General features: G+C 53.6%; 53 protein-coding genes, 1 pseudogene and 1 other annotated feature (2 of these 55 running past the window's edge). Of the genes and pseudogenes, 25 read left to right on the forward strand and 29 right to left on the reverse strand.

From position 1 onward, the window contains the following. Positions 1-696: the 3' portion of an ABC transporter ATP-binding protein gene (locus tag K5Y30_RS01645; protein WP_222210340.1), read on the forward strand. Its footprint begins 324 nt before the window's first position; the window shows 696 of its 1,020 coding nt (coding positions 325-1,020); its start codon lies beyond the left edge, outside the window; its stop codon occupies positions 694-696. Further along, complete coding sequence (gene oppF, locus K5Y30_RS01650; RefSeq protein WP_222210341.1) at positions 693-1,697, forward strand: murein tripeptide/oligopeptide ABC transporter ATP binding protein OppF; 1,005 nt, start codon at positions 693-695, stop codon at positions 1,695-1,697. Before K5Y30_RS01645 ends, oppF begins: the two co-directional genes overlap by 4 nt. A 43-nt stretch (positions 1,698-1,740) precedes the next feature. Here the strand turns inward: oppF and K5Y30_RS01655 are convergent, their stop codons facing one another. Beyond that, a complete protein-coding gene (locus K5Y30_RS01655) occupies positions 1,741-2,070 on the reverse strand; it encodes an HI1450 family dsDNA-mimic protein (protein WP_196761379.1) in 330 nt (109 codons plus the stop codon). Positions 2,071-2,107: 37 nt separating this feature from the next. After that, a complete protein-coding gene (cls, locus tag K5Y30_RS01660; RefSeq protein ID WP_101764252.1) occupies positions 2,108-3,568 on the reverse strand; it encodes a cardiolipin synthase in 1,461 nt (486 codons plus the stop codon). A 162-nt stretch (positions 3,569-3,730) separates the two neighbouring features. On the opposite strand from cls, the gene K5Y30_RS01665 reads away from it, so the two are divergent. Then, complete coding sequence (locus tag K5Y30_RS01665; RefSeq protein ID WP_007892390.1) at positions 3,731-3,904, forward strand: YciY family protein; 174 nt, start codon at positions 3,731-3,733, stop codon at positions 3,902-3,904. A gap of 190 nt (positions 3,905-4,094) precedes the next feature. Here K5Y30_RS01665 and K5Y30_RS01670 read toward each other — a convergent pair whose 3' ends face one another. Further along, positions 4,095-4,391, reverse strand: a complete 297-nt coding sequence (locus K5Y30_RS01670) for a YciI family protein (RefSeq protein WP_101764253.1) — start codon at positions 4,389-4,391, stop codon at positions 4,095-4,097. A gap of 204 nt (positions 4,392-4,595) precedes the next feature. On the opposite strand from K5Y30_RS01670, the gene tonB reads away from it, so the two are divergent. Continuing rightward, the gene (gene tonB, locus K5Y30_RS01675) at positions 4,596-5,324 is read left to right on the forward strand and encodes a TonB system transport protein TonB (protein ID WP_206098231.1); all 729 of its coding nucleotides are present in this window, start codon (positions 4,596-4,598) and stop codon (positions 5,322-5,324) included. Between the two features lie 52 nt (positions 5,325-5,376). Here the strand turns inward: tonB and yciA are convergent, their stop codons facing one another. Genes yciA through K5Y30_RS01695 form a run of 4 tightly spaced genes read right to left on the reverse strand, consistent with a single transcriptional unit; the run spans position 5,377 to position 7,628 of the window. After that, positions 5,377-5,796, reverse strand: coding sequence for an acyl-CoA thioester hydrolase YciA (gene yciA / locus K5Y30_RS01680; RefSeq protein ID WP_007892397.1), 420 nt, complete (start codon positions 5,794-5,796; stop codon positions 5,377-5,379). Positions 5,797-5,850: 54 nt separating this feature from the next. After that, positions 5,851-6,390: a septation protein A gene (locus tag K5Y30_RS01685; protein WP_008106564.1), complete on the reverse strand. Its 540-nt coding sequence runs from the start codon at positions 6,388-6,390 to the stop codon at positions 5,851-5,853. 59 nt (positions 6,391-6,449) lie between these two features. Next, on the reverse strand, positions 6,450-7,184 hold the full coding sequence (locus tag K5Y30_RS01690; protein WP_101764255.1) for a YciC family protein: 735 nt from the start codon (positions 7,182-7,184) through the stop codon (positions 6,450-6,452). 27 nt (positions 7,185-7,211) lie between these two features. Beyond that, positions 7,212-7,628 (reverse strand): YkgJ family cysteine cluster protein, encoded by a 417-nt coding sequence (locus K5Y30_RS01695; protein ID WP_101764256.1) that lies wholly within the window; start codon positions 7,626-7,628, stop codon positions 7,212-7,214. A 246-nt stretch (positions 7,629-7,874) separates the two neighbouring features. Here K5Y30_RS01695 and ompW point away from each other — a divergent pair, with 246 nt between their 5' ends. Then, positions 7,875-8,507, forward strand: a complete 633-nt coding sequence (gene ompW, locus K5Y30_RS01700; RefSeq protein WP_064738828.1) for an outer membrane protein OmpW — start codon at positions 7,875-7,877, stop codon at positions 8,505-8,507. A 46-nt stretch (positions 8,508-8,553) separates the two neighbouring features. On the opposite strand, the gene K5Y30_RS01705 is transcribed toward ompW, so the two are convergent. From K5Y30_RS01705 to K5Y30_RS01735, 6 genes and pseudogenes are all read right to left on the reverse strand, one after another. Further along, positions 8,554-8,868 (reverse strand): BON domain-containing protein, encoded by a 315-nt coding sequence (locus tag K5Y30_RS01705; RefSeq protein ID WP_222210342.1) that lies wholly within the window; start codon positions 8,866-8,868, stop codon positions 8,554-8,556. 249 nt (positions 8,869-9,117) lie between these two features. Beyond that, entirely contained in the window at positions 9,118-9,921 is an 804-nt protein-coding gene (gene trpA, locus K5Y30_RS01710; protein ID WP_101764258.1) for a tryptophan synthase subunit alpha, read from the reverse strand. Further along, entirely contained in the window at positions 9,921-11,114 is a 1,194-nt protein-coding gene (gene trpB / locus K5Y30_RS01715) for a tryptophan synthase subunit beta (protein WP_101764259.1), read from the reverse strand. The genes trpA and trpB overlap by 1 nt, the downstream gene beginning before the upstream one ends. Before the next feature lie 46 nt (positions 11,115-11,160). Continuing rightward, positions 11,161-12,528, reverse strand: a complete 1,368-nt coding sequence (gene trpCF, locus K5Y30_RS01720; protein WP_222210343.1) for a bifunctional indole-3-glycerol-phosphate synthase TrpC/phosphoribosylanthranilate isomerase TrpF — start codon at positions 12,526-12,528, stop codon at positions 11,161-11,163. A gap of 1 nt (position 12,529) precedes the next feature. Continuing rightward, a pseudogene (gene trpD / locus K5Y30_RS24810) lies at positions 12,530-14,123 on the reverse strand (bifunctional anthranilate synthase glutamate amidotransferase component TrpG/anthranilate phosphoribosyltransferase TrpD). After that, positions 14,123-15,685 carry an anthranilate synthase component 1 gene (locus K5Y30_RS01735; RefSeq protein WP_222210344.1) on the reverse strand — a complete coding sequence of 521 codons (1,563 nt, stop codon included), beginning with the start codon at positions 15,683-15,685 and terminating at the stop codon, positions 14,123-14,125. The pseudogene trpD and the gene K5Y30_RS01735 overlap by 1 nt, the downstream one beginning before the upstream one ends. Before the next feature lie 23 nt (positions 15,686-15,708). Beyond that, positions 15,709-15,817 (reverse strand) — a sequence feature (Trp leader region). A gap of 154 nt (positions 15,818-15,971) precedes the next feature. On the opposite strand from K5Y30_RS01735, the gene K5Y30_RS01740 reads away from it, so the two are divergent. Continuing rightward, positions 15,972-16,856 carry a PHP domain-containing protein gene (locus K5Y30_RS01740; protein WP_222210345.1) on the forward strand — a complete coding sequence of 295 codons (885 nt, stop codon included), beginning with the start codon at positions 15,972-15,974 and terminating at the stop codon, positions 16,854-16,856. Positions 16,857-16,868: 12 nt separating this feature from the next. After that, complete coding sequence (locus K5Y30_RS01745) at positions 16,869-17,489, forward strand: L-threonylcarbamoyladenylate synthase (RefSeq protein ID WP_110866253.1); 621 nt, start codon at positions 16,869-16,871, stop codon at positions 17,487-17,489. Here K5Y30_RS01745 and K5Y30_RS01750 read toward each other — a convergent pair whose 3' ends face one another. Beyond that, positions 17,490-18,146 carry a serine protease gene (locus tag K5Y30_RS01750; protein WP_110866252.1) on the reverse strand — a complete coding sequence of 219 codons (657 nt, stop codon included), beginning with the start codon at positions 18,144-18,146 and terminating at the stop codon, positions 17,490-17,492. 818 nt (positions 18,147-18,964) lie between these two features. Between K5Y30_RS01750 and rluB the strand changes: the two genes are divergently transcribed. After that, positions 18,965-19,840, forward strand: a complete 876-nt coding sequence (gene rluB / locus K5Y30_RS01755) for a 23S rRNA pseudouridine(2605) synthase RluB (protein WP_101764266.1) — start codon at positions 18,965-18,967, stop codon at positions 19,838-19,840. Between the two features lie 37 nt (positions 19,841-19,877). On the opposite strand, the gene cobO is transcribed toward rluB, so the two are convergent. Further along, complete coding sequence (cobO, locus tag K5Y30_RS01760; RefSeq protein ID WP_110866250.1) at positions 19,878-20,465, reverse strand: cob(I)yrinic acid a,c-diamide adenosyltransferase; 588 nt, start codon at positions 20,463-20,465, stop codon at positions 19,878-19,880. Continuing rightward, positions 20,462-21,226: a YciK family oxidoreductase gene (locus tag K5Y30_RS01765; protein WP_101764612.1), complete on the reverse strand. Its 765-nt coding sequence runs from the start codon at positions 21,224-21,226 to the stop codon at positions 20,462-20,464. Before K5Y30_RS01765 ends, cobO begins: the two co-directional genes overlap by 4 nt. Positions 21,227-21,399: 173 nt before the next feature. Here K5Y30_RS01765 and sohB point away from each other — a divergent pair, with 173 nt between their 5' ends. Then, positions 21,400-22,446: a protease SohB gene (sohB, locus tag K5Y30_RS01770; RefSeq protein WP_110866249.1), complete on the forward strand. Its 1,047-nt coding sequence runs from the start codon at positions 21,400-21,402 to the stop codon at positions 22,444-22,446. A gap of 26 nt (positions 22,447-22,472) precedes the next feature. Here the strand turns inward: sohB and K5Y30_RS01775 are convergent, their stop codons facing one another. After that, entirely contained in the window at positions 22,473-22,721 is a 249-nt protein-coding gene (locus tag K5Y30_RS01775) for a DUF2498 family protein (RefSeq protein ID WP_222210346.1), read from the reverse strand. Positions 22,722-23,091: 370 nt separating this feature from the next. Here K5Y30_RS01775 and topA point away from each other — a divergent pair, with 370 nt between their 5' ends. The 5 genes from topA to acnA all read left to right on the forward strand — a co-directional run bounded on the left by topA (position 23,092) and on the right by acnA (position 30,818). Further along, positions 23,092-25,689 (forward strand): type I DNA topoisomerase, encoded by a 2,598-nt coding sequence (gene topA / locus K5Y30_RS01780; protein ID WP_222210347.1) that lies wholly within the window; start codon positions 23,092-23,094, stop codon positions 25,687-25,689. 193 nt (positions 25,690-25,882) lie between these two features. Beyond that, on the forward strand, positions 25,883-26,857 hold the full coding sequence (cysB, locus tag K5Y30_RS01785) for an HTH-type transcriptional regulator CysB (protein WP_064738814.1): 975 nt from the start codon (positions 25,883-25,885) through the stop codon (positions 26,855-26,857). 493 nt (positions 26,858-27,350) lie between these two features. Then, positions 27,351-27,509 (forward strand): YmiA family putative membrane protein, encoded by a 159-nt coding sequence (locus tag K5Y30_RS01790; RefSeq protein WP_071531660.1) that lies wholly within the window; start codon positions 27,351-27,353, stop codon positions 27,507-27,509. Between the two features lie 3 nt (positions 27,510-27,512). After that, entirely contained in the window at positions 27,513-27,692 is a 180-nt protein-coding gene (locus tag K5Y30_RS01795) for a hypothetical protein (protein ID WP_222210348.1), read from the forward strand. A gap of 444 nt (positions 27,693-28,136) precedes the next feature. After that, the gene (gene acnA / locus K5Y30_RS01800) at positions 28,137-30,818 is read left to right on the forward strand and encodes an aconitate hydratase AcnA (protein WP_222210349.1); all 2,682 of its coding nucleotides are present in this window, start codon (positions 28,137-28,139) and stop codon (positions 30,816-30,818) included. A gap of 48 nt (positions 30,819-30,866) precedes the next feature. Here acnA and ribA read toward each other — a convergent pair whose 3' ends face one another. Continuing rightward, a complete protein-coding gene (gene ribA / locus K5Y30_RS01805; protein WP_097097212.1) occupies positions 30,867-31,460 on the reverse strand; it encodes a GTP cyclohydrolase II in 594 nt (197 codons plus the stop codon). Positions 31,461-31,688: 228 nt separating this feature from the next. Between ribA and pgpB the strand changes: the two genes are divergently transcribed. From pgpB to yciH, 5 genes are all read left to right on the forward strand, one after another. Beyond that, positions 31,689-32,453 carry a phosphatidylglycerophosphatase B gene (gene pgpB, locus K5Y30_RS01810; RefSeq protein ID WP_222210350.1) on the forward strand — a complete coding sequence of 255 codons (765 nt, stop codon included), beginning with the start codon at positions 31,689-31,691 and terminating at the stop codon, positions 32,451-32,453. Positions 32,454-32,581: 128 nt separating this feature from the next. Then, positions 32,582-32,887, forward strand: coding sequence for a LapA family protein (locus tag K5Y30_RS01815; protein WP_137385878.1), 306 nt, complete (start codon positions 32,582-32,584; stop codon positions 32,885-32,887). 6 nt (positions 32,888-32,893) lie between these two features. Next, a complete protein-coding gene (lapB, locus tag K5Y30_RS01820; RefSeq protein ID WP_222210351.1) occupies positions 32,894-34,063 on the forward strand; it encodes a lipopolysaccharide assembly protein LapB in 1,170 nt (389 codons plus the stop codon). 202 nt (positions 34,064-34,265) lie between these two features. Next, complete coding sequence (pyrF, locus tag K5Y30_RS01825; protein WP_222210352.1) at positions 34,266-34,973, forward strand: orotidine-5'-phosphate decarboxylase; 708 nt, start codon at positions 34,266-34,268, stop codon at positions 34,971-34,973. After that, positions 34,973-35,296, forward strand: a complete 324-nt coding sequence (gene yciH / locus K5Y30_RS01830) for a stress response translation initiation inhibitor YciH (protein ID WP_110866244.1) — start codon at positions 34,973-34,975, stop codon at positions 35,294-35,296. Before pyrF ends, yciH begins: the two co-directional genes overlap by 1 nt. A 68-nt stretch (positions 35,297-35,364) precedes the next feature. On the opposite strand, the gene osmB is transcribed toward yciH, so the two are convergent. Next, positions 35,365-35,583, reverse strand: coding sequence for an osmotically-inducible lipoprotein OsmB (gene osmB / locus K5Y30_RS01835; protein ID WP_008106509.1), 219 nt, complete (start codon positions 35,581-35,583; stop codon positions 35,365-35,367). Between the two features lie 246 nt (positions 35,584-35,829). Here osmB and araD point away from each other — a divergent pair, with 246 nt between their 5' ends. The 3 genes from araD to K5Y30_RS01850 all read left to right on the forward strand — a co-directional run bounded on the left by araD (position 35,830) and on the right by K5Y30_RS01850 (position 39,077). Next, positions 35,830-36,528: an L-ribulose-5-phosphate 4-epimerase gene (gene araD, locus K5Y30_RS01840; RefSeq protein WP_222182237.1), complete on the forward strand. Its 699-nt coding sequence runs from the start codon at positions 35,830-35,832 to the stop codon at positions 36,526-36,528. A 553-nt stretch (positions 36,529-37,081) separates the two neighbouring features. Beyond that, positions 37,082-38,065 (forward strand): 2-keto-3-deoxygluconate transporter, encoded by a 984-nt coding sequence (kdgT, locus tag K5Y30_RS01845; RefSeq protein ID WP_007892437.1) that lies wholly within the window; start codon positions 37,082-37,084, stop codon positions 38,063-38,065. A 145-nt stretch (positions 38,066-38,210) separates the two neighbouring features. Then, positions 38,211-39,077: a crotonase/enoyl-CoA hydratase family protein gene (locus tag K5Y30_RS01850; RefSeq protein WP_007892438.1), complete on the forward strand. Its 867-nt coding sequence runs from the start codon at positions 38,211-38,213 to the stop codon at positions 39,075-39,077. A 15-nt stretch (positions 39,078-39,092) separates the two neighbouring features. Here the strand turns inward: K5Y30_RS01850 and pdeR are convergent, their stop codons facing one another. From pdeR to K5Y30_RS01875, 5 genes are all read right to left on the reverse strand, one after another. After that, positions 39,093-41,078, reverse strand: coding sequence for a cyclic di-GMP phosphodiesterase (gene pdeR, locus K5Y30_RS01855; RefSeq protein ID WP_222182236.1), 1,986 nt, complete (start codon positions 41,076-41,078; stop codon positions 39,093-39,095). 156 nt (positions 41,079-41,234) lie between these two features. Further along, positions 41,235-41,531, reverse strand: a complete 297-nt coding sequence (locus K5Y30_RS01860; RefSeq protein ID WP_222182234.1) for a YbdD/YjiX family protein — start codon at positions 41,529-41,531, stop codon at positions 41,235-41,237. Continuing rightward, entirely contained in the window at positions 41,524-43,590 is a 2,067-nt protein-coding gene (locus tag K5Y30_RS01865; protein ID WP_222210353.1) for a carbon starvation CstA family protein, read from the reverse strand. The genes K5Y30_RS01860 and K5Y30_RS01865 overlap by 8 nt, the downstream gene beginning before the upstream one ends. A 184-nt stretch (positions 43,591-43,774) precedes the next feature. Next, positions 43,775-45,709, reverse strand: coding sequence for an exoribonuclease II (locus K5Y30_RS01870; RefSeq protein ID WP_222210354.1), 1,935 nt, complete (start codon positions 45,707-45,709; stop codon positions 43,775-43,777). 124 nt (positions 45,710-45,833) lie between these two features. Then, positions 45,834-48,140, reverse strand: coding sequence for an FdhF/YdeP family oxidoreductase (locus tag K5Y30_RS01875; RefSeq protein WP_222210355.1), 2,307 nt, complete (start codon positions 48,138-48,140; stop codon positions 45,834-45,836). Between the two features lie 244 nt (positions 48,141-48,384). Here K5Y30_RS01875 and K5Y30_RS01880 point away from each other — a divergent pair, with 244 nt between their 5' ends. Together K5Y30_RS01880 and K5Y30_RS01885 are read left to right on the forward strand one after the other, a co-directional pair. Further along, entirely contained in the window at positions 48,385-49,974 is a 1,590-nt protein-coding gene (locus tag K5Y30_RS01880) for a PTS transporter subunit EIIC (RefSeq protein ID WP_222210356.1), read from the forward strand. A gap of 80 nt (positions 49,975-50,054) precedes the next feature. Next, positions 50,055-50,951 carry a LysR family transcriptional regulator gene (locus K5Y30_RS01885; protein ID WP_222210357.1) on the forward strand — a complete coding sequence of 299 codons (897 nt, stop codon included), beginning with the start codon at positions 50,055-50,057 and terminating at the stop codon, positions 50,949-50,951. On the opposite strand, the gene K5Y30_RS01890 is transcribed toward K5Y30_RS01885, so the two are convergent. Together K5Y30_RS01890 and fabI are read right to left on the reverse strand one after the other, a co-directional pair. Continuing rightward, positions 50,948-52,069 carry an oxidoreductase gene (locus tag K5Y30_RS01890; protein WP_222210358.1) on the reverse strand — a complete coding sequence of 374 codons (1,122 nt, stop codon included), beginning with the start codon at positions 52,067-52,069 and terminating at the stop codon, positions 50,948-50,950. The two genes, K5Y30_RS01885 and K5Y30_RS01890, sit on opposite strands and share 4 nt — an antisense overlap. 198 nt (positions 52,070-52,267) lie before the next feature. Next, positions 52,268-53,056 (reverse strand): enoyl-ACP reductase FabI, encoded by a 789-nt coding sequence (gene fabI, locus K5Y30_RS01895; protein ID WP_007892455.1) that lies wholly within the window; start codon positions 53,054-53,056, stop codon positions 52,268-52,270. A 250-nt stretch (positions 53,057-53,306) separates the two neighbouring features. On the opposite strand from fabI, the gene K5Y30_RS01900 reads away from it, so the two are divergent. Next, complete coding sequence (locus K5Y30_RS01900; protein WP_222210359.1) at positions 53,307-54,986, forward strand: DUF262 domain-containing protein; 1,680 nt, start codon at positions 53,307-53,309, stop codon at positions 54,984-54,986. 47 nt (positions 54,987-55,033) lie between these two features. On the opposite strand, the gene sapF is transcribed toward K5Y30_RS01900, so the two are convergent. The 3 genes in view from sapF to sapC are tightly spaced (at most 2 nt apart) and all read right to left on the reverse strand, a layout consistent with a single transcriptional unit that may run on beyond the window. Continuing rightward, positions 55,034-55,834 carry a putrescine export ABC transporter ATP-binding protein SapF gene (sapF, locus tag K5Y30_RS01905; RefSeq protein ID WP_222210360.1) on the reverse strand — a complete coding sequence of 267 codons (801 nt, stop codon included), beginning with the start codon at positions 55,832-55,834 and terminating at the stop codon, positions 55,034-55,036. 2 nt (positions 55,835-55,836) lie between these two features. Next, positions 55,837-56,832, reverse strand: a complete 996-nt coding sequence (sapD, locus tag K5Y30_RS01910; protein ID WP_222182225.1) for a putrescine export ABC transporter ATP-binding protein SapD — start codon at positions 56,830-56,832, stop codon at positions 55,837-55,839. Beyond that, positions 56,832-57,671: the 3' portion of a putrescine export ABC transporter permease SapC gene (gene sapC / locus K5Y30_RS01915; RefSeq protein ID WP_101764289.1), read on the reverse strand. Its footprint extends 51 nt past the window's final position; the window shows 840 of its 891 coding nt (coding positions 52-891); its start codon lies off the right edge, out of view; it ends in the stop codon at positions 56,832-56,834. The genes sapD and sapC overlap by 1 nt, the downstream gene beginning before the upstream one ends.

Raw genomic sequence — 57,671 nt, forward strand, 5'->3', positions numbered from 1 at the left:
ATGATCTTCCAGGATCCAATGACGTCGCTTAACCCTTACATGCGCGTCGGCGAGCAGTTAATGGAAGTGCTGAAGCTGCATAAAGGCATGAACAGCGCTCAGGCGTTCGAAGAGTCGGTGCGCATGCTGGATGCGGTGAAAATGCCGGAAGCGCGTAAACGTATGAAGATGTTTCCTCATGAGTTTTCGGGTGGTATGCGTCAGCGTGTGATGATTGCGATGGCGCTGCTGTGTCGGCCGAAGCTGCTGATTGCCGATGAGCCGACTACAGCGCTCGACGTGACCGTACAGGCGCAGATCATGACGCTGTTGAATGAGCTGAAGCGCGAATTCAATACCGCGATTGTGATGATTACCCACGATCTCGGCGTGGTAGCGGGTATCTGTGACAAAGTGCTGGTGATGTACGCCGGTCGTACCATGGAATATGGCCGTGCACGTGATGTGTTCTATCATCCTGCCCATCCATACTCGATTGGCTTGCTGAGTGCGGTGCCGCGTCTGGATGCTGAGGAGGGCGAGTCGCTGACCACCATTCCAGGCAACCCGCCAAACCTGCTGCGCCTGCCGCAAGGCTGTCCGTTCCAGCCTCGCTGCGCCTACGCCATGGACATTTGTGCCAAGGCACCGCCGCTGGAGCCTTTCGCTGAAGGTCGCTTGCGTGCCTGCTTCAAGCCGGTGGAGGAATTAGTATGAGCACCGCAGTCGAAGAGAAAAAAGTCCTGCTGGAGATCGCCGACCTTAAGGTGCACTTCGAGATTAAGGATGGCAAACAGTGGTTCTGGCAGCCACCGCACACCCTGAAGGCGGTCGACGGCGTCAGCCTGCGTTTGTATGAAGGTGAAACGTTGGGCGTGGTGGGTGAATCAGGTTGCGGTAAATCGACGCTGGCCCGCGCCATCATTGGCCTGGTGAAAGCCACAGAAGGGCGCGTCGCCTGGTTAGGACGCGATCTGCTCGGGCAAAGCCAGGAGCAATGGCGTCAGGCGCGCAGCGATATCCAGATGATTTTCCAGGATCCGCTGGCATCGCTCAATCCGCGTATGACCATTGGCGATATCATTGCTGAACCGCTGCGCACCTATTACCCGAAGATGCCGGGCCAGCAAGTGAAGGATAAGGTGAAAACCATGATGATGAAGGTTGGGTTGTTACCTAACCTCATCAACCGCTATCCGCACGAGTTCTCGGGCGGCCAGTGTCAGCGTATTGGCATCGCGCGTGCGCTGATTCTCGAGCCGAAGCTGATCATCTGCGATGAGCCGGTATCGGCGCTGGACGTGTCGATTCAGGCGCAGGTCGTTAACCTTTTGCAGCAATTGCAGCGAGAAATGGGGCTGTCACTGATCTTTATCGCACACGATTTGGCGGTGGTAAAACACATCTCCGATCGTGTGCTGGTGATGTATCTCGGGCATGCGGTTGAGCTGGGTACTTACGATGCGGTGTATAACAATCCGCAGCATCCGTACACCCGCGCGCTGATGTCAGCGGTGCCGATTCCCGATCCGGACCTGGAGAAGAACAAGCAAATCCAGCTGCTGGAAGGGGAGCTGCCATCGCCGATCAATCCGCCATCGGGTTGCGTGTTCCGTACCCGTTGCCCGATTGCCGGACCAGAGTGCGCGAAAACCCGGCCGCTGCTGGAAGGCAGCTTCCGTCATGCGGTCTCTTGTTTAAAAGTCGATCCGCTGTAAATGAAAACGCCGGGCGATTGCCCGGCGTTTTTTTGTCTGTCGCTTACTCGCGCCACAGGATGTGGCAGAGTTTGTGATCTTTCTCGCGGCAAAGCAGGACGCGTGCGAACACATCAGTGATCGGCTCGCCGTCGGCTTCACCCAATCCAATCACCACTTCTGCGAAGAAGTCTGGGTTGAGATCGAAATCAACATGTTCCTGCCAGTCTTCCGCCGGATCGAACAGTTCCGCGCCACCGCGCTCTTCAAACTGCAGATTGAACAGAATAATGTCAGCGGGATCGAGATTGTCGCCAGCCAGCTCAAGAAAAATATCGTAAGCCTGCTCCAGCGTTTCATCTTCAGTAAGGCGATTATTTAAATCCATGGTCATTCCTGCTTGCCCTGAGGCGGTAATATTTTCGCTCGTTTTACAGTAAAGGACTAAAGAAGTAAAACAGTCGTTCAACGATGCGTTGCCACCAGGCACGTTTAGCCCAGCGAGCACCATCCAGTAAGCGTGAGCGGGCGATGTAATCATCCTGCACGGTAGCGAGATCGCTGCCAAAGCCGTCATCATCAACCACCAGAGTGATCTCAAAGTTGAGCCACAGGCTGCGCATATCCAGATTTACCGTGCCGACCAAACTCAGCTGCCCGTCAACCAGCACACTTTTGGTATGCAACAGGCCATCTTCAAACTGGTAAATCTTCACGCCGGCTTCCAGCAGTTCGGTGAAGAAGGCACGACTCGCCCAGCCTACCAGCAGCGAATCATTATGGCGCGGCACAATGATGCTCACTTCCACACCGCGTAACGCTGCGGTACAGATGGCGTGCAGCAGGTCATCGCTCGGCACAAAGTAGGGCGTGGTCATAATCAGCTGCTGACGCGCGGAGTAGACCGCTGTGAGTAACGCCTGATGGATCATATCTTCCGGAAAGCCGGGACCAGAAGCGATTACCTGAATGGTATGTCCGCTCTCCTGTTCGAAGGGCATCACGTTGCCATCCGGCGCGGGCGGCAGAATGCGTTTGCCGGTTTCAATCTCCCAGTCGCAGGCATACACAATGCCCATGGTGGTTGCCACCGGGCCTTCCATGCGCGCCATCAGGTCAATCCATTGTCCCACGCCGGCTTCCTGCTTAAAGAAGCGTGGATCGACCAGATTCATGCTGCCGGTATAAGCGATGTAGTTATCGATCAGCACCACTTTACGATGCTGTCGCAAGTCCATGCGGCGCAGGAACACGCGCAGCAGGCTTACCTGCAATGCTTCAACCACGTCGATGCCGGCATTGCGCATCATATTGACCCACGGACTGCGGAAGAAGGTGACGCTGCCCGCTGAATCCAGCATCAAACGGCAATGTACACCGCGACGCGATGCGGCCATCAGCGATTCCGCCACTTCATCGGCCAGCCCGCCGGGATGCCAGATATAGAACACCATCTCGATATTATGCCGTGCCAGCTGGATATCACGGATCAGTGCGTGCATCACGTCATCGGAGTTGGTCAGCAACTGCAGCTGATTACCTTTCACGCCGGCGATGCCCTGACGATGGCGGCACAAATCAAACAGGGACCGCGCCACGTCGCTGTGTTCAGTGGCGAAGATATGCCGGCACTGTTTGAGATCGTTGAGCCATTTGGCGGTGGAGGGCCACATGGTGCGCGCGCGCTCGGCCCGCCGTTTACCTAAATGCAGCTCCCCAAAGGAGAGATAGGCGATTATACCCACCAGCGGCAGAATGTAGATGATCAGCAGCCAGGCCATTGCTGAGGTGACTGCGCGGCGTTTCATCAGAATACGTAGCGTGACACCCGCAATCAGCAGCCAGTAACCAAACAGCAGCAACCAACTGATTAGGGTATAAAATGTGGTCATTAAGTGGACGTCCTGTTCGCGCTTTGTTGTGCAAAGTTTACGTGCTGATCACAGGTAGTGAAACCTTTAATCGTGAATGACGTTTCGATGAAGCTTTCGATTTGGCATTTCCCAACAGATCTTTATAATGCCTGCCGAGTTTAGCCTGTCTGAGAGGATGTGATGAGACGCAGCAAAAATGAAGTGGCGCGCTGGAGAATGTTACGTCAGGTACACCGTCGTCGTTCTCGCTGGCTGGAAGGGCAGTCGCGTCGTTATAAACGCATCCACACCATTCGTCATCAGGTGGCGCAGCAGCATCGCCGCTCCATCCTGTTTATCTCGCAAATGGTCTGATGGGCTTACGCGGCCACTATGCGCCGCGTAGCACCCGAATGACATTGACCATCTCGACTGCCGCTGCCAGCACAATTAACATCACGATGTGCTGTCGAGCGTTGCGCCAGCCTTGCTGACGCCATAGCCAAAGTGCTCTGCCGATGAGAGCGAATGCTATCACCAGCAGTAAAACTGACTGCCACATAGATTAGAAAACGCGTTTGAACGGTTTGACCGCGACTTTCTCATACACGCCTGCGGCAATGTAGGGATCATCCTTGGCCCATGATTCCGCGACTTCCAGTGAAGAGAATTCGGCGATGATCACGGAACCGCTGAAACCGGCCGGGCCTGGATCGTTGCTGTCAACCGCTGGCAGCGGACCCGCAGCAATCAGTCGACCTTCATCTTGCAACAGCTTCAAACGAGCAAGATGCGCGGGACGTACCGAGTTGCGTTTTTCCAGTGAATCAGCGGTATCTTCCGCATAAATGACGTAAAGCACGATGGGATACTCCCGTTAGACTTGCCGAAATTGCGTGACACGTTAAGTGATCGTTAATCAGAGTGCAAACGAAAGATAAATACGCTGTCATTCAGCGCAATCAGGGTTAAAAAAGGCCTTTCTGCGGGCGCTTGCACATCGCTTATTGAAACTGATTGCTATTTGCATTTAAAATCTGCGCTTCACTCAATGAACATGAATGATATGACCACGTTGACTACGCCTTTACCTTCACGTACCCCCATTGCTGTAATTTTATCCGTGGTACTTCACGGTTCGTTGATCGCTGGCATTCTCTATGCATCTTTTCATCAGGTGATTGAAGTTCCAAAAGCGTCCCAGCCTATCAGCGTTTCGCTGGTGGCTCCGGAAGTGCAACCCGAACCTGCGCCTGCTCAGGTCACGCCGCCGCCACCTGAACCTGAGCCGGAGCCTGAAGTGGCGCCAGAGCCGCCGAAGGTTGAGCCGGTACCGATTCCTAAACCGGAACCTAAGCCGAAGCCAAAACCTAAACCGAAGCCTAAGGTTGAAAAGAAGGTTGAGCCGAAACCGCGTCAGCAAGTGAAGCCGCAGGAAAATCCGTTTAAGCAGGAAGCGCCAACCACGCAGACGCGTCCAACAACCGCGCCGAAAGCCAATCCGACCGCAACGCCGAGCATTTCAGATGGTCCGAAAGCGATGAGCGTCAGCAAGCCTGCCTATCCGGCACGTGCGTTCGCGCTGCGTGTTGAGGGACGTGTGCGGGTGCAGTTTGACGTTGATAGCGACGGTCGTGTGGATAACGTCCAGATTTTGTCGGCAGAACCGCGCAACATGTTCGAGCGCGAAGTGAAGCAGGCGATGAAGAAGTGGCGTTATCAGCCGGGTCGTCCGGGCAAGAATTTGACCATGAACATCGTGTTCCGCATCAACGGCGGCGCCAATATCGAATAAGCTCAGGATTGAGAGGCAAAAAGAAAGCGGTCAGATGACCGCTTTTTTAGTGTTACAGATCGCTTAAATTACTTCTGCCGGGCGGCAGCGGGCGAGATTGCCCGGTATTGTCGACGGCGACGTAGACAAACACCGCTTCGGTTGCGCAGTAGGTCTGTCCAATCGGTTCGGACGATACTTTCTTGATCCACACTTCGACGTTAATGGTCATGGAACTGTTGCCGGTGCGGATGCAGCGTGCGTAGCAGCTCACCACATCGCCAACCGCCACCGGTTTAAGGAACGTCATTCCGTCCACGCGCACGGTGACGACACGTCCTTCGGCAATCTCTTTCGCCTTGATTGCGCCGCCCATGTCCATCTGCGACATCAACCAGCCACCAAAGATATCACCGTTAGCATTGGTATCCGCTGGCATTGCCAGGGTACGCAACACCATCTCGCCTTGCGGCGACTTATGTTTTTCGTCCATTGCTCAGTTCTTCTGCAGGTGAAGAGAAGCCCGACGCGGTCGGGCGGAGTGGCATTATTTTTGTTCTTGTTGCGGCATCTGTCGCCAGATATACACGCCGCTTAACAGGGTAAAGAGTAGGGTCAGGCCGGTCAGACCGAACACCTTAAAGTTAACCCAAAATTCCTGCGATAACCAAAACGCAACATAAATATTCGCTAAGCCGCAGGCGAGGAAGAAGATTGCCCAGGCAATGTTGAGATTGCGCCACACGCCTGACGGTAGTTGTAACTCTTTACCCAACATGGTTTGGATCAGCGGTTGCTTCATAAACCACTGGCTGTAGAGCAGCGCGACGGCAAACAGCGAATAGATCACCGTGACTTTCCATTTGATGAATTCATCGTTATGGAACACCAGCGTCAGCGTGCCGAATACCGCAACCAGCACAAAGGTAAAAATGGTCATCTTTTCCAGCTTGCGGTAGAGCACCCAACTGACGACCAGCGCCAGACCGGTGGCAACGATCAATGCGCCAGAGGCGACAAAGATGTCGTACAGCTTGTAGAAGATGAAGAAAACCACCAGGGGAAGAAAATCGAGTAACTGCTTCATAGCGTTTCCAATTAGGGCAGGAGCGTACAGTTATGGCGCCCGGGTGAGCGCCATAACGATTAACGTAACAGCATATACAGCCGGTAAAGATAGATAATCAGCACTGCGGAGACCAGATTACCCAGCGCGTTCAACACCACGGAGGCGATATTGGCGGGCAGCACGGTCAGCGATGAAAAGAAGAACATCAGCACAATTTTGGCCAGCAGCCACAGCACAATAGCCGGTGCGATAACCTTAATATTCTTCCAGGCGAGACGCATGCTGGCACGCATCGCGCCAATCACGCCGAGCTTCTCATTGGCGAGAATCACCGGTGCCAGTGAAAACAGGATCGCCAGAATCACGCCCGGTACCATCAGCACCATAAAGCCCAATTGAACCAGCAGGGTAATCAGGAAGGTCTGCAGCAGCAGCTTTGGCAGGATGGGCGCAGATGCACCAATAGCGCGCAGCGCGCTGACGCGTTGTCCGCCCGATACCATTGGGATTAGAAGCAGCATGCCACCCAGCAGCAGCGTGTTGCCAATCAACGCAGCGAACGTGCCTGCAGCGGAAGCGCGCAGCAAAATACGCTGCTGATCCGGAGACATATTTTGTACCAGCTCAAACAGCGACGATGCGCTGTCATCGGACTGGCTCAACAACGAGAGCTGGTCTTCACCTGGCGTTAACGCGTGGCCGACGATCACAGTAATGAACGAGGTCAGCAGCGCCAGCAGTAAAATAGTAACCAGCTGATGGCGCAAAAAATTTCCTGTGTCACGGTATAACGAGCTTGCCGTGATAGACATGTAAACTCCTTGAAAGAACCGGATTAATTAACCCGGCGATTGTACATGTTCTACTGGCGTGCTGGCACCCGCATTGGGATAACTTTCTGTCATAACAGGTAAAGAAGGGTGAAAAAGCGCAGGAAGACCGTAGCGAGCACGGGCGCGATCGCAAGCTTCGTTCTGTTCACCGTTCTCGCCGGACATCGAAAACTCCCGACAGGGCGAAGGGCGCTGCTGATAAATACCGCAGGAGACGCAGCCGCCGACGTCGCCCTGCAGCGCAATACAGCGCGGCTGGCGTTGGTTGGTGCCGCGCATATTGCGCATAAACGGGGTTAACGGTTCGGTTAATTCAACGGGAACAGCACCGGCGCCATCATCGGCTTCGGCCCAGTAAAATGAGACACGGAAGTGCGCGCAGCATGCGCCACAGGTCACGCAAGGATTTAGTGAATCGCTCATCTGATCGCCCGCCACCTTTAAGGTATCGAACCAAAATCACACAGGGGAAAGTTAAAATAGTCACGGCGAAAAATTTTCGCAAGCGGACTTTTATTACGCGCTGTAAAGCCAAAATTGATCTGAATCAATTCATTGTTTTTTAAGTGATTAATTTAGATTGATGCAGATGATCTTTTACCAAAAAAGGGGTAAATGTTGTGCCGTATTCAACATTGGGACCCATCTTTATTTGGCAAAGGAGTGATTATGAAACTGGCAAAATGCGCACTGCTGATGGCGCTGGCAATTCCGCAACTGGCTCTGGCTCATGAAGCCGGTGATTTCTTTATGCGTGCAGGTAGCGCCACCGTTCGTCCGACCGAAGGCTCTGACAATGTGCTGGGTATGGGCGGCTTTAACGTTAGCAACGATACGCAACTGGGCTTGACCTTCACCTATATGGCTACGGATAACATCGGCGTTGAGCTGCTGGCTGCAACCCCATTCCGTCATAAGGTTGGACTGGGCGCCACCGGTAATCTGGCCACCGTTCGTCAGCTGCCGCCAACCTTAATGGCGCAGTACTATTTCTTTGATAGTAAAAGTAAAGTCCGCCCGTACGTTGGCGTCGGTATCAACTACACCACCTTTTACGATGCCAAATTCAACCAAACGGGTGAGGATGCCGGATTAAGTGACCTGAGCGTAAAAGACTCGTGGGGCATGGCGGGCCAGGTTGGTCTGGATTATCAAATCAACCGCGACTGGATGCTGAACGCATCGCTGTGGTACATGGATATTGATACCGAAGTGAAATTTAAAGCTGGCGGTGAGCAGCAAAACATCAACACGCGTATCGATCCGTGGGTGTTCTTCTTTGGTGCGGGATATCGGTTCTGATCGGCAACCAGAAATGAAGCGGGCGACCAGAAGGTCGCCCGTTGTGTTATTTGATCTGCATATTGTTAACCACAGATTTCACGCCCGCCACGCTACGGGTTACGGCCACCGCGCGATTTGCCATCTGCGGTGAGCTGACAAAACCGCTCAGCTGAACTTTACCCTTGAAGGTTTCAACATTGATTTCGGTCGATTTCAGCGCCTCGTCATTCAACAGCTGAGCCTTAACTTTGGTGGTTACCACGGTATCGTCGATGTAACCGCCAGTGCCTTCTTTGGTTGCTGTGGGTGCACACGCGCTAAGCGCCAGCGCCATTACCGCAGCCATCATAAATCCTGCAACGACTTTGAAAAATTTCATTGGTTATCTCCCTGTCTTAGATGATGTTTCGCCGCAATGGGGCGGCGCAGTTAATTGTGGTCTGGAGATGCGAAATCAGCAAATCGGCGCGCGTGAAAAAGTCAGAAATAGGGCGTTTTTACCACTTAATGATCCAATCGCAGTTTTCGCTGGGCGAGAAAATCTGAGAGTAGACGGGAATTTGAGTTTGGGGATATTTGTGGCAATAAAAAGGCCTTATCCGCACCAGCGAATAAGGCCCTGAAGATTTTAGCGGGTGGCTGCTTTCAGACTACTCACAAAGGCTTTCAGCTCGCTGAGCAGCGTTGCCGGATCGTTCTGGTTACGCTCAATAATTTTCACAATTGCCGACCCGGAAATGGCACCCGCCGCACCGGCGGCGATGGCTTCTTTCACCTGGCCGGGTTCAGAGATACCAAAGCCCTGCAGCGGCGGCGCAGCGTTAAACTCACGCAGCTTTTCGATCAGGTGATGCAGCGGCAGGCTGGCACGATTTTCCGAACCGGTGACGCCTGCGCGTGACAGCAAATAGGTATAACCGCGACCGTGCGCAGCGATCTCACGCAGCAGTTCATCGTCAGCATTTGGTGGACAGATAAAGATCGGCGCCACATTGTGGCGCAGCGCAGCCTGACGGAAGGGCGCAGACTCTTCCAGCGGCACATCCGCAACCAGCACGGAATCGACGCCCACCGCTTCACACTGTGCATAAAAGTTATCGATACCTTTGCTGAACACCAGATTGGCGTACATCAGCAAGCCAATCGGCAGCTCGGGATATTTCTGGCGCACGGTCGCCAGAATTTCAAAGCACTGCGCCACGGTGGTGCCGGAAGCAAAGGCACGCAGCGTCGCGCCCTGAATGGTTGGGCCGTCGGCCAGCGGATCCGAGAACGGAATACCGAGTTCTAACGCGTCCGCACCGCCTTCCACCAAAGTATCGATAATTTTCAGCGACAGTTCAGGTGACGGATCGCCGAGAGTAACGAAGGGAACAAACGCGCCTTCTTGCTGCGCCGACAGACGTTGAAACAGCTGATTATAACGTTCCATCAAATCTCTCCCTTGGCTTTCAAAATATCGTGAACGGTGAAGATGTCTTTATCGCCGCGACCAGAAAGGTTAACCACCAGCAGCTGCTCTTTTTCCGGATTTTCGCGGATCATTTTCAGTGCATGTGCCAGCGCGTGTGAGGATTCGAGCGCAGGAATAATACCTTCCGCACGGCACAGCTCTTTAAAGGCGCTGAGCGCTTCGTCATCGGTGATCGAAACATATTCCGCGCGGCCGATACTGTTCAGATGCGCATGCTGAGGACCCACTGACGGGAAGTCCAGACCCGCAGAGATTGAGTAAGATTCTTCAATCTGACCCTCTTCGGTCTGCATCATCGGCGCTTTCATACCGAAGTAGATCCCTACGCGACCGTGCTTGAGCGGCGCACCGTGTTCTCCGGTTTCGATCCCGTGACCGGCCGGCTCTACGCCGATCAGACCAACACTTTCTTCTTCGATAAAATCAGCGAACATGCCGATAGCGTTCGAACCACCGCCCACGCAGGCTAACACCGCATCCGGCAGGCGACCTTCGCGCTCCAGAATCTGCGCTTTGGTCTCTTCACCAATCATGCGCTGGAATTCACGCACGATAGTCGGGAACGGATGCGGGCCAGCGGCGGTGCCGAGCATGTAGTGCGCGGTTTCATAGCTGCCAGACCAGTCGCGCAGCGCCTCGTTACAGGCATCTTTCAGCGTGGCTGAGCCGCTATGCACCGGAATCACTTCCGCGCCCATCAGACGCATACGGAATACGTTTGGCGACTGACGCTCAACATCCTTGGCACCCATATAAATGCGGCACTTCATACCCAGCAGGGCACAGGCTAACGCTGACGCGACACCGTGCTGACCGGCGCCGGTTTCCGCGATGATCTCGTTTTTGCCCATGCGCTTAGCCAACAGCGCCTGACCCAGCACCTGGTTGGTTTTATGCGCACCACCGTGCAGCAAATCTTCACGCTTAAGATAAAGGCGGGTTTTGCTGCCTTTAGTCAGGTTGCTGCACAGCGTCAAAGCCGTTGGGCGTCCAGCGTAGTTTTTCAGCAGGTCAGTAAACTCGGCCTGAAACTCGGGATCGCGCTGCGCTTCAACAAACGCATTTTCCAACTGGCGCAAGGCTGGCATCAGGATTTGTGGTACGTACTGGCCGCCAAACTCGCCAAAATAGGGATTCAATAACGTGGTCATTTTTTCATCTTCCTTATTCGGCCCGCGCCATGGCGGGCAAGCGAAATTAATAGGCGCGCAGCGTGCGGAATACCGCCGCGACTTTGCTGGCATCTTTAATGCCTGGCGCAGATTCTACGCCGGAGTTGAAATCAAGGCCGGCACAGCCCAGCTGCGCGGCCTCTACGCAGTTGTCAGCGCTTAGGCCACCGGCCAGCAGCACATTGCTGAGATCCTGGCCTTGCAACAGTGACCAATCGAAACGCTGGCCGGTGCCGCCCTGGCCGTTATCAAACACGTAGCGATCGACGTGCGGCCAGTCGCGCGCAGGTAACTGCTCCTTAATGCTCAGCGCTTTCCAGATTTTGGTGCTTGCTGGCAGCGCCTGACGCAATTGTGCGACAAACGCCTGATCTTCATCGCCGTGCAGTTGCACTGCTGACAGATTTAACGTTTCTGCTAACGTGACAATGTCACTCAACGTGTTATTACGGAACACGCCAACATACTTCAGCGGGGCAGCCGCCTGAACAACCTGCGCCTGCTCACTGCTGATTTTACGTGGCGAGCCTTCGGCGAAGATCAAGCCACCGTAAATGGCACCGGCTTCCTGCGCTGCGCGTGCATCTTCGGCGCGGGTCAGGCCGCAGACTTTGTTATCACCGAGCAATACGCGACGCACGCCAGCGGTGAGATCGGCTTCTTCCATCAGCGCGGAGCCAATCAGGAAGCCGTTAGCGAAGTGGCTCAGCTCACGAACCTGCGCATAATTGTGAATGCCAGATTCGCTGATGACGGTGACGCCATGTCCGAGGCGCGGCGCTAACTGACGCGTGCGATTCAGGTCGATGGACAGGTCGCGCAGGTCGCGGTTATTAATGCCGACGACTTTGGCTTCCAGCGCAATCGCGCGTTCCATCTCTTCTTCATTACTGACTTCGGTCAGCACGCCCATTTTCAGGCTGTGCGCCACGGCGGCGAGCTGACGATATTGCTCATCATCGAGCACCGACAACATCAGCAAAATGGCGTCGGCCTGATAATGTCGTGCCAGATAGATCTGATACGGATCGATGATGAAGTCTTTGCACAACACCGGTTGCGTGATGGCGGCGCTAACAATCGGCAGGAACGCAAAATCGCCCTGGAAGTATTTCTCATCGGTTAACACCGACACCGCAGAAGCGTAATGACGATATACGCCAGCGATGGTGGCGGGATCGAAATCCTCGCGAATCAGCCCTTTGGAGGGCGATGCTTTTTTGCATTCCAGGATGAATACGGTGCGTGAGCCACGCAGTGCATCGTAAAAATGACGTTCCGCAGGCTGCAAATCGTTCTGGAAGGTGGCCAGCGGCTGCTGTGCTTTGCGCGCTTCAACCCAGACGGCTTTATCTTGTACGATTTTCTCTAAAACAGTGCCCTTAATACTCATCTCATCCTCTCGCTGCCAGAGCGACAACGCGCTCGTAGGCCTGTCCGCTGCGAATGGCAGCGATGGCGCGCTGTGCGTTGTCGCGCAAATCTTCATTTCCGAACACTTTCAGTAACATTGCGACGTTGACCGCCACCGCCTGCTCATGGGCGGGCTGGCCTTTACCCTGGAGTAAACGGGTCAGAATGTCACGGTTTTCTTCCGGCGTGCCGCCTGCCAACGCGTCTTTATCATGGAAGCCAAAACCGAAGTCTTCTGGCGTCAGCTGATAGCCAGTGATTTCGCCATCACGCAGCTCGGCGACCTGCGTTGGGCTGTGCAGCGCTACTTCATCCATGCCACCGCCGTGAACCACAGCCGCACGTTGATAGCCGAGCACTTTTAGCGTTTGGGCGATCGGCAACACCAGCTCCGGGCTATACACGCCGATCACCGCCAGCGGTGGACGCGCAGGGTTAATCAGCGGACCCAGCACGTTAAAGATGGTACGGGTTTTCAACTGCTGACGTACCGGCATCGCGTGACGAAAACCGCTGTGATACTGCGGAGCAAACAGGAAGCAGACGTTGAGATCGTCCAGCGCCTCACGTGCTTGTTCCGCAGGCATATCCAGATTGATGCCAAATGCCGCCAGCAGATCGGAAGAACCCGATTTGCTGGAGACGCTGCGATTACCGTGCTTTGCCACTTTCAGGCCGCAGGTTGCCGCAACAAAGGCGCTGGCGGTCGAGATATTGATGCTGTTGCTGCCGTCACCGCCGGTACCGACGATATCGGCAAAGGTGTAATCCGGGCGCGGGAACGGTTTTGCATCGGCCAGCAGCGCGGAAGCGGCACCGGCGATCTCTTCCGGACGCTCGCCACGGACTTTCATGGCAATCAGCGCGGCGGCTAACTGCGTCGGCTCCAGCTGACCGGTAATAATAGCGCTAAATAGCTGGTGGCTTTCGCCCTGGCTCAGCGTCTCAGACTGATAAAGTTTTTCCAGAATAGTTTGCATCATAATCTCCCTATTACTTCGCCAGCGCCCAGGCCAACGTCTGTTCTAATAAGCGCGCGCCCTGAGTGGTGAGAATGGATTCGGGGTGGAACTGGAAGCCACACACACGGTCGGCATCGTGGCGCACGGCCATCACCATGCCGTTGTAGCTGGCGTTAACGGTCAATTCGGCTGGCGTATTGCTACCGACCAGCGAGTGATAGCGCGCCACCGGCAGCGGATTGCTCAGGCCAGCGAACATGCCTTCGCCATCGTGGGTAATAGAAGAGGCTTTGCCGTGCAGGATCTCGCCGGCCTGGCCGACATGGCCGCCGTAAGCTTCAACAATCGCCTGATGACCGAGACAGATGCCGATAATCGGCAGACGACCGCGCAGCGCTTGCAGCAAATCTGGCATGCATCCGGCATCTTTCGGCGCGCCCGGACCCGGCGACAGCATCAGAATTGGGTTTTCCATCTGCTGCAGGCGTTCAATCAGCACCTCAGCGGGCACGTTGTTGCGGTAAATCACCACGTTATGGCCAAAGGTACGCAGCTGATCAACGAGGTTGTAAGTAAAAGAGTCGATGTTATCGAGCAGCAGGATATCGGCCATCAGAAAATCTCCTTGCAGTGATGGGCTGTTGCGATGGCACGCAATACCGCGCGCGCTTTGTTGCGGCTCTCGTCCGCTTCTGCCTGAGGCTGGGAATCCAGCACCACACCGGCGCCGGCTTGTACGGTGGCTACGCCGTCTTCAACCCACGCGGAACGGATAACGATGCAGGTATCAAGGTCGCCGTTAGCGGTGAAATAGCCGACTGCGCCGCCGTAGCTGCCGCGACGTGTGCCTTCTTTCCCGGCAATCAGTTGCATCGCACGCACTTTCGGTGCGCCGCTCAGCGTGCCCATGTTCATGCAGGCGCGGTAGGCGTGCAGCACGTCGAGATCTGCGCGTAGCGTGCCGACCACGCGTGACACCAGATGCATGACAAACGAGTAGCGGTCAACTTTAGTCAGGTCTGCCACGTAACGGCTGCCCGGCACGCAGATACGCGCCAAATCGTTACGTGCTAAATCCACCAGCATCAGGTGCTCAGCCATCTCTTTATGGTCGGTGCGCATTTCCAGTTCGATGCGGCTGTCGAGATCGCGATCCAGCGAGCCATCGGCATGGCGGCCGCGTGGACGCGTACCGGCAATCGGGTAGATCTCAATCTGACGCGACGTCGCGTCATATTTCAGTGAGCTTTCTGGCGAGGCACCAAACAGCGCGAAATCCTGATCCTGCATAAAGAACATGTAAGGACTTGGATTGCTGTTTTTCAACGTGTCGTAAGCGGCCAGTGGAGAAGGGCACGGCAGCGAGAAGCGACGTGAAGGGACAACCTGGAAGATTTCGCCAATGCGAATCGCTTCCTGCATCTCACGCACCACGTTGCAGTACTCTTCATCGCTCTGACTGGTGCTCAGCGTCATGTGCTCGACGCGCTGGACCGGCAATGCGGGCGCTGCTTGCGTCATCTGGCCGCGCAATTGTTCAATGCGGCCTTGCAAACGCTGGAACTCGCTGGTCAATGGGCTGAACAAGCTGGCCTGCAGGCGAGCAGTGCGCTGCTGGTGGTCGATCACCAGTAAGGTTTCGGCCAGATAGAAGCAGTAATCCGGGCAACGCTGTTCGTTGCGCAGTTGCGGCAGATCTTCGAAACCGGCCACTAAGTCATAAGCGAACAAGCCGCCAAGTAGCATCGCTTCACGCTCCTCTTCCGGGCTGTTCACCAGCTGCGGGATCAGGCGCAGCGCATCAAATACGGAAAGGGCCTTCAGGCGGGAATCTTCGTCCTGCATGCCTTGCGGCTGGGTGAAATGCAGCTCGCGGCCATCAGGGCGCACCTCGATACGCACTTCAGAGGGCAGCGCCTCGTCCAGCAGCGGCAAGATAGCGCGACCATTTTCCGACAGCGCTTTGATGGTGACGATGTTGCCCAATGCGCTGACGCGCAGCGCGCTATCCACGATTAACAGGCTTTTCAGGTTTTGTTTGCTGTCGATATCTGCGGATTCAAGCAGCAGAGTTGCTGGACGTGCGCCGCATAACTGATGAAACACTGCGGCCGGATCTTCGCGGTAGGGCGCGGTACCGGTTATCAACTTCAATGTAGGTTTCGCAATAGCCATAATGGATTCTCTGAATTTCGCTCAAAAAAAAGCCCGCTCGGCGGCGGGCTTAGGTATCAATCTGCACTGCGGTTACGCAAATTGTGCACGACGACGTCGCCCGATAAAGGGATCTTCGCGCCACCAACCATTTAGATGCGTACCAAAAATAGTCATGATTAAATACCCGTTACGTGTGAACTTGTGTACTAGTTAACTGGTTCGGGCGAAAAATGTCAATACCCTTTTTCAGCCAGGGGCAAAATCGTTATCATGCCTGCCGGTTTATGCAGTTGCTGGAGTTATCTTGTCGGACATCGCTCGTTTTCCCCTTTACGATTTACACAGCCATACGCTGGCTTCTGACGGCTTATTGACGCCGACCGCGCTGGTGCAGCGCGCGGTTGAGATGAAAGTCGGTGTGCTGGCGATTACCGATCACGACACGGTGGCGGGCGTGGCAGAAGCGCAGGCGGCAGTGATGCAACAGGATCTACCGATCCGCGTGCTAGCCGGTTTAGAAGCATCAACCTTATGGGAAAATCACGAAATCCACATTGTGGGGCTGAACGTCGATTGCCAGCATCCCGCGCTGACTGAATTCCTTGCGCAGCAGTATCAGACACGCCTTGATCGTGCGCAGCAGATTGCCGAACGCCTCGAGCGCGCTCGCATTCCTGATGCGCTAGCCGGTGCGCAGCGACTGGCGCAGGGCGGCTTGATCACGCGTGGCCACTTTGCGCGTTATCTGGTGGAGATTGGCAAAGCCGACAATATGGCGCAGGTATTCAAGAATTATCTGGCGCGCGGTAAAACCGGCTACGTGCCTCCGCAATGGTGTACAATTAAACAAGCCATTGATGCTATTCATCATTCTGGCGGCTATACCGTTTTGGCGCATCCCGGTCGTTATGGTTTGTCGGCTAAATGGTTAAAACGGCTGATTGCGCATTTTGCCGACGTGGGCGGCGATGCCATGGAAGTCGCGCAGTGCCAGCAAGCGCCCAACGAGCGCACGCAGCTGGCAACCTATGCGCGTGACCATCAGTTAGCCGGGTCGCAGGGATCAGATTTCCACCAACCTTGTCCGTGGATAGAACTGGGACGCAAGTTATGGCTACCGGGCGGCGTGGAGCCGGTTTGGGAACGCTTCCCCGAGTTGGCGCCCAGCATTGCTGTTGCAGACAGGTGATATGAGGTTTTTATGAGTCAATATTTTCACATTCATCCCGACAATCCGCAGCCGCGCCTGGTAAATCAGGCCGTTGATTATCTGAATAAAGGCAGCGTGATTGTTTATCCAACCGACTCTGGCTATGCGCTGGGTTGTCGTCTGGAAGAGAAAAATGCCATGGAACGCATTTGTCGCATTCGCCAGTTGGATGGCAATCACAACTTTACGCTGATGTGCCGCGATCTGTCGGAGCTGTCGACTTACGCGCAGGTGGATAACTCCGCGTTTCGCCTCCTGAAAAACAACACGCCGGGCAACTACACCTTCATTTTGAAGGCGACGAAAGAAGTGCCGCGTCGTCTGATGAATGACAAACGTAAAACCATCGGGCTACGCGTGCCGTCCAACCCGGTGGCGCTGGCGCTATTGGAGCGCCTCAACGAGCCGATGATGTCGACTTCGCTGATGCTGCCCGGCAATGATTTCACCGAGTCCGATCCGGAAGAGATTCAGTACAGCATTGGCAAGCTGGTGGATCTGATCATTGATGGCGGCACGCTGGGACAGCAGCCGACCACGGTGATCGATCTCACCAGCGATGCGCCGGTGGTGGTGCGCGAAGGTGTCGGTGACACGCGCCCGTTCCAGTAATCATGCATGGTCAGGCGTGGCTTCCTGCGTCTGACCAATATTGGATTCCAGCCAGGTTTTGAAATCCCCGTACGGAATATACAGCGAGACATCTTTTAAGATGACTTTCTTGCTGCGAACGTTAGATATTTCATGGCTGTAACCGACAATCACCCCGCCAATAGTTTGGTCCGCATTATATACCGCGCCACCCGACATCCCTTGCACCACGCCAGCATTTGATGCCATTGCCATGCAGGGCTTTTTATTCCATTTATTGGTAATGGCGGTACGCGCTAAATTAACGCCGCTCGATTCCACCGGCATAGCGGAAATAAAGCTGTAACCGTACATTTTAATCGGTTCACCAATAGCACCGTTGCGGAATTTCGCCAGCGTTTCTGGACTGTTTTTATGATAAATAATCGCGACGTCGCAATAAGGATGATAGGCCTTGACACGCTGCACGGCCGTTTTTGCCACGTGCGCCGCCGTCAGGCTGTATTCTGGCGTCAAAGGAATGGTTGTACCGAGAATGCCCAAACCCAGCACGGTCGGGATGCCTGTCACGCTCATATCAACGTGTTGCATCGCAGTACGACTGTACTCAGTGTGGCCCACGGAACAACCGCTCAGTGCCAGCGCAGCGAGCGCAGGCCAAAGCAGAGAGGTTTTCATGGCTGTGATCTTCTTTAAAGCATGTCCGTAAAATCCCTGGTGAAGACTTTCGACATGCAAATTAAATTCATTCCGTAAATGAATAAACGCGTCTAATCCCGCGCGCGCCGGTTTGTAATATCAGTGAAATTACACAGTGGTTCGTTAATGATTTGTAAGTTGAACGAATATAAATAGTAAATGAAAGCTATGTTATTATGACGACGCACTGGATTTCAGGCTTAAATTTTACACAGTTTTTTCTGCAGAACAATTCATCAAATTTAATATTAATCAAATAATACAAAAATACAGACTTAATCCAACCTGTAGTGCCAATAAACTATCAGTTTGCATTTATTACTGTAATGGACCTTATTTAATGCTATTAAATAGTTTTTTATGCTGTTTTATTGTTTTTACTTAGATTTAAAGTTTGTGATTATCCTTAAGCGTGGCGAGCAATAGCGGTTAAGCAGTCTTGCAAAGTGCTAATGTATCAGCTGGCTTAAGTCGGTAACAGATTCAATCGGGAAAGGTGAGCGTCAAGTGATAATAATTCAGTCACTTGGCGTGGATGCTGCGGATGCAAATAAGATCGATCTATCAGCGAGCTGAATGTTTATCGTCATGGTCTTAATGGCCATGTTTTTACCAGACCCTCTGTTATCGGCAGCAAAGGAAAAGGTGTTAACGAAACTTGCGTTAGTGTAAAATCGCGGGCCGTCTGAGATTGCAGCAGCGATGCAGAGCGGTAACAGATTCTGATATGGGAATTGGTAATCCCTGTATCGCACCTCTTCTTACCACGACGCCTGGGAAGGCGACAACGAGGCTCCATGAGCGAAAAATTACAGAAAGTATTAGCGCGCGCCGGTCACGGTTCGCGTCGCGAAATCGAAACCATGATTTCAGCCGGACGCGTCAGCGTTGACGGCAAACTGGCGACGCTTGGCGATCGCATCGAAAGTGATAAATCCCTGAAAATTCGTATCGATGGCCATCTGGTTTCCATCGCTGAGTCGGCGACCGAAGTTTGCCGCGTACTCGCGTACTACAAACCGGAAGGTGAACTCTGCACGCGTAACGATCCGGAAGGGCGTCCAACCGTATTTGATCGTCTGCCGCGTCTGCGTGGTTCACGCTGGATTGCCGTCGGTCGTCTGGATGTAAATACCTGCGGTTTGATGCTGTTCACCACCGATGGTGAACTGGCTAACCGTTTGATGCACCCAAGCCGTGAAGTGGAGCGTGAATATGCGGTTCGCGTGTTTGGCGAAGTGGATGACGATAAAATCCGTCAGCTGAGCAAAGGCGTGCAGCTGGAAGATGGCCCGGCATCGTTCAAAACCATTAAGTTTGCCGGCGGCGAAGGCATTAACCAATGGTACAACGTGACGCTGACCGAAGGACGTAACCGCGAAGTGCGCCGTCTGTGGGAAGCGGTTGGCGTGCAGGTTAGCCGACTGATGCGTGTGCGTTACGGTGATATCCAGTTGCCAAAAGGCTTGCCACGCGGCGGCTGGATCGAGATGGAATTACCGGCAGTCAACTATCTGCGTACGTTAGTCAGTATGCCGGAAGAGACGGTAACGAAAGTGGCCGTTGAAAAGGATCGTCGTCGCACCAAAGCTAACCAAATTCGTCGTGCGGTAAAACGTCACGGTGTGGTGAGCAACAATCCGCGTCGGAATAACACCAAACGCGGTTCCTGATCCTAAGCCTGACGCCGCGCTCTGCGGCGTCAGCGTGTTACCAATCTATTCCTTGCTGTGCCTGAATTCCCGCATCAAACGCATGTTTCACCGGACGCATTTCCGTTACGGTATCAGCCAAATCCAGCAACGTGCGATGACAGCCTCGACCGGTAATGATTACGCTTTGCTGAGCAGGGCGCTGTTGCAGCGCATCGACCAGCTCCGCTAAATCCAGATAATCCATGCTCACCATGTACGTGATTTCATCCAGGATCACCAGATCGACGCGGCTATCGGCCAACATACGACGCGCCTGCTGCCACACCAACTGACAGGCGGCAGTGTCGGTCTCGCGGTTCTGCGTATCCCAGGTAAAACCGGTGGACATCACCTGAAATTCGACGCCGTGCTGTTCCAGCAAGTTGCGTTCACCGTTGGGCCATTCGCCTTTAATGAACTGTACCGCCGCCACTTTTTTACCGTGTCCGCAGGCGCGCAACGCGGTGCCAAAAGCAGCGGTGGTTTTCCCTTTGCCGTTACCCGTGAACACCATCAAAATGCCGCGCGTCTCGGTGGCGGCGGCGATACGGGCATCAACCTGCTCTTTTAGTCGCTGCTGGCGTTGCTGATGGCGATCATTCATGCGGTTGCCGGCCCCGCTTTGCGTCCCGGCTGCGCATCAAAGCTGGTGCCGGTTTTACGTCGGCTGTCATCACCCATCAAATAGAGGTAGAGCGGCATTAAATCCGCGGGGGTTTTGAGTAAATTGGCATCCTCATCCGGGAAAGCGCTGGCGCGCATTTTGGTGCGCGTACCGCCAGGATTGATGCAGTTGACCCGCAAGTGACGGTTTTTATACTCGTCGGCCAGCACCTGCATCATACCTTCAGTGGCAAACTTTGAAACCGCATACGCGCCCCAGCCTGCACGGCCGGTGCGGCCCACGCTGGACGTGGTGAACACCAGCGAACCGGCATCTGATTTCAGCAGCAGCGGCAGTAATGCCTGGGTTAAATAGAAGGTGGCATCAAGGTTAATCTGCATCACGTCACGCCAGATCTGTGGATCGAGCTCCTCCAACGGTACGATTTCGCCCAGAATGCCAGCGTTGTGCAGCACGCCATCCAGTCGCGGCACCAGCGCAGTAACCTGGTCGGCTAACTGCTGGCAGCTTTCTGGCGTAGCTTTGGCCAGATCCAGTAATAAAGAAGCGGCTGGCTGCTTATTTAACTGGTTAATGGCCTGCTCCGTTTTCTGTAGGGTGTCGGCGTTGCGGCCCAACAGGATGACGCGCGCGCCGTAGCGCGCATAGGTCAGCGCCGCTTCACGGCCGATGCCATCGGAAGCGCCGGTGACGAGGATGATGCGATTTTCCAGCAGATCGCTTTTCGGTTGATAATGCACAGCGATGTCCTTTGCTCGGGTGAGAAGGTTTTTGGCTTTATGCCTGAATTTGCCGCGCGGTGCAACGCTTGAGCCTCGCATTCTGTGCCGCCTGCGGGCATTTCAGGCGACGACAGCGCGTAAAGCGGGTAAACTTATAGCTGTTGTAATTTACTGTTTAATAAGGCGGCAGAATGGATTTTTTCTCCAGTTATGGATTATTTCTGGCTAAGGCCGTTACCGTGGTGGTGGCGATCGCAGCTATTGTTCTGATTGTGCTAAATGCCGCGCTGCGTAAACGTCACAGCAGCGGTCAGCTGCGTTTGACGCATCTTGATGATGATTATCGTGAGATGAAGGAAGATCTGCAGCTCGCCAAAATGAAGCCACAGGCGCAAAAAGTGTGGCTCAAGCAGCATAAGAAAGAAGAGAAGCAAAAGGCGAAAGCCGATAAACGCAATGCTAAAGCGGGCGTGAGCGAGACGCTGAAGCCCACGCTGTATGTGCTGGAGTTCAAAGGCAGCATGGACGCGAGTGAGGTCACCTCATTGCGTGAAGAGATCTCCGCGGTGCTGGCAGTTGCGGTGCCGGGCGATGAAGTGCTACTTCGCCTGGAAAGCCCCGGCGGCGTAGTACACGGCTACGGTTTGGCGGCTTCGCAGCTGCAACGCCTGCGCGATGCCGGTCTGCAATTGACGGCGGTGGTGGATAAAGTCGCTGCCAGCGGCGGTTACATGATGGCTTGCGTGGCGGATCGTATTGTGGCCGCACCGTTTTCTATTATTGGTTCAATTGGCGTGGTCGCGCAGATTCCCAACTTTAACCGCCTGTTAAAGCGTAACGATATTGACGTTGAGCTGCATACCGCCGGTCAGTACAAACGGACTTTGACGCTGTTTGGTGAAAACACCGAAGAAGGGCGCGAGAAATTCCAGGAAGATCTCAACGAAACGCATCAGCTGTTTAAAGATTTCGTGCAGCAGATGCGTCCGTCGCTTGATCTGAACAAAGTGGCGACCGGCGAGCATTGGTATGGTCGTCAGGCGCTAGATTTGGGTTTGATTGATGAAATCGGCACCAGCGATGCGTTGATTATCAAGCATATGGATCGCTTCACCGTGCTGGGCGTCCATTACGCACGTAAGCGTAAAATGATGGATCGCTTCACCAACAGCGCCAGTCTGGCGGCAGAGCGGTTGATTCTGAAAATATGGCAGCGCGGTGAGAAGCCGCTGTTGTAACCGAGCCCGGCAACTGCCGGGCTTTTTTATGCCAGATGATATTGAGAGGAGAGTTCGACCGCGAGGTGTTTAAACACGTTAAATACCGTGGTGGTTTTGGCGGTGGGCAAGCCTTCATCATTAAGAAAATAGGGACCGCGAAATACCAAAACATCACCTTGCTGAATCACATCATTGGCTTCTAATCCGACAAAATAATCGTCGTGCTGCGTGATTATCTGATTGGCTATTTCCAGTAACGCGTGGCGTGAAATAGCTTCCGTTGGCACTGACATTTTTCACCTCTTTTTTGACAGCCATTTTTCCCCTTCTATATTACTTGCGAGCCATCGCGTTCAGCAAATCAGCATTGCGTCATAAAACTGGCGCAAAATTAGGCAGAATGCTAATTAAGTTGCGTAACGGATTTTATCAGGTAGAGTGTGGGCGATTCAGCTTTCAGGGAGATCACACCCGGATGTGTGGTTCTGTCAGATGGAAAACTCGCTCCTAATCATAAAGTTGCAGAAGTCGACGCAATCTGACCTGAGATTATCCCTGCTGCCTTGAAATGCGAAATCCTGGCAGCAATATTGAACCCATTGGGTTTTGGGACCTCCAATTCTCTCCCGTTTATCAGGACGTTTCATTTAGGTAAAGGTACATATGGGTAAATCACTCGTAATCGTTGAGTCCCCGGCAAAGGCCAAAACAATCAATAAATACCTCGGTAATGACTACGTGGTGAAATCCAGTGTCGGTCATATCCGTGATTTGCCGACCAGCGGTTCAACTGCCCGTAAAAGTGCCGACGGGGAAAAAGCGAAACCTGAAAAAAAGGTTAAAAAGGATGAGAAAGCCGCACTCGTAAACCGCATGGGTGTGGATCCCTGGCATGGTTGGGAAGCGGATTATCAAATTCTGCCAGGCAAAGAAAAAGTTGTCGCTGAGCTGAAAAATCTGGCTGCCGATGCAGACCATATCTATCTTGCAACCGACCTTGACCGCGAAGGGGAAGCCATTGCCTGGCACCTGCGGGAAGTGATCGGTGGGGACGATAAGCGTTTTAGCCGCGTGGTGTTTAACGAAATCACCAAGAATGCGATTCGTCAGGCGTTTGACAAGCCGGGCGAGCTTAATATCGAACGTGTCAACGCACAGCAAGCGCGCCGCTTTATGGATCGCGTGGTGGGTTACATGGTATCGCCACTGCTGTGGAAGAAAATCGCTCGTGGCCTGTCAGCCGGTCGCGTTCAGTCGGTTGCGGTGCGCTTGGTGGTTGAGCGCGAGCACGAAATCAAAGCCTTTGTGCCAGAAGAGTATTGGGAAATCGATGCTGATTTCGCCACGCCGAAAGGCGCCGATCTGGCCATGCAGGTGACGCATCAGAATGACAAAGCGTTCCGTCCGGTTAATCGTGAGCAAACTCACGCGGCGGTGGCGATTTTGCAGAAAGCGCGTTACCAGGTGCTGGATCGCGAAGATAAACCGACCAGCAGCAAGCCTTCTGCACCCTTTATTACCTCAACGCTGCAACAGGCGGCGAGTACGCGTCTGGGCTTCGGCGTGAAGAAGACCATGATGATGGCGCAGCGCTTATATGAAGCGGGTCACATCACCTATATGCGTACCGACTCCACCAACCTGAGCCAGGATGCCGTGGCGATGGCGCGGGGTTATGTTGAGAGCAGCTTCGGTAAAAAGTATCTGCCAGAAGCGCCGAATACCTATGCCAGCAAAGAGAATTCACAGGAAGCGCACGAAGCGATTCGTCCTTCTGATGTGAATATCGTGGCTGAGCAGCTGAAAGATATGGAAGCTGACGCGCAGAAACTGTATCAGCTGATCTGGCGCCAGTTCGTTGCCTGCCAGATGGTACCGGCTCAGTACGACTCCACCACGCTGACCGTGGGCGCGGCTGAATTCAAATTGAAAGCCAAAGGCCGCACGCTGCGTTTTGATGGCTGGACGCGCGTGATGCCTGCGCTGCGTAAAAATGATGAAGATCTGACGCTGCCACCGGTAGATGTTGGCGACATGCTGGATCTTAAAGAGTTGATGCCAAGCCAGCACTTCACCAAACCGCCGGCGCGCTTCAGTGAAGCGTCACTGGTGCGTGAGCTGGAAAAACGCGGCATTGGTCGTCCATCAACCTACGCCTCGATTATCTCCACCATTCAGGATCGTGGTTACGTGCGTGTTGAGAACCGCCGTTTCTACGCCGAAAAAATGGGTGAAATTGTTACCGACCGTCTGGAGTCTAATTTCCGCGAGCTGATGAACTATGACTTCACCGCGCGCATGGAAAATAGCCTCGACCAGGTGGCGAATAATGAAGCCGAATGGAAAGCGGTACTCGACTCCTTCTTCAGTGATTTCAGTCAGCAGCTAGATGATGCTGAGAAAGATCCGGAAGAGGGCGGCATGCAGCCGAACCAGATGGTGTTGACGTCAATTGATTGTCCAACCTGTAGCCGCCCGATGGGGATTCGTACCGCCAGTACCGGCGTGTTCCTGGGGTGCTCGGGTTATGCTTTGCCGCCGAAAGAGCGCTGCAAGCAGACCATCAACCTGATCCCGGAAAATGAAGTGCTCAACGTGCTGGAAGGCGATGATGCTGAAACCAACGCGTTGCGCGCCCGTCGTCGTTGCCAGAAGTGTGGCACCGCGATGGACAGTTATCTGATCGATAACCAGCGCAAGCTGCACGTCTGTGGTAATAACCCAGAGTGCGACGGCTACGAGATTGAGCAGGGCGAATTCCGCATCAAGGGCTACGACGGTCCGATTGTTGAGTGCGAGAAGTGTGGTTCTGAAATGCATCTGAAAATGGGTCGTTTCGGTAAGTACATGGCGTGTACCAACGACGAGTGCAAAAACACCCGTAAGATTCTGCGTAACGGTGACGTCGCGCCGCCAAAAGAAGATCCGGTGCAGCTGCCAGAATTGCAGTGTGAAAAGTCGGATGCTTACTTTGTGTTGCGTGATGGTGCAGCGGGCGTGTTCCTTGCTGCGAATACCTTCCCGAAATCACGTGAAACGCGCGCGCCGCTGGTGGAAGAGCTGCAACGCTTTGCCGACCGCCTGCCAGAAAAGCTGAAATATCTGTCAGAAGCGCCAGCCGCCGATCCGGAAGGGAATAAGACGATGGTGCGTTTCAGTCGCAAGACCAAGCAGCAATACGTCTCTTCCGAAAAGGATGGCAAAGCCACTGGCTGGTCAATGTTCTATATTGACGGCAAATGGCAGGAAGCGAAAAAGTAATTCCCCGCAAGGCCAGTATTCGCTGGCCTTTCTCTTATCCTTATAGCTAATCGTTCTACATTCTTCCTTTAACTGATATAGTAGTTATAGAACTCTTATCGTTTCGCTGACTCGCTTTCCCTCCCTCACCGCAATGAAAGCGGAAACACGCCCGCCGGGAATGCACCTCTGTCGCTACCAGGAAGATATAACTATGAAATTGCAGCAGTTGCGTTACATCGTCGAAGTGGTTAATCACAATCTTAATGTCTCATCGACCGCCGAAGGCTTATATACCTCGCAGCCAGGCATCAGTAAGCAAGTCCGTATGTTAGAAGATGAGCTGGGCGTGCAGATATTTGCGCGCAGTGGTAAGCATCTGACGCAAGTAACGCCTGCAGGTGAAGAGATTATCCGGATTGCGCGCGAAGTGCTGTCCAAAGTTGATGCGATTAAATCTGTTGCTGGTGAACACACCTGGCCAGATAAAGGCTCGCTGTATGTAGCAACTACCCATACGCAGGCACGTTATGCGCTGCCAGGCGTGATTAAAGGCTTTATTGAGCGCTATCCTCGCGTTTCTTTGCATATGCATCAGGGATCGCCGACGCAAATAGCTGAGGCGGTTTCAAAGGGCAATGCAGACTTTGCCATTGCCACAGAAGCGCTGCATCTGTATGACGATTTGATTATGCTGCCGTGCTATCACTGGAACCGCGCCATTGTGGTAACGCCAGATCATCCGTTGGCGGGTAAATCAAATGTGACGATAGAAGAGCTGGCGGATTTCCCGTTAGTGACTTACACATTTGGCTTTACAGGCCGTTCAGAATTGGACACCGCGTTTAATCGCGCCGGATTAACGCCACGCATCGTCTTCACCGCGACGGATGCTGACGTCATCAAGACGTACGTGCGTTTAGGCTTGGGCGTTGGCGTAATTGCCAGTATGGCGGTTGATCCGGTTGCAGACCCCGATTTGGTGCGTATAGAAGCTTCAGAAATTTTTACCAATAGTACGACCAAAATCGGCTTTAGACGTAGCACCTTCCTCCGCAGCTATATGTATGATTTCATTCAACGTTTCGCACCACACCTGACGCGTGATGTGGTGGATGCGGCGGTCGCATTGCGCTCTAATGAAGACATCGAAGCTATGTTCCGCGACATCAAGTTACCCTTCAAGTAAATTCCTAACTCATTCTTTTGCCAAGGTGTCCAGTGGGCACCTTCGGAATCCCTTAGCGCTTAGCGCCACGAGTACTTCAAAAAAAATCATTATTTTTTTGTAAATGAAACATGGGTCACATGTTTTTTCATTGTTATCTATTAAATGCGAATCAGTACACAATTTTTACGATGCTGCTTTGCAGCTCGCCAGGAATATTCCCATACTCTAGTTAAGAGTTGATGAGGAAGGGCTTTTTAACTGGCTTGGTAAATTAAACTCAAATTTAGATTGGATCTAATTTGCTGTTAACCCAAATTTACAATGTAACGTTTTAATTAATAGTTGTGTTGGTAATTAAATTTATCTCATCAATTTTTGGCGTTTTGATAAATAGCGTTAATCGTTGTGCTCAATAAAAATAACTGGATTTTCGGTCTTAACAAGTTTAGGATTCGTCCTAAATCTTAATCGTTGTCATCAATCGTTTTATTGAGAGTGATTATCAAAAACTATGAATACGAGAATAACTGTACAGCCGGGCTTCCGGACTAAAAGCACCAAAGTTGAGCGTACTGGTAATACCCGTCGCAAAGCTTGGATGACTGTCTTCGCTGCTTCAGCACTGTTCTGGGTAGTGGTGGCGTTAATGATTTGGCGTATGTGGGGTTAAGCCATGTGGGCAAATACACTCAGTCGTAAGCATCCGGTTTCTGCACGTCAGCCGCAAACGCCTGCGTGCAAAGTTAAAGACGTTGTATCCACTGAACCTCAGGTCATCATTCCGACTTCGTGGGAACTCAGCGAGAATCAGCGCAACTTTATTGAATCCTTCATGGATATGAAGTCGAAATAACGCAGCATGCGTTCCGTACTATATTTAGTCGTTTAGTCCCTCTTTTTGCCGGATTATCCGGTGGGCAAGTTAAAAGCCCGTCCTTTAACACTCAGCATTAAAAAAACGGTGTCATCAGTACAACGCTGAAGACGGTGGACTTTTTTTTGCCCGGAATCCGGGAGGGAGTGAATTATGAGCATCAATACAACGACATTATCCTGGGTGAGCGTTTATACCTTTTCCCTGGCTTTTTGGGCCGCCGCCTTCTGGGCGATGATTTAAGCCCAAACTCAAATTACACTGAATTCTATAAATGCCCTGACAAATGTCGGGGCATTTTTCATTGTGTCTTAATGTGTCTATTCGTGTTGTTATCAAAACGTTAACGGCAATGTAGTCTATCTTTAAGTTAAACCTTGCAGTCACTGAGGTTTAAAAAAGATTCACTTACATGGAGGCGCTATGTCGTTAACGTTACGCGAGCAGAGTCAGGACACGCTGGATGTTCGGGCAAAAAAATATCATTACTACAGCTTGCCCAAAGCAGCTCAGCAACTGGGCAATATCGATCGCTTGCCCAAGTCGATGAAAGTCCTGCTGGAAAACCTTTTACGCTGGCAGGATGGTTATTCTGTCACGCTTGAAGATATTGAAGCGCTGGTCGCCTGGCAAAAAGATGCTCACGCCGATCGTGAGATTGCCTATCGTCCCGCGCGTGTATTAATGCAAGATTTTACCGGCGTACCGGCGGTGGTAGATTTGGCTGCCATGCGCGAAGCGGTGAAACGCCTTGGCGGCGACGTCGCCAAAGTCAATCCCTTATCCCCGGTAGATCTGGTCATTGACCACTCTGTGACGGTGGATCATTTCGGTGATGACAAAGCCTTTGATGAAAATGTGCATCTCGAAATGGAGCGCAACCATGAGCGCTACGTTTTCCTGCGTTGGGGGCAAAAAGCCTTCAATCGATTCCGCGTAGTGCCGCCGGGCACCGGGATTTGTCATCAGGTCAATCTGGAATACCTCGGTAAATCTGTCTGGCATGAGACGCTGAATGGGCAAGAGGTTGCCTATCCCGACACATTGGTCGGCACCGATTCGCACACCACTATGATCAATGCGCTCGGCGTACTAGGTTGGGGCGTTGGAGGGATTGAGGCTGAAGCGGCGATGCTTGGTCAGCCGGTCTCGATGCTGATTCCTGACGTAGTCGGTTTCAAACTCACCGGTAAATTGCGTCCGGGCATTACCGCAACGGATTTGGTGTTAACTGTCACGCAAATGCTGCGCAAACATGGTGTTGTGGGTAAATTTGTAGAATTTTACGGTGACGGCTTAGCCGACCTGCCGCTTGCCGACCGCGCCACCATCGCCAACATGGCGCCTGAGTATGGTGCGACCTGCGGCTTTTTCCCTGTCGATGATGTCACCCTGAGTTATATGACGCTCACCGGCCGCGATGCGGAGCAGGTTGAACTGGTTGAGGCTTATGCTAAGCAACAAGGTATGTGGCGTAACGCGGGTGATGAGCCGGTGTTCACCAGCTCTTTAGCGCTGGATATGGGCGACGTTGAGTCCAGCCTGGCCGGACCAAAACGTCCGCAGGATCGTGTATCACTGGGTGATGTTCCCACCGCCTTTGATGCCAGCAATGAGCTGGAAGTCAATCAGGCGCAAAAACCGCACAAAACCGTCAGCTATCGCGATAGCGAAACCGGAGAAAGCTATCAGCTGAATGACGGTGCGGTCGTGATCTCGGCGATTACCTCCTGCACCAACACCTCGAATCCAAGCGTGCTGATGGCTGCCGGTTTACTGGCGAAGAAAGCCGTTGAACGCGGTCTGATGCGCAAGCCGTGGGTTAAAGCCTCGCTGGCACCCGGTTCCAAAGTGGTTTCTGACTACCTTGCTGTAGCCCAGCTCACGCCTTATCTGGACGAGTTAGGATTCAATCTGGTCGGTTACGGTTGTACTACTTGTATCGGTAACTCCGGTCCATTACCGGATGCGATCGAAAGCGCGATAAAAGAGGGCGATCTCACGGTTGCCGCTGTGCTTTCGGGTAACCGTAACTTCGAAGGCCGTATTCATCCGTTGATTAAAACCAACTGGCTGGCATCGCCGCCGCTAGTGGTTGCTTATGCCTTAGCGGGCAATATGAAGCTCAATCTGCAGTCCGATCCGCTCGGCCAGGATCGACAGGGCAACGATGTTTTCCTCAAGGATATCTGGCCTTCGCCGGAAGAGATTGCGGAAGCGGTGCAGAAAGTGACCAGCGATATGTTCCACAAAGAGTATGCCGAGGTGTTTGACGGCACGCCGGAGTGGCAGCAAATCAAAGTGAGCGAAGCGGCTACCTACGATTGGGATGGCGATTCGACCTACATTCGTCTGTCGCCATTCTTTGACGACATGGATAAAACGCCGAAGCCGGTGCAGGATATCAAAGGTGCGCGCATTCTGGCGATACTGGGTGATTCGGTAACCACCGACCACATTTCTCCAGCGGGGAGCATCAAAGCAGAAAGTCCAGCCGGACGCTATTTGCTGTCGCATGGCGTTGAGCGCACCGATTTCAACTCTTACGGTTCGCGTCGTGGTAACCACGAAGTAATGATGCGCGGCACCTTCGCTAATATCCGTATTCGTAACGAAATGGTGCCGGGTGTCGAGGGCGGTTATACCAAACACTTCCCGACTAACGAGCAGTTGGCGATTTACGATGCGGCGATGAAGTATCAGCAGGAAGGTGTGCCGTTAGCGGTGATTGCTGGTAAAGAGTACGGTTCAGGCTCAAGTCGGGACTGGGCAGCAAAAGGGCCGCGCTTACAGGGCGTGCGCGTGGTTATCTCCGAATCCTTCGAGCGTATTCACCGCTCAAACCTGATTGGTATGGGGATTCTGCCGCTCGAGTTTCCGGCTGGCGTGACGCGTAAAACGCTGCAGCTTACGGGTGAAGAATTTATAGATGTGGCAAACTTGTCGCAGCTTAAGCCGGGTGGCACGGTAACCGTAATTCTGACGCGCGCGGATGGCAGCCAGGAGACGCTGGAAACGCGCTGCCGTATCGATACGGGTAACGAGCTAACCTATTACCAGAACGACGGCATTTTGCATTATGTGATACGCAATATGCTGAACTAAAAGAAAAGCCGGGATTTCCCGGCTTTTTTTATCTGCTATAAAGACCGCTTACGACTTTGGCAACAGATGACCCATTTTTTCGGCTTTCGTATCGAGATAGTGCGCGTTTTTCGGGTTACGCCCGACAACCAATGGCACGCGTTCGACGATATTGATACCGGCTTCACTCAGGATTTCAACCTTGCGCGGATTGTTTGTCAGCAAGCGCACTTCATTGACGCCCAACAGTTTGAACATATCTGCACATAGCGTGAAGTCACGCTCATCAGCGGCGAAACCGAGCTGATGGTTGGCTTCGACCGTATCGTAGCCTTTATCCTGCAATGCATAAGCACGAATTTTATTCAGCAATCCGATGTTACGACCTTCCTGACGGTGATACATCAGAATGCCACGACCTTCTTCCGCAATCGCCGTTAACGCCGCTTCCAGCTGGAAGCCGCAGTCGCAGCGCAAGCTGAACAGGGCATCGCCGGTGAGACATTCGGAATGGACGCGCGCCAGCACCGGATTGTGATCGCTAATATCACCATAAACCAGCGCGACATGGTCGTGGCCGGTTGCCAGTTCTTCAAAACCAACCATCAGGAAATCTCCCCATGGCGTGGGCAGTTTGGCTTCTGCTACCCGTTTAAGCTGCATGTGACTCTCCAGAACCTTCAGAGGATGCGCTATCATCATGATAACGCACGGGCCATGTGGCCCGATGAAACTTACGCTATTGTGCCACAACCCGAACGGCTGCCGTTAATCGGTCAGAGTGATTGTAGTGATAAAGCACAATTATCCAAGCCGCAATAGGTATGTTATTCTTTTTTCAGCTAAAGTTATGCTTAACGCACCTGTTAATGCGGATCTAAAAGGAAGCGAATGTTAAAAATCATTCAGCGCACCACCTTAGGGGCGTTTTTATTGTTGTTGATGCCGTTGGGCGTATGGATATCTAACTGGCAATGGCAACCCGGGGAAAGCGGCAATCTACTTCGCGTGCTGTTTTGGATGACGGAAACCGTCACCAGTCCGTGGGGCATCCTCACCAGTATCATCCTCAGCGCCTGGGTGTTGTGGTGTTTACGCTTTCGGCTTAAACCCGCGATTCTGCTCATTCTTATCATGAATGGTGCGATTCTTGCTGGTCAGTACACCAAATCCTCAATCAAAGAGCATGTGCAGGAACCGCGCCCCTACGTCATCTGGCTGGAAAAAAGTCATGGCATTAACGGTGATGAGTTTTATCAGCTTCATCGACAGCAGCGCGGCGAAATGGTCTCAACTTTGCTGGCCAATGACACTGAGCTGCCGCAATGGCTGAAGAATCATTGGGCATTTGAAACCGGTTATGCGTTTCCTTCCGGGCATACCATGTTTGCCGCCAGCTGGGCGCTTTTAGCCATCGGCCTGTTATGGCCGCGCCGTCATTTTGCCACCGTTGCCGTATTATTCGTTTGGGCGACCGCGGTGATGGGCAGCCGTTTAGTGCTGGGTATGCACTGGCCGCGTGATTTAGTGATGGCAACGCTGATATCCTGGTTATTGGTGACCGTTGCTACGCTGCTGGCCCAGCGTTTTTGCGGCCCGCTCACCATTCCTCCAGAGGAACATCGTGAGATCGCGCAACGTGATGATGGATTGTAATCAGCCTATTCATCCCCATATGATTGATTGTGCTTGCAGAAAAAAGCGCTAACTGATGTGGGGATAAGCAGCATCGACGGCGGTTTTTTGGCATACTTCTATTGGATAACCTCTCGACAGGACGCATTGTGAAATATTTGCTTATTTTTCTCGTGGTATTGGTCATTTTCATCATCTCCGTCACGCTCGGAGCGCATAACGACCAAATCATCACCTTTAACTATCTGCTAGCGCAGGGCGAATTCCGCATTTCAACACTGCTCGCCAGCTTGTTTGGCGCTGGATTCCTGCTGGGATGGGCGATTTGCGGCCTGTTCTGGTTACGCTTACGTGTTTCTCTGGCAAATGCACAGCGTAAACTTAAACGTATGCAGGCACAGAATGAACAATCAACCGCAGTGACCCCATCACCAACTGCCAGTCGTCGGGATTAATTTTCGATGCTTGAATTGCTGTTTCTGCTTCTTCCTGTTGCTGCGGCGTATGGCTGGTATATGGGCCGCCGCAGTGCCCATCAGGATAAGCAACAGGAAGCGAACCGCCTGTCGCGCGATTATGTGACCGGCGTAAACTTCCTGCTCTCCAATCAACAGGACAAGGCGGTTGATCTCTTTCTCGACATGTTGAAAGAGGACAGCGGCACGGTTGAGGCGCATCTGACGCTTGGCAATCTGTTCCGTTCGCGTGGTGAAGTTGATCGCGCCATTCGCATTCACCAATCCCTAATGGAAAGTGCGTCGCTCAGCTACGAGCAGCGCTTGCTGGCAATCCAGCAACTCGGCCGCGATTACATGGCAGCCGGATTGTACGATCGTGCCGAAGATATGTTTGGGCAACTGGTGGAAGAGACCGATTTCCGTATTGGCGCGTTGCAGCAATTGTTGTTGATTCATCAGGCAACCAGCGACTGGCAAAAAGCCATCGATGTGGCGGAAAAGCTGGTTAAGCTCGGCAAAGACAAGCAGAAAGGGGAAATTGCCCATTTCTACTGTGAGCTGGCGTTGCAGGCTTTAAGCAGTGACGACCTTGATCGGGCGATGAGCTTGCTGAAGAAGGGCGAGTCAGCCGATCATCAAAGTGCGCGCGTCTCAATCATGATGGGCCGCATTTTGATGGAGCAGGGCGAGTACGCTAAAGCCGCCAGCCGACTGCAGCGCGTGCTGGAGCAGGACAAAGAGCTGGTGAGTGAAACGTTACCCATGCTGGAAACCTGCTACCAGCGCCTGAACCAATCCGAAAACTGGGCGCAATTTTTACAGCGTTGTGTCGACGAGAATACCGGCGCCGCAGCAGAGCTTTATCTATCTGATATTCTTGAGCAACAGCAGGGACCGGAAGCGGCACAGCTGTATATCAATCGTCAGCTTCAGCGTCATCCGACGATGCGTGTATTTCATCGTTTGATGGATTTCCACTTACACGAAGCGGAAGACGGACGTGCGAAAGAGAGCTTGATGGTGCTGCGCGATATGGTCGGCGAGCAGATCCGCACTAAGCCGCGATATCGCTGCCAGAAATGTGGCTTCACTGCCCATGCTTTGTACTGGCATTGCCCATCTTGTCGCGCCTGGTCTTCAGTTAAACCCATCCGTGGACTCGACGGCCAATAAATGGCCGCATCACTTTTCTGGTGACATCCATTTAGTTACAACATACTTTTAAGTTTGATTAAGAAACTGCCCTAGCATCGTGCAACCAGCAGTCAAACAGGTGAGTTCTGGCGGCAGCGTGATTGTCGGCACCGGCCTGCGCAGGTAGAATGCTTGCCGTTTGTCCATCGCGCCTGCGGGTGCCAGTTACTGAGGAAACGTTATGCCTGTAACCACTTCACCTATTCTGGTGGCACTCGACTATCATGATCTCAACAGCGCGCTGCAGTTTGTAGACCGCATCGATCCAGGCCAGTGTCGCCTGAAAGTGGGCAAAGAGATGTTCACGCTGTTTGGTCCATCGCTGGTGAAAACGCTGCAGGAACGTGGTTTTGAAGTGTTCCTCGATCTCAAGTTTCATGACATCCCGAACACCACCGCACATGCAGTCGCTGCAGCAGCCGATCTCGGCGTGTGGATGGTGAACGTGCACGCCAGCGGTGGCGCTCGCATGATGAACGCGGCACGTGAAGCGCTGGTGCCATTCGGCAACGATGCGCCGCTGCTGATTGCTGTCACCGTATTGACCAGCATGGATGAAGACGACCTCAAAGGTTTAGGCATTACCTTATCTCCAGCCGCGCAGGCTGAGCGGCTGGCACGTTTGACCCGCGATTGCGGCCTGCACGGCGTGGTTTGTTCGGCGCAGGAAGCCGCGCATTTTAAGCAGGTGATAGGTCAGGATTTCGCGCTGGTTACGCCAGGCATTCGTCCGGCCGGCAGCGATGCGGGCGATCAGCGCCGTATCATGACGCCGCAGCAGGCAAAACACGCCGGCGTGGATTATATGGTCATCGGGCGTCCGATCACCCAATCCACCGATCCGGCCGCCACGCTGCAGCAAATCCTGCAGAGTTTACAGGAGGCTTAATGGCTCAGGACAATCGATTGGTGTATTCGACCGATAGCGGTCGTATCACCCATGAAGAAGAGAAAGCGCCACGACCTAAAGGCGATGGCATCGTGCGTATTCAGCGTCAAACCAGTGGACGAAAAGGTAAGGGCGTGTGTCTGATTACCGGTGTCGATCTGGATGATAGTGCTCTCGAAAAACTGGCTGCTGAACTGAAGAAAAAGTGTGGTTGCGGTGGAGCAGTGAAAGAGGGCGTAATTGAGATTCAGGGCGATAAACGCGATTTGATAAAAACGCTGCTGGAAGCCAAAGGCATGAAAGTCAAGCTGGCGGGTGGTTAAGCAGTTCGGGCCACTTTTTAGGTGGCCCGTTGTTAAGTAGATGCGCTGCGTAGCCTGATAATTATAATTTATTTGCTGATCTGGTGGCCGATGATGCCGCCGACAGCTGCGCCACCAACGGTACCAAGTCCGCTACCGTTGGTCAGCACTGAACCACCAATGGCACCCGCACCCGCACCGATTGCGGTATTACGGTCGCGTTTAGACCAGTTAGAGCAGCCGCTCAGCGCGACAACTAGTGTTGTTGCCAATACGGCAGCAGTAAGACGTTTCATTGTTGTAGTCATTAACTTCTCCTTGATTGTTAACACCGTGGTAACCATATAAGTATAGATGTTACACCGCACTCGGCAGGGTAAAACGGTCCTAAAATGCGAGTTTGCAAGCCACTTCTTGTTTAATCATCAAAACCAACCCGCGCCACACATTTAACGCCTTAGCCACTTTCCGCAGCTTTTACAGCCGTTCCATCCATAACGCTTTTTCTCCCTGCTCCGCACAATTCAGCTATCACAGTTCGCAGGAGAAAAAAGATGCTGGAAGCGTTAAAGCAGCAGGTGCTGGAAGCCAATCTCGATTTACCCCGTTACAACCTGGTCACCTTTACCTGGGGCAACGTCAGTGCGGTGGACCGCGATCGGGGTTTACTGGTGATCAAGCCGTCGGGTGTGAAGTACGAGCAGATGCAGCGCGACGATATGGTGGTCGTCGATCTCGCCAGCGGCGAGGTGATAGAAGGGAAAATGCGCCCATCTTCGGATACCGCCACCCACCGCGCGCTCTATCTCGCCTGGCCAGAGATCGGCGGCATCGTGCATACGCACTCGCGCCATGCCACCATTTGGGCTCAGGCTGGACGTGAAATCATCGCGTTAGGCACCACGCACGCCGATGATTTTTACGGCACCATTCCCTGCACGCGGCAGATGAACCGCGAAGAGATTGAGCAGGGATACGAGTGGAATACCGGCCAGGTGATCATTGAAACTTTTGCGCAGCGCGGAATTGAACCAACGGCAATCCCCGCCGTGCTGGTGAACTCCCACGGCCCGTTTGCCTGGGGTAAAGACGCGCATGCTGCAGTACACAGCGCGGTGGTATTAGAAGAGGTGGCCTATATGGCATTGCATACCGAGCAGCTGCGCACTGAGTTACCGCCGATTTCGCAAACTTTGCTTGATCTGCACTACCTGCGTAAGCACGGTAAAAATGCCTGGTATGGGCAGAATTAAAGTCAATTCTGAAACATATACGCCTGCTGGCGTAATGCCAGTTAATTAAGCTAATGGTGAGCGCGCAGGCCGGGGGCACTTTTGGTCCGGTGGTCCTCGCGCCGCTTACGCGGTACCTTCACTTCGTTCGTCTGCCTGACGGACCGGCGGAGACGGGACGTCCTTGTCCCGGCTCCGCCTTTCGCCCGCGTCCTGCGGGCTCTCCTGGCCTCCTCGCTTCGTTCAGCGCTGCGGATTGCCGGCACAAAAGCGCCCCCGGCCTGCTCATAAGCTTCAGTGCGAGTTGTTGAAAAGGGCAGATGTGTCAGCGCCCGCAAAGATAATCCATCCTTACAGAAAAAACGCCTCCCGGCTCCTCTCTTTTAACTTCCAATCATCTGGTATGGCGATTCACGTCATAAATACAAAATGATCAATCAATAAAAATAAAACAGCGTTTCATAAATGCATTTGCGATCACTTTTTTCCTTTCTGCCAATCGTTATCTTGCTCGCCATGCCATCTGGCAATTCATAAAAACACCTCCCTCTGGCTCAGTTAAGGTGACCCCTTTATGCATATCAAACGTGCAATCGATAAAATTCCTGGCGGCATGATGCTGATTCCGCTGTTTTTGGGCGCGCTGTGCCATACGTTCTCTCCGGGCGCAGGTAAATACTTTGGTTCGTTCACCAATGGGTTGATGACCGGCACCGTCCCGATTCTTGCGGTGTGGTTCTTCTGCATGGGCGCATCTATCAAACTCAGCGCCACCGGCACAGTACTGCGTAAATCGGGCACGCTCGTGCTCACCAAGATTGCGGTGGCGTGGGTGGTCGCGGCGATTGCTTCACGTGTGATGCCGGAAAATGGCGTGGAAGTGGGCATGTTTGCCGGTCTCTCGACGCTGGCTTTAGTAGCGGCGATGGATATGACCAATGGCGGTTTATACGCATCCATCATGCAGCAATACGGTTCGAAAGAAGAGGCCGGTGCGTTTGTCTTGATGTCGCTGGAGTCCGGGCCGCTGATGACGATGGTGATTCTCGGCACCGCAGGCATTGCGTCGTTTGAGCCACATGTCTTCGTTGGCGCGGTACTGCCGTTTATCGTCGGGTTCGCGTTGGGTAATCTCGATCCCGAACTGCGCGAGTTCTTTGGCAAAGCGGTTCACACGCTGATTCCGTTCTTTGCTTTCGCGTTGGGTAATACCATTGATTTGACCGTCATCGCGCAAACTGGCCTGCTGGGCATTATGCTGGGTGTCGCAGTGATCATTGTCACCGGCATTCCGCTGATTATTGCCGATCGACTGATTGGCGGTGGCGATGGTACAGCGGGGATCGCGGCATCCAGCACTGCAGGCGCAGCGGTGGCCACGCCAGTGTTGATCGCCGAGATGCTGCCACAGTTTAAACCGGTAGCACCCGCCGCAACGGCGTTAGTCGCCACTTCGGTCATTGTCACCTCCGTCATTGTCCCCATCATCACCGCGGTTTATTCACGACGCGTTAAGCGTTCTCATGTTGCTGTGGGGCAACGCGCTGCCATCAAGTAAGCCCGCTAATGCTTCCCCGGCCGCTGGTCGGGGATATCTCTGGATTTTGCTTTATAAATCAATCTCTCATTTGGTCTGGCCTCACTCTGGATTACGCTGATGTGGCGTTTAACGCACTACATAAACATAAACAGAGGATGAGACAATGACAGTAATTAACCAACCAACATGCAGACTGTTCACCGAAGTTGGACAAACCACACAGCTCGCGGCCTACTATGAAGAGGGTCGCCGCACCATGTGGATGATGCTGCGTGCGCAACCCCGTCCAAGTTTTAACCACGAATTAATTGAGGAGATCATGAACCTGAGCTATTCCGCTCAACGTTCCGGTCTGCCGATTGATTTCTGGGTGACGGGTTCGTTAGTGCCACAGATGTTTAACGCCGGAGGCGATTTGCGTTTCTTTGTGGAATGCATTCGCAACAACCGTCGTGAAGCACTGCGCGCTTATGCGCGTGCCTGTGTCGACTGCATCCACTCCGCAGCGCGGGGTTTCGATACCGGTGCGGTTACGCTGGCAATGATTGAGGGCAGTGCGCTCGGCGGCGGCTTTGAAGCGGCGCTGGCACATCACTTCATTCTGGCGCAGAACAGCGCGCGCATGGGTTTCCCGGAGATCGCATTCAACCTGTTCCCGGGTATGGGCGGCTACTCGTTAGTGGCGCGTCGGTCTGGCATGAAGCTGGCCGAAGAGCTGATTATGGAAGGTGAGTCACATAGCGCGGAATGGTATGAAACGCGTGGATTGGTCGACAAGGTGTTCCAGCCGGGCGATGGTTATCGCACCACACGCACCTTCATCGATACGTTACGTCCAAAACTGAACGGCGTGCGGGCAATGCTGAAAGCGCGTCAACGCGTATTGCAGTTATCACGCGCTGAGCTGATGGATATCACGGAGGACTGGGTCGATTATGCCTTCACACTGGAACCTAAAGACATTGCTTACATGGAACGACTGGTACAACTGCAGAACCGTCATAGCGCATCCTTGCGCAAAGCCGGCTAATCTCGCAGACCAGCGTTAAACGCGGGCAGGATGCTTAGCCAGCCAATGCCCGAGCTGTTCTGCGGGCATTGGTTTTGCATAATAATAACCTTGACGCCCATCAACGCCGTTGGCCATAACAAACTTCTCTTCGGCTTTGGTTTCAATGCCCTCGGCAATCACCTGCAGCTTCAGGGCTTTGGCCACCGCGACAATCGCACGCACCAGCGACTGCGCCACGGGTTGTTTGTTGATATTACGTACAAAGCTCTGATCCAGCTTAATGGCATCAATCGGGACGCGCGCCAGTTGAGAAAGTGAGGAGTAACCGGTACCAAAGTCATCGAGATGCACTTGCGCACCCAGCTCCTGGAACTGTTTCATCAGCATCAGCGCACCGGCTTCATTCTCAATCAGACAGCTTTCCGTCAGTTCGATATCAATCGGACAATCGGTCAAACCGGCTTCATTCAATGCCTGTTTCAGATCGGTGTAAATGCTCTGGTCGATCAGCTGCTTAGCCGAGACGTTAACCGCGACGCGCAGAAAGATGCCTTCGCTGCGCCACTTAATGATCTGCTGCAGCACGTTGAGCATCACCCAGCGGCCCAAGGGCACAATCAAACCGGACTCTTCGGCGTAGGAGATAAAGTCGCCCGGCGGCACCAGACCGCGCTCCGGCGAGTTCCAGCGCACCAGCGCCTCGGCGCTCAGAACCTCGCCCTCGGCATTGAGCTTTGGTTGATAATGCACCACCAGATGATCCAGCTCGAGCGCTTTACGCAGGTTGGTATCGAGCCACAGATACTCAAACACGCGCTGATTCATCTCGTTAGCGAACACGCAGAACTTGCCGCGCCCATTCTCTTTGGCGTGATACATCGCGGTATCGGCGTTACGAATCAGGCTTTCGCGATCTTCGCCATGCAGCGGGGCGAGGGCGATACCAATCGAGCAGCCGCTGTAAACCTCAATCAGGCCAATGCGGAACGGCTGACGCAGCCGCTCAAGAATGCGCGACGCCATCGCTTCCAGCGCTGCCTGGCTGGTGTGTTCCGCCAGCACAACAAACTCATCGCCGCCAAGGCGCGCCAGCGTCTGGTCTTTGCCAAGGCAGCTGAGGATGGCTAACGACACCGCTTGCAGCAGCTGATCGCCAAACATATGGCCGTAAGCGTCGTTCACCTTCTTAAAATTGTCTAAATCGAGGTACACCACGCCAGTTTGACTGCCATTCGCCAGCTCCAGTGCCAGACTAATCTGCTGATGGATCGCGTTGCGATTGGGTAAGCCGGTGACGGTATCGGTATTGGCCAGCACGCGCAGACGTTCCTGAGCGCGGCGTTCTTCGGTTATGTCGGTTCCGGAACAGATGAGGAAAATTTCATTTTTTCCGCTACCGCTGTGAACGAACTTATTACGAAACAGAAACAGTCGCTGGCCTTTACGGGTTTTTATCCAGCGTTCAACTTCGTAAGAACTGCCTTCACGGAAGAAACCGGCGATATTACGGCGTGATGCCTGCGCTTCCTGCTTGGTCATAAACAGCTGGAATACGTTGCGGCCAATCACTTCCTGCTCTTTCAGCCCGGTGTACTCTTCACTCAAACGGTTGAAACGCTGGATATTGCCGCGTTGATCGAGGATCACGATGACGGAATTCGCCTCAGAAACCACTTGCTCGGCGAAGGATAAACCCAGCGTCAAATCGCGCGCGACAGACGACGTATCGCCCCAGGCTGAAGAGGTGCCAGCCCAGGTAGATTGATTGACTTTACGGCCGACAAAATGCATCGGAACGGGTTCGCCATGCAGCGACAGCGTGAGGTTAATACTTGAGGTAATGACCGTCATCGCACGTAATAAACTGGCCTGTGCGGGAGTCAGCGGAACCGCCATATTGGTGTTCGCGTTCTCATCTTCGGCAAAATGCAGAGCATCACTATCTGAAGTTAAACGCCAATGAGGGCTGGTGGTGCCAAACAAGGTATATAGCAATGTTTGCCCTTGTTCATCGGTCATGGAAACTTCCTCCGGGGGAATGCTCAGCGGGCGGTATCTCATTATTTTAGCAACAGTATTCAACCTCCTGCGTCAGCACAAGATGCAATCCAAATATATTTTTGTTTTTATTAAAGAATGGCACGAAAAAGCCCCGACAAGCGGGGCTGATCTCTGTTAGCAAGGGCACTTACCCAGTTTTCCGGCCTGGCTGGGAAAGCGGGCATCGAGGCAGTGACGGTGAAAAGCACGCTCATCCATGGGGGCGATGGTTGGATGATGTTCGCGCATATGCTTCAGATAAGTTTGATAGTCATGAACGCCGACCATTAAACGAAAACTTTGCTGCAATCCCTGCCAGATGCGCTGCCAGCGCGTAAGATTTTGCCCAGCCGTGGCGGGTGCGATTGGTAAGCACTGCTGAATGTGCCACGCCCCGGTGGGTTTTCTCCAGTGATAAATGAACTCAGACATTTCGCACCTCTTTGCGCAGTGAGATCTCAGATTCATGGGTGGTTGGCACCGTGCTGTTGAGCGCCCGACGAATCACGAAGAAGGCCGCCACCAGCATGGTCACCGCCACCAGCATGAAGAAGGCGCACAGGGCCGCGTTAATTTGATTGCTGAAGACGATGGTTTGCATGTCAGCGACACTCTTCGCCGGGGCGATGACGATGCCGTCATCAATGCCTTTGCGGAACTTGTTGGCCTGCGCCAGGAAACCAATCGAAGGTTTTTCGTGGAAAATCTTCTGCCAGCCCGCGGTCATCGAGGTAATAAACAGCCAGGCGGTTGGAACAATTGTCACCCACGCATAACGCTGCTTCTTCATTTTGAACAACACCACGGTGCCGAGAATCAGCGCCATTGACGCCAGCATCTGGTTGCCGATACCAAACAGCGGCCACAGCGTATTGATGCCGCCGAGCGGATCGACCACGCCCTGATACACAAAGAAGCCCCAGCCCGCCACCGCGACGGTGGTTCCCGCCATGTTGCCCAACCATGAACGGTTATTCGCCATCGACGGTACCACGGTGCCCACCAGATCCTGCACCATAAAGCGACAGGCGCGGGTGCCGGCATCCACAGCGGTCAGGATAAACAGCGCTTCAAACAAGATGGCGAAGTGATACCAGAACGCCATCATGGCGCGGCTGTTAAACACTTCGGTAATGATATGCGCCATGCCGACCGCAAAGGTTGGTGCACCACCAGCACGCGAAAGAATGGTGCTTTCGCCGACGTCGCGCGCAATGCCGCTCAGCATCTCGGGCGTCACCACGAACCCCCAGCCATTAATCACCTGCGACGCATTTTCCACCGTGGTGCCAATCAGCGCGGCAGGGGTGTTCATGGCGAAGTAGACGCCCGGATCGAGCACCGAGGCACAGATCAGCGCCATGATTGCCACAAAGGATTCCATCAGCATCGCGCCGTAGCCGATAAAGCGGATATGACTTTCGCGCTCCACCAGTTTCGGCGTGGTACCGCTGGAAACCAGCGCATGGAAACCTGAAATGGCGCCACAGGCGATGGTGATAAACAGGAACGGGAACAGCGCACCGGAGAAGACCGGCCCGGTGCCATCAATAAATTTGGTCACTGCGGGCATCTTCATCTCGGGCATGGCAAACACGATGCCGATGGCCAGACCGATGATCACGCCAATTTTCAGGAAGGTGGAGAGATAATCACGCGGCGCCAGCAGCAGCCACACCGGCAGCGAAGAGGCGACAAACCCGTAGATCACCAGCACCCACGTCAGCTCGGTGCCTTTCAGCGTGAACAGCGGGCCCCAATAGGGATCAGCCGCTACATTGCCGCCGTAAATAATCGCCGCCATCATCAGCACGAAGCCAATGATCGACACTTCCGCGATTTTTCCCGGACGCAGGAAGCGCATATACACGCCCATAAACAAGGCAATCGGAATGGTTGCGGCAATGGTGAACAAGCCCCACGGACTGTTGGCCAGCGCCTTCACCACCACCAGCGCCAGCGCGGAGAGGATGATGATCATCACGCCCAGTGCGCCGAGCATGGTGACCACGCCAGCGAACGAGCCTAGCTCCTGACGCGCCATCTCACCCAGCGAGCGGCCATCACGACGCGTTGAGATAAACAGGATCAGGAAATCCTGCACCGCACCAGCAAACATCACGCCAACCAAAATCCAGATGGTGCCAGGCAGGAAGCCCATTTGCGCCGCAAGGATCGGACCGACCAGCGGGCCCGCACCGGCAATCGCTGCAAAATGGTGGCCGAATAGCACCCATTTATTGGTCGGCACATAATCGAGGCCGTCACTTAAGCGCTCCGCCGGCGTGCGACGGCGATCGTCCAGTTCGAAAATACGCTTAGCGATAAACAGGCTGTAAAAGCGATAGGCAATGCTGTAGCAGGCGACGGAGGCAATCACCAGCCACACCGCGTTGACGTGTTCGCCACGGCTGAGGGCCAGCATGGCAAATGCGCCCGCGCCAATTAACGCCACCGCTAACCAGATGAGACTGGTTTTGACGTTGTTCATGAGTTAACTCCTTGTAGGGACCGGGAAAAGAGGCGATCGAATACAACAAGTTAAAAGTAATGTAATGAATTGTTAACGACAGACAAAGGCATTAGAAATGTGAAGCGGAAAGCAAATTTAACATTTGCTAAAGCGGGCGGAGAGAAATGCGGGATAACGGCTGTTATCCCGCGAGTTTTCATGCTCAGGCGGCCGGACGCGCGACCACGCTGCGGGTTTCCATACGCACTTCGGCGATGGTCACGTCGATGATGTCAGTGACACGGTAAGCGACTTCACCTTTAATCTGCACGGTGCCGCTTTCCTGCGAGCACACCAGCTCATCACGCACCGCGTGGATGAACGGCGCAGGAATGAAGGCTACCGCGCCATTCTCCAGCAGACGAACGCGCATGCCGCCGCGAGACACGTCGATGATCTCGGCGCTGAACTTGCGATCGGTAGCGGCAAACGGTGCGAGGAAGCGTGCGTACAACCAGTCACCGACATCGCGCTCGGCCATACGGTTCAGGCGACGACGTTCGCTCATGATGGTTGTCAGCTCATCCTGCGGACGGCCAGTGCTTTCGCCGCGCACGATCGCTTTCAGCAAGCGATGGTTGATCATGTCGCCGAACTTACGAATCGGCGAAGTCCAGGTCGCGTACGCGTCGAGGCCAAGACCAAAGTGCGGGCCCGGTTCGGTGCCGACTTCTGCAAACGACTGGAAGCGACGAATGCGGCTATCCAGATACTGGGTTGGCTGCGCATCGAGTTGACGACGCAGCTGGCGGAAGCCTTCCAGCGTGGTAATCGCCTGCGGATCCACGGTGATGCCATGACCCGCCAGCACGCCAGCGGCCTGCTCAGCGTTGGCCAGATCGAAACCGGTGTGCAGGTTATAGATACCGAAACCCAGCTTCTCCTGCAGCACTTTGGCGGCACAGACGTTGGCCAGAATCATCGACTCTTCAACGATGCGATTGGCGATGCGACGTGGCTCGGAGATGATATCCAGCACTTCGCCTTTCTCGCCCAACACGAAGCGGTAGTCCGGACGATCTTTAAACACCAGCGCGTGGGTTTGACGCCACTCACTGCGCGCCAGGCAAACCTGATGCAGCAGGCGAATCTGCTGAGCAATGGCGTCGTTTTCAGGCTGCCAGCTGCCGCTGTTTTCCAGCCAATCGGAAACTTCGTCATAAACCAGCTTGGCTTTCGACTCAATCCACGCAGCAAAGAAATGCACGTCATCAGCCAGGCTGCCATCTTTCAGCACGGTAACGCGGCATGCCAGCGCGGGACGACGCTCGTTCGGACGCAGGGAACAGACGTCGTCAGAGAGTTCGCGCGGCAGCATTGGTATGTTGAAGCCCGGCAGATAGTTGGTGAACGCGCGTTTCGACGCCAGCTTATCCAGCTCGCTGCCTTCTGCCACGTAAGCGGTTGGATCAGCGATAGCGATGGTCAGGATCAGATTGCCGTCGGCAGCCTCTTCCACGTACAGCGCATCATCCATATCCTGGGTGCTGGCGCTGTCGATGGTGACGAAGTTCAGTGCGGTCAAATCTTCACGCTGCAGATTTTCGTCGAGCATCTCACCAAAACCGACGTCCGGAGCCTGACGTTCGAGGTTATGGCGCGACAACGTTACCCACCACGGCGCGAGGTGATCGTCCGCAGTGACAATGAATTCGGTCAGTTCAGCATAGAAACCGCGATCGCCTTTCAGTGGGTGACGACGCATCTCTGCTACCGCCCAATCGCCGTTCTGGAAGTCGTGGGTCACGCCACGTTCGGCGCGGCACTGAATCGCCTCTTTCAGCAGCGGATGATCCGGCACAATTGACAGGCGATCGTCTTTCTTCTGCACGCGGCCGACAAAGCGGGTCAGGAACGGCTCAACCAGGGTTTCCGGCTCGGCACTCTCGCGGTCTTTATCGGTGTGGATCACGGCTGAAATACGGTCGCCGTGCATCACTTTCTTCATCTGCGGTGGCGGAATGAAGTAGCTTTTCTGGGCATCAACTTCGAGGAAGCCAAAGCCTTTTTCCGTACCTTTAACAACACCTTCGACGCGCGGAGTCTGCGCGTGAAGCTTCTCTTTAAGCTGCGCGAGCAGCGGATTATCCTGGAACATAATTTATATAGTTTCGTGGCCTAAGAGCGGCTGACAGTTTTACGCGAATCGGGTCCGCGCGGCAAGGCCAAAACAGGCTAAAAAGCCGCTTTACGCGGCTTTTTACCTTCTGATAACGCTTTGGTCAGGCGATACGTTGTGACGGTGTGGCGGCGCTTAATGCCAGCTTCACCGGCACCGATTTTGAGGTCGGCGTACCGCTGCCGTCGCCAAAACTCGAGAGCGGCACCAGCGGGTTGGTTTCCGGATAATACGCCGCGAGGTTACCGGGCGGAATGTTATACGGCACCAGCTTGAAACCGCTGACGCGACGGGTTAAACCGTCATTCCATAGCGTTTCGATATCCACCAACTGGCCTTCAGTGAAGCCCAACGACGTCATATCATCCGGATGGATAAACACCACTTCGCGCTGACCGTACACGCCACGATAACGGTCATCGAGGCCGTAAATCGTGGTGTTGTACTGATCGTGTGAACGCAGGGTTTGCAGCGTGAACGGCACCGCGACATCGCCCAACTGCGGGAACAGCGACGTTGGCAGGGCGGCGGCGCTGAACTCAGCACGTTTGCTTGGCGTATTGAAGCGCAGCTCGGCGGCAGCGCTACCCAGGTAGAAACCGCCCGGAATGTCGCACTTGTTATTGAAATCAGCAAAGCCGGGAATCGTGGCGGCGATGTGATCGCGAATCAGATCGTAATTGCCTGCCATCGCCAGCCAGTCGATTTTATCGCTGCCTAATGTCGCATGGGCGATGCCAGCCACAATCGCGGTTTCAGAGCGCTGCGTCTCCGCCAATGGAATGCCGACGCCTTCTGAGGCGTGCACCATGCTGAACGAGTCTTCCACGGTAATGTACTGATTACCGCTTGCCTGACGATCGCGTTCGGTACGGCCCAGCGTTGGCAGAATCAGCCCTTCGCGGCCCGGCACCAAATGGCTGCGATTGAGTTTGGTGCTGATGTGCACGGTCAAACCGCAATGCTGCAACGCTTCTTCGGTGACCGGTGAATCCGGTGCGGCCGCCGCGAGGTTGCCGCCCAGCGCAATCAGCACTTTCACTTCGTCACGCAGCATCGCGTTCAGCGCTTCAACGGTGTTGTGACCATGCTCGCGCGGGGGTTCGAAATCAAAGTGCGCGCCGAGTGCATCGAGGAACGGCTTGCCCGGCTTCTCATCGATGCCCATGGTGCGGTTGCCCTGCACATTACTGTGGCCGCGCACCGGACACAGGCCTGCGCCTTTCTTGCCCAACTGACCAAACAGCAGCTGCAGGTTGGTGATCTCGCGAACGGTATCCACCGAGTGTTTATGCTGAGTAATGCCCATCGCCCAGGTGACAATCACGCGTTCAGCACTTTGATAGATCGCCGCCGCCTCACGAATCTGCACTTCGCTGAGACCGGATTGGCGCACGATATCGTCCCAGCGGGTGTTATCAACGGCGGCAAGATACGCGTCAATGCCATGAGTGTTGGCATCGATAAACGCCTGATCGAAAATGCCTTCTTCACCGGCAGCTAAACGTGCACGCTGTAGCTCAAGCAGGGCTTTCACCATGCCGCGCACCGCCGCCATATCGCCGCCCAGATTAGGTTGGTAATAGGCGGAACTGATGGTGCCCGCCATCGACGTGACAATCTCCAGCGGCTTTTGCGGATCGGCAAAACGCTCGAGGCCGCGCTCGCGCAGCGTGTTAAAGGTGACGATTTTCGCGCCGTGATCGGCCGCGTGCCGCAGGCTGTGCAGCATGCGCGGATGGTTGGTACCCGGATTCTGACCCAACACGAAAATCGCGTCGGCGTGATCAAAATCGTCCAGACGAATGGTGCCTTTACCCACGCCGATGCTGCGTTTCAGGCCGGTGCCGCTGGCTTCGTGGCACATGTTCGAGCAGTCGGGGAAGTTGTTGGTGCCCATCACACGGCCAAACAGCTGATAAAGCCAGGATGCTTCATTGCTGGCGCGGCCGGAGGTGTAAAGCTCCATTTGATTTGGATGATCCATCGCCTTCAAATGGCGAGCAATCAAGGCTAACGCATCGTCCCAGCTGATCTGTTCGTAGTGGTCGGTCTCGCTGTTGTAGCGCATCGGATGGGTCAAGCGTCCCTGATACTCAAGGAAGTAATCGCTCTGCTGGTAAAGGGTGCTGACGCTGTGCTGGGCAAAAAATTCCGGCGCAACCACACGACGCGTGGCTTCCCACGTCACCGCTTTTGCTCCGTTTTCACAGAAGCTGAAGGTGCTTTTGTTGTCATCGCCCCATGCGCAACCTGGGCAGTCGAAACCGCGCGCTTTGTTCATGCGCATCAGGTTTCGCAGGTTTTTCAGGGCAGCTTTACTATCAAGGACAAAACGGGTGGTGGCTTCCAATGAACCCCAGCCGCCCGCAGCAGCGCGATAGGGTTGAATCTTACGTTTAAATTTCATAGTTGCAGGCTTATTTGTTTATGAGTTGTTATCAGAATATGTCTTCTGTTAGCGGGAAGTGTGCGACTCTCCTTAAAAGTTGTCTAATTGATTGGTTTAATGGTGCGATAGGCGGCGTTTATCGTGAAACGCGCGTAAAGCGTGACCTAAGTCAAACTTTCCCGGCTGTTAAGGGGCGGCAGTTACGTGCTGCTGAGATAACTGACTAATAATTGCTCTTTCCATTCTGAAAAGGGCACGCAGCATGAAGAATCTGGCAAGCCAAATTCACGCCTTCGGTAAAGCCTTGATGATGCCTATCTCGGTGATTGCTGCCGCAGGGATCTTTCTTGGCCTGGCCGCCGCAATGCAAAATCCGGCCATCACCGGCGATGCCTTCGCCAATCTGCAGGTGCCACAGCTGATTATCGGGTTTATCCGCAAGGTGGCGGGCGCGCTGTTCGCCAATTTGCCGCTGTTCTTTGCGGTGGCCAGTGCCATCGGGCTGGCGAAAGCGGAGAAACCGACCGCCGCCTTTGCCGCCGTAATTGGCTATATCGCCATGAATGTCGGTATCAGCTCCACGCTGGCGTCGAAAGGTTTGACGGCCGCTACCACCACGCCAGAAGCGCTGCAGAAAGCAGGTATGGATCAAACCGCAGCGATGATGACGTCGGCCGAATACATCGACATGCTCGGCATCTTTACTTACAACATGAGCGTGCTGGGCGGCGTGATTGCCGGATTGATTACCGTGCTGCTGCACAACCGTTTTTACACTCAGCAACTACCGACGGCGATTAGCTTCTTTGGTGGACGCCGCTTTGTGCCGATCGTGACCGTGGTGGTGCTGCCGCTGGTGGGCGTGCTGCTGGCGTTGATTTGGCCGACGATTGGCGAAGGCATCGCGTGGGTGGGTTTGATGATTGGTAAAAGCGGGCAGTACGGTGCCTTCCTGCTCGGCACCAGCGAACGCTTACTGATTCCTACCGGTTTGCACCATATCCTCAACGAAACCGTGCGCTTCACGCCAATTGGCGGCATGGCAACGGTTGATGGACAAAGTATCGTCGGCGCGCTGAACATCTTCAACACCTCGCTAACGCATCCCGGCGCCATCCCGGACGATACGGTGCGCGGCGCGACGCAATTCCTCGCGCAGGGCAAAATTCCGGTAATGATGTTTGGCTTACCGGCCGCCGCGCTGGCGATCTACCACACTGCGCGCCCCGAGCATAAGCAGCGCGTTAAAGCGCTGGTGCTGGCCGGTGCACTGACTTCCTTTACCACCGGCATCACCGAGCCGCTGGAGTTCTGTTTCATCTTCGTGTCGCCGGTGCTCTATATCCTGCATGCGCTATTAACCGGCCTGTCATTTATGTTGATGTCGATGCTGCATTTGATGATTGGCAACGTGCAGGGCGGCGCCATCGATCTGGTGGTGTTCGGCATTCTCGGTGGCAGCAAAACGCATTGGTGGTGGACGATTGTGCTCGGCGTGATTTACATGCCGATTTACTACTACGGCTTCCGTTTTGTCATCACGCGGATGCGGGTTGAAACGCCGGGACGGGAATCCGATGAGGAGCACAAACCCGAACAGGTGGCGGCGGATGAGCGCACCAAAGTGATCATCAGCGGGCTGGGCGGCGAAGCCAATATAGAGGACGTCGATTGCTGCTTCACCCGGCTGCGCGTGCGGGTCAAACAGATGAATGAGGTGGTCGATCAAACGTTACTGACCACCGGCGCGAACGGCATCAATCGCGTCAGCGAACACGATATCCAGGTGATTTACGGCCCGCAGGTCGAGAAGATCGCCAACGACGTAAAAAGTGCCTTGGGTGTGGCGTAACACAATGGCCGCTGCGCCTGGACGCAGCGCAGCGGCAACCGCCATGATACACTGCTGTTTTCCAGCCAATTCTGCTTTCCATGGACATCAAACAATTAATCTATCTGACAAATCTTGAACGCGAACGCCACTTTGGCCGCGCGGCAGAGGTCAGCTTTGTCAGCCAGCCGACGCTATCGATGCGCCTGAAAAACCTCGAACGCGAATTAGGGCTGTCGCTGATCAACCGCAGTAATAATTTCGATGGCTTTACGCCGGAAGGCGAGCGCGTACTGACCTGGGCGCGGGAAATTGTTTCGGTGTACCAGGGATTGAAGCTGGAAGTGGAGTCGCTCAAGCATGGCGTCAACGGCACCTTGCGGCTGGGTGTTATGCCGCAGTGCAGCGTGGCGCTGCCTGCGTTGTTGAAAGCGGTTGAAGCGCGTTATCCACAGCTGGATTATCGCGTGGCCGCGATGAGCGCCGATCAGCTGCTGGAAGCGCTTAACAGCCACACCGTGGATGGCGGTATCGGTTTTTTTGAACTGACGTCACTGCGCGAGCTGCATTTTCAAACTGCGCTGTTGAAAGATCCGGGCGTCGAGGCGCTGTTCAATCCGGCGCACTTTCCGGCGCTGCTCGAGCAAGAGAACATCTCGCTCGCCACGCTTGCCTGCCAGCCGCTGTGTCTGGCAGAACCCACGCGCTATTTTCGACGTTATCTTGATGGGCAGCTGCGGGAAACCGGCTTGATCCCACGCGTGATCGTTGAGAGCGCGTCGATTATGCAACTGCTGCAAAGCGCGCAGGTTGGTTTGGGCGTGATGGTGTCGCCCTGCGGGCATCTGTTGCCGGAGCTGATGCAGAATCTGTCGCGGCGGCCGATTGAGATGGCGCCGATGGGCCGGCAGGCGGCATTAGTGATTGCCGAGCCGGGCAGAGCATCGCCGCTGGCTCAGCATTTCTTTGATGAAGCGCGGCGGCATCTGCCCGATTAACGGGTTTCGCCGAGCGCCATCAGCAGGCGATCCTGCCAGCTGGCGAAAGCCACCGCTTGCAACAGTGTGAAGATGCGTTCGCTGCCCCAGCCCGCGTTCAGCAGCGGCTGCAAATGCGCAGCGCTGAAGCGGTCGGGCAGGCGAGTGAGCTGGGCGCTGAGTGAAATCACCGGCGATGCTGCGCCAGCGCTTTCGACATCCTGCAGCAGTGCGTCACGCCATTCATCGGTAACAAAATCAAACTGACGTCGACAACCCAGCACGCGTGCGCTAACCGCCTGCGCCAGCGCTTCATCCCCGGCAAAATGTTCACTCAGCCGCTGTTTTAGCGTGGCGAAGCCATACAGCACTTGCGCATCATGTACCAGCAGCCAAATGGCATCATCCAATCCCTCAATACCCTTACAGAAAGTAACCGCCGCCAGCTGATCGGCGCTGGCATAGCGCAGTTCAACCGGTTTCAACGCGTGCTGCCAGCCGTCGTTGCCGGTAAACAGCGCTGCGCTGGCGTCCGGCGGCGGTGTTACGCCCGGAATCCAGCGCACCGGCAAGCCCATCATCGCCTGCAGCGATGCCACCACGCGTGACTGATAGCTGACATATCCCACCAGTTGATTCAGCGTGACGATATCGGGCTCGGTTAAGCCCACCGCGTCCAGCGCGCTGATGCTGCTGGCGGTGATCAGTTCCGGCTGCATCGCCAGTTGACGCGCATATTGGGTGATTTGCGTCAGGCGATTATTACTTTCACGTGACGAGTCCGGACCCGGCAACGGATTGAGCCGGGCGGAGTAGTGATTGCACAAGCGCTGCACACCTGCGACCTGCGCCACCGTTAGCGCGGTGCTGAGGCGATCGTACAGCGTTAAGGTGTGGGTCAAACTGGTGGCAAGCGTATCGGGAAACATAATCTGGCTGAGATCGCGCGCGGCCAATAACGCAGGCTGAAAACGCGACAACAGCGGCTGTAACGCGGTCGCTTCCTGTTGCAAACCGAGTAAGAAACGATCGTCGATATAGGCGGCTTCGGGCACCAGCGGCGCAGTGGCGGTGCTATTCGGGCGAGTCTGGCTTTCATAAAACCAGTGGTCATGGCCGGGAGAACGGCGTTGTTCCATGGTCATTCCTTGCGCTAAAAACGGACTTGCTGCACAGCGTGCGAATCTGAAAAGCAGGCATGCAACAAAGGGCTAGCTTATCGTCGCTGAACGGCTGTCCACGGCAAAAGAATGATGGGGAATAATTAATAGCTTACGAGTATAAGGAGGGCGTTATTTGAAGAGGAGGTCGCCATGAATGGCGACCCTGGGGAAATCTTATTTCAGTTCCAGCTCGTTCATTGCGGCAATGCTGAAGCCGCCATCAACGTGTACCACTTCACCGGTGATACCACCCGCCAAATCAGAGCACAGGAATGCAGCTGAGTTACCCACGTCTTCAATAGTAACGGTACGACGAATCGGGGTAACCGCTTCGCAGTGCGCCAGCATTTTACGGAAATCTTTGATGCCTGATGCCGCCAGCGTACGGATTGGACCGGCAGAAACGGCGTTAACACGCGTGCCTTCTGGACCCATCGCGTTCGCCATGTAGCGTACGTTAGCTTCCAGAGACGCTTTCGCCAGACCCATCACGTTGTAGTTCGGGATGGCGCGCTCTGCACCCAGGTAAGACAAGGTCAGCAGGGCGGAATTCGGGTTCAGCATCGCACGGCACTCTTTCGCCATCGCAACAAAGCTGTACGCGCTAATGTCGTGAGCGATCTTGAAGCCTTCACGGGTCACGGCATTCACGTAATCGCCATCCAGCTGATCGCCAGGTGCGAAACCGATGGAGTGAACGAAACCGTCAAATTTCGGCCAGGTTTTTGCCAGTTCGGTGAACAGCGCAGTGATGCTCTCGTCTTCCGCCACATCGCATGGCAGAACAATGTCTGAACCCAGATCTTTAGCAAACTCTTCCACACGACTTTTCAATTTGTCGTTCTGGTAGGTGAAAGCCAGTTCTGCGCCCTGTTTGTGCATCGCCTGCGCAATACCGTAGGCGATTGAGAGTTTACTGGCAACGCCAGTAATCAGAATGCGCTTACCGGAAAGAAAACCCATAGCTGTAATCCTTTTGGTCATTGTTGTTGGCGGTCGCGGTGGTTGAAAAACAGGCGACCGACGTTAATCTCGTGCGAAGTCTAGCATAAGTAGTTATGCATAGGTAATAGAGGAAAACATCTCCACAATTTAGGACTAGACAAGTCAAAGCTTAAGAAATATTTTATTAATTGATGTTGGATTAAGGAAATACCTCGAATATAAATCTTAAGTAATCAATCTATTATCATGTTTTATAAGGGATTTAAATATGAGTGCTGATAGTTTGTTAAATGCGGGTGCAGAATCATTTGGTAAGATAATTAAAAGCGATAGCCGCTTTATTATACCTACTTATCAACGCGATTATTCTTGGGAAGAGCCTCACTGGGAAGACTTATGGAATGATATTAATGCTAATAGAAGTGTCGATTCTAAGCATTATATGGGGTCTATAGTTCTAATCCCACGTGAAAAAAAAGGATTCGAAGTTATTGATGGTCAGCAGAGAATGACAACATTAACATTAGTCATTCTTTCTGCAATAAGCATCATTGATGATATGATTATAAAAGGTGAGAATGTTGATGAGAATGAATTAAGAAAAAACATATTAATGGACGGGTACATTGGCAAAAAATCATTATCATCATTAACTACAATAAATAAGTTGAAACTAAACGAAAATAATGATCCTTTTTTTACTACATTTTTGCTTCAGTTAAGAAAACCTCATAACCTCCGCGGGCAATTAAAAAGTAACAAGCAGCTTTATGAATGCTTTCAGTTTTTTAAGGAAAAAATCAACTTAGATATCCTTAGTGAAGGAGGGATGGATGCCCTAATAGATTTCGTTGAGTATATATCGGATAATTTGTTGTTTATAAAAATAACTGCAACGAATGATTTAAGTGCATTTCTCATTTTTGAAACATTAAATGACAGAGGATTAGCACTTTCAGTTACGGACTTACTCAAGAACTATATATTCTCAATAGTTAATGAGGATGATAGGCAGCATATTAAATATTTATGGGACTCAATAATTCATCAAATATCTTATCCTAACTTCCCGCGTTTTCTGAGACACTCTTGGATGACTTCACGTGGGCACATTCAGGAAAAAGAGTTATTTAAAACAATCAAGCAAGATGTAAAAACTCCCAAGCAGGCCTTTGACTTGATGAAAGAGCTTGAAGAGATGGCTGCTGTTTACTCTGCGTTGAATGAACCAAATAATTCCTATTGGGAAGATAATAATAAAAATAAAAAACATGTTAAAGAATTAGAATTATTTAAAATTTCTCAATGTTTTCCTTTGTTGATGTCAGCTCATAAATACCTTGAACCGGACGAGTTTACAAAAGTGTTAAGGATTTGTACAGTAATTTCGTTTCGCTATCTTGTTATCTCCGGTCAAAATCCAAATGCCATGGAGAAAATCTATACTGACGTGGCTATGTCAATAAGTTCGGGCACCATAAAACGCGCAATTGATGTTTTTGATAAACTTAAGGGGTTATATATTAATGATGAGGATTTCGTAAGAAACTTTGAAGACAAAATAGTAAAAACTAAAAGATCTGCAAAAATGGCAAGGTATATTCTATTTGCAATTGAAAACCATCTCGGTTCCAAAAGTCTTGACTACGAGAGTGATGCGGGGACGTTAGAGCATATTCTTCCTGAGAATCCTTCTCTCGAATGGGAAGGGAGTTTCCCTATTGATACTCAAGAAAATTACATTTATCGGATAGGTAATTTCACAATTTTAGAATCCTCTAAAAACAATGCAATTGCAAATAGCTCTTTGGAGGAAAAGTTGCCAGTTTATCAAACGAGTAAATATGAATTATCTAAAAGGTTTGGACACAAATCTTGGAATCCTGAAAACATAAGAATTAGACAAAGTTATCTGGCTAAACAAGCTAAAGCAGTCTGGTCAATATAATATAAAGGTAATAAGAGGCTACTCATTCTCAATGAGTAGCCTCAATTTTAATCCTTACGCCAGGCTTCGGCGGTTAAGGCTTCACCAAAGTGGCTGGTGATCAGGCGCTTGGTGAGATCGTGCAGCGGCGAGGCCAATACATCGGCGGTGCCGCCGCGCTCGACCACTTCGCCCTGATGCATCACCAGTACCTGATCGCTGATGTGCTTCATCATGCCGAGATGCTGCGTGACATAAATATAGGCGATGCCGTGCTTCTCCTGCAGTTCCAGCATCAGGTTCACCAGCTGTGAACGCATGGTCATATCCAGCGAGGCGAGGGCTTCATCGGCGACGATCACTTTTGGCTGCAGAATCAGCGCTCGCGCCAGCGCCAGGCGCTGCTTCTGGCCCGGCGCCAGCATGTGCGGATAGTATCCGGCGTGGTCGCGCAGCAAACCGACCTGACGCAGCGTGGCGATAATGCGTTTTTCACGCGCGTCATCATCCAGCTCGGTATTCAGGCGCAGCGGGAAATCGAGTATCTGGCTGATGCGCTGGCGCGGATTCAGCGAGGTTGAGGGATCCTGAAAAATCATGCGAATGCGCTGGCTGCGATAACCATAATCACCGTACTCCAGCGGATGATCGTCAATCAGCATCTCGCCCTCGCTCGGCTCGACCATGCCGCTGAGCATTTTTGCCAGCGTCGATTTTCCCGAACCGTTTTCACCAATCACCGCCAGCGTCTGTTTTTCACGCAGGGTAAAACTGACGCCTTTCACCGCCTCAACGTGCTGACGACGGAACAAACCGGTGCGATAGCGGTAGGTTTTACTCAGGTTGCGCACTTCCAGCAGCGTTTCCATGTTTACTGGCTCTCCATATTCAGCGGGAAGTGACAAGCAAACAGATGCGCTTTATTGCCGGTCAGGCGCGGTGTTTCGATGCATTTACGCTGCGCATACGGGCAGCGCGGCCCCAGACGACAGCCAATCGGCAGATGTTCCAGCGACGGAATCGCGCCAGAAAGCGTGTTGAGGCGGCTTTTGTGCGGCAGTGCGCTACCGAAATCGGGCATCGCCCGGATCAGCGCCTGCGTGTAAGGATGATGCGGCGTATCCATTAACTCTTCGCTCTGCGCGATCTCCACCGTCTGGCCGCAATACATCACATTAATGCGGTCGGCCCAATGGCTCATGGTGCGCAGATCGTGGCTGATCAGCAAAATGGTGGTGTTGTTATTCTGATTGAGGCGGCTCAGCAGGCGGAAAATCTGCGCCTGCGTGGTCGGCTCCATCGCATTGGTTGGTTCATCGGCAATCAGCAAACGCGGCTGATTGGCCAGCGCGATGGCGATCATCACTTTCTGGCATTCGCCGTCGGTGAGTTCATACGGGAAACTGCGCATGATGTCTTTATGATCTTTGATGCCGACGCGATGCAGCAGCTCAATGGCGCGCACTTTGCGCCAGAACCACAGCCGTTTATACCAACGGCCTTTGTGCGTCCAACGCGGAATCGCCTGCATCAGCTGGCGACCAATACTTTCTGACGGATCAAGACAGGATTGCGGCTCCTGAAAAATCATCGACACGTTATGGCCGACAATCCGACGGCGTTCGCGCGGTGACAGGCGCAGCAGATCAATATCATCAAACACCATGCGATCGGCGGTGACGCGCCAGTTATCTTTGGTGACGCCGCAAATTGCTTTGGCGATCAGGCTTTTGCCTGAACCCGATTCACCCACCAAACCGCGGATTTCGCCTTCGCTTAGCGTCAGGTTGATGCGATCAACCGCTTTGACCGGACCGTCAGCGGTCATAAATTCGATGGTCAGGTTACGGATATCCAGTAGCGGCATTATTCAACTCCCGCTTCTACAGCGCGACGAATGCCGTCGCCCAGCAGGTTAACGATCAACACGCTGACCATCAGCGCCACGCCCGGCAGCATGACCGTCCACGGCGCAACGTAGATCAGCTCCAGCGCGTCACCCAGCATCGCACCCCATTCGGGTGAGGGCAGCTGCGCGCCAAGATCGAGGAAACCGAGTGCGGCGATGTCCAGAATCGCCATCGACAGCGAGCGGGTAAATTCGCTCACCAGCAGCGGCAGCACGTTAGGCAGCACCGCATTCCACAAGATATTCAGATTGCGCGCGCCATCGAGACGCAGCGCCACCACATACTCTTTTTCCATCTCATCATGCACAGCAGTATAGATCTCGCGCACCAGACGTGGGATCAGCGCGAGAAACACCGCCAGCATCGCGTGTTCCAGGCGCGGGCCGAGAAACGCCACCACGATAATCGCCAGCAGCAGCGAGGGAATCGACAGTAAGGTATCCAGCACGTGATTCATCACCGCCGAGCGCATGCCGTGCGTGATACCGGCAAACACGCCAAGCACCAGCGCGCAAATTGCCGCAAGCACCGTCACCAGAATCGCCGAACCCACGGTCGGCGCTACGCCGCTTAGCAGGCGGCTCAGCACATCGCGGCCTAAATCATCGGTGCCGAGGAAGAAGGAGACATCGCCGTAGCGCGACCACGACGGCGGCAGCAGCTGATAACCGAGGAATTGCTGATCGATGCCATAAGGCGCCAGCAGGCCGCCAAACAGGCACAGGAACAGCAGCAGGCCAAAGCCGTACAGGCCGACCATGCCGCTGGTATCGCGATACAAGCGCTGCCAGCTGCG

Source organism: Pantoea sp. DY-5 (genome assembly GCF_019795955.1).
In the GTDB taxonomy this organism is placed as follows: Bacteria; Pseudomonadota; Gammaproteobacteria; order Enterobacterales; family Enterobacteriaceae; genus Pantoea; species Pantoea leporis.

Excerpts from the sequence above, each read along its gene's own strand:
- oppF (WP_222210341.1), top strand. The coding sequence starts at position 693 with ATGAGCACCGCAGTCGAAGAGAAAAAAGTCCTGCTGGAGATCGCCGAC.
- K5Y30_RS01655 (WP_196761379.1), bottom strand. The coding sequence starts at position 2,070 with ATGACCATGGATTTAAATAATCGCCTTACTGAAGATGAAACGCTGGAG.
- cls (WP_101764252.1), bottom strand. The coding sequence starts at position 3,568 with ATGACCACATTTTATACCCTAATCAGTTGGTTGCTGCTGTTTGGTTAC.
- K5Y30_RS01665 (WP_007892390.1), top strand. The coding sequence starts at position 3,731 with ATGAGACGCAGCAAAAATGAAGTGGCGCGCTGGAGAATGTTACGTCAG.
- tonB (WP_206098231.1), top strand. The coding sequence starts at position 4,596 with ATGACCACGTTGACTACGCCTTTACCTTCACGTACCCCCATTGCTGTA.
- yciA (WP_007892397.1), bottom strand. The coding sequence starts at position 5,796 with ATGGACGAAAAACATAAGTCGCCGCAAGGCGAGATGGTGTTGCGTACC.
- K5Y30_RS01685 (WP_008106564.1), bottom strand. The coding sequence starts at position 6,390 with ATGAAGCAGTTACTCGATTTTCTTCCCCTGGTGGTTTTCTTCATCTTC.
- K5Y30_RS01690 (WP_101764255.1), bottom strand. The coding sequence starts at position 7,184 with ATGTCTATCACGGCAAGCTCGTTATACCGTGACACAGGAAATTTTTTG.
- K5Y30_RS01695 (WP_101764256.1), bottom strand. The coding sequence starts at position 7,628 with ATGAGCGATTCACTAAATCCTTGCGTGACCTGTGGCGCATGCTGCGCG.
- ompW (WP_064738828.1), top strand. The coding sequence starts at position 7,875 with ATGAAACTGGCAAAATGCGCACTGCTGATGGCGCTGGCAATTCCGCAA.
- K5Y30_RS01705 (WP_222210342.1), bottom strand. The coding sequence starts at position 8,868 with ATGAAATTTTTCAAAGTCGTTGCAGGATTTATGATGGCTGCGGTAATG.
- trpA (WP_101764258.1), bottom strand. The coding sequence starts at position 9,921 with ATGGAACGTTATAATCAGCTGTTTCAACGTCTGTCGGCGCAGCAAGAA.
- trpB (WP_101764259.1), bottom strand. The coding sequence starts at position 11,114 with ATGACCACGTTATTGAATCCCTATTTTGGCGAGTTTGGCGGCCAGTAC.
- trpCF (WP_222210343.1), bottom strand. The coding sequence starts at position 12,528 with ATGAGTATTAAGGGCACTGTTTTAGAGAAAATCGTACAAGATAAAGCC.
- K5Y30_RS01735 (WP_222210344.1), bottom strand. The coding sequence starts at position 15,685 with ATGGCTATTGCGAAACCTACATTGAAGTTGATAACCGGTACCGCGCCC.
- K5Y30_RS01745 (WP_110866253.1), top strand. The coding sequence starts at position 16,869 with ATGAGTCAATATTTTCACATTCATCCCGACAATCCGCAGCCGCGCCTG.
- K5Y30_RS01750 (WP_110866252.1), bottom strand. The coding sequence starts at position 18,146 with ATGAAAACCTCTCTGCTTTGGCCTGCGCTCGCTGCGCTGGCACTGAGC.
- rluB (WP_101764266.1), top strand. The coding sequence starts at position 18,965 with ATGAGCGAAAAATTACAGAAAGTATTAGCGCGCGCCGGTCACGGTTCG.
- cobO (WP_110866250.1), bottom strand. The coding sequence starts at position 20,465 with ATGAATGATCGCCATCAGCAACGCCAGCAGCGACTAAAAGAGCAGGTT.
- sohB (WP_110866249.1), top strand. The coding sequence starts at position 21,400 with ATGGATTTTTTCTCCAGTTATGGATTATTTCTGGCTAAGGCCGTTACC.
- K5Y30_RS01775 (WP_222210346.1), bottom strand. The coding sequence starts at position 22,721 with ATGTCAGTGCCAACGGAAGCTATTTCACGCCACGCGTTACTGGAAATA.
- topA (WP_222210347.1), top strand. The coding sequence starts at position 23,092 with ATGGGTAAATCACTCGTAATCGTTGAGTCCCCGGCAAAGGCCAAAACA.
- cysB (WP_064738814.1), top strand. The coding sequence starts at position 25,883 with ATGAAATTGCAGCAGTTGCGTTACATCGTCGAAGTGGTTAATCACAAT.
- K5Y30_RS01790 (WP_071531660.1), top strand. The coding sequence starts at position 27,351 with ATGAATACGAGAATAACTGTACAGCCGGGCTTCCGGACTAAAAGCACC.
- K5Y30_RS01795 (WP_222210348.1), top strand. The coding sequence starts at position 27,513 with ATGTGGGCAAATACACTCAGTCGTAAGCATCCGGTTTCTGCACGTCAG.
- acnA (WP_222210349.1), top strand. The coding sequence starts at position 28,137 with ATGTCGTTAACGTTACGCGAGCAGAGTCAGGACACGCTGGATGTTCGG.
- ribA (WP_097097212.1), bottom strand. The coding sequence starts at position 31,460 with ATGCAGCTTAAACGGGTAGCAGAAGCCAAACTGCCCACGCCATGGGGA.
- pgpB (WP_222210350.1), top strand. The coding sequence starts at position 31,689 with ATGTTAAAAATCATTCAGCGCACCACCTTAGGGGCGTTTTTATTGTTG.
- lapB (WP_222210351.1), top strand. The coding sequence starts at position 32,894 with ATGCTTGAATTGCTGTTTCTGCTTCTTCCTGTTGCTGCGGCGTATGGC.
- pyrF (WP_222210352.1), top strand. The coding sequence starts at position 34,266 with ATGCCTGTAACCACTTCACCTATTCTGGTGGCACTCGACTATCATGAT.
- yciH (WP_110866244.1), top strand. The coding sequence starts at position 34,973 with ATGGCTCAGGACAATCGATTGGTGTATTCGACCGATAGCGGTCGTATC.
- osmB (WP_008106509.1), bottom strand. The coding sequence starts at position 35,583 with ATGACTACAACAATGAAACGTCTTACTGCTGCCGTATTGGCAACAACA.
- araD (WP_222182237.1), top strand. The coding sequence starts at position 35,830 with ATGCTGGAAGCGTTAAAGCAGCAGGTGCTGGAAGCCAATCTCGATTTA.
- kdgT (WP_007892437.1), top strand. The coding sequence starts at position 37,082 with ATGCATATCAAACGTGCAATCGATAAAATTCCTGGCGGCATGATGCTG.
- K5Y30_RS01850 (WP_007892438.1), top strand. The coding sequence starts at position 38,211 with ATGACAGTAATTAACCAACCAACATGCAGACTGTTCACCGAAGTTGGA.
- pdeR (WP_222182236.1), bottom strand. The coding sequence starts at position 41,078 with ATGACCGATGAACAAGGGCAAACATTGCTATATACCTTGTTTGGCACC.
- K5Y30_RS01860 (WP_222182234.1), bottom strand. The coding sequence starts at position 41,531 with ATGTCTGAGTTCATTTATCACTGGAGAAAACCCACCGGGGCGTGGCAC.
- K5Y30_RS01865 (WP_222210353.1), bottom strand. The coding sequence starts at position 43,590 with ATGAACAACGTCAAAACCAGTCTCATCTGGTTAGCGGTGGCGTTAATT.
- K5Y30_RS01870 (WP_222210354.1), bottom strand. The coding sequence starts at position 45,709 with ATGTTCCAGGATAATCCGCTGCTCGCGCAGCTTAAAGAGAAGCTTCAC.
- K5Y30_RS01875 (WP_222210355.1), bottom strand. The coding sequence starts at position 48,140 with ATGAAATTTAAACGTAAGATTCAACCCTATCGCGCTGCTGCGGGCGGC.
- K5Y30_RS01880 (WP_222210356.1), top strand. The coding sequence starts at position 48,385 with ATGAAGAATCTGGCAAGCCAAATTCACGCCTTCGGTAAAGCCTTGATG.
- K5Y30_RS01885 (WP_222210357.1), top strand. The coding sequence starts at position 50,055 with ATGGACATCAAACAATTAATCTATCTGACAAATCTTGAACGCGAACGC.
- K5Y30_RS01890 (WP_222210358.1), bottom strand. The coding sequence starts at position 52,069 with ATGGAACAACGCCGTTCTCCCGGCCATGACCACTGGTTTTATGAAAGC.
- fabI (WP_007892455.1), bottom strand. The coding sequence starts at position 53,056 with ATGGGTTTTCTTTCCGGTAAGCGCATTCTGATTACTGGCGTTGCCAGT.
- K5Y30_RS01900 (WP_222210359.1), top strand. The coding sequence starts at position 53,307 with ATGAGTGCTGATAGTTTGTTAAATGCGGGTGCAGAATCATTTGGTAAG.
- sapF (WP_222210360.1), bottom strand. The coding sequence starts at position 55,834 with ATGGAAACGCTGCTGGAAGTGCGCAACCTGAGTAAAACCTACCGCTAT.
- sapD (WP_222182225.1), bottom strand. The coding sequence starts at position 56,832 with ATGCCGCTACTGGATATCCGTAACCTGACCATCGAATTTATGACCGCT.